The 55313-nt window shown below is 64.1% G+C and carries 56 protein-coding genes and 1 pseudogene (1 of these 57 running past the window's edge); 31 read left to right on the plus strand and 26 right to left on the minus strand.

From position 1 onward, the window contains the following. The 9 genes and pseudogenes from G3N58_RS20750 to G3N58_RS20790 all read left to right on the plus strand — a co-directional run. The coding region (locus tag G3N58_RS20750; RefSeq protein ID WP_206000071.1) for a TraB/GumN family protein at positions 1-918 on the plus strand (918 nt) is incomplete at its 5' end. A 317-nt stretch (positions 919-1235) separates the two neighbouring features. Next, the gene (locus G3N58_RS20755) at positions 1236-1715 is read left to right on the plus strand and encodes a type VI secretion system tube protein Hcp (RefSeq protein ID WP_206000072.1); all 480 of its coding nucleotides are present in this window, start codon (positions 1236-1238) and stop codon (positions 1713-1715) included. 1 nt (position 1716) lies between these two features. Then, a pseudogene (locus G3N58_RS20760) lies at positions 1717-2199 on the plus strand (DUF2778 domain-containing protein). After that, a complete protein-coding gene (locus G3N58_RS20765; RefSeq protein ID WP_205990912.1) occupies positions 2196-2474 on the plus strand; it encodes a hypothetical protein in 279 nt (92 codons plus the stop codon). The pseudogene G3N58_RS20760 and the gene G3N58_RS20765 overlap by 4 nt, the downstream one beginning before the upstream one ends. Positions 2475-2495: 21 nt before the next feature. Continuing rightward, positions 2496-2792, plus strand: a complete 297-nt coding sequence (locus tag G3N58_RS20770) for a hypothetical protein (RefSeq protein ID WP_206000073.1) — start codon at positions 2496-2498, stop codon at positions 2790-2792. A 39-nt stretch (positions 2793-2831) separates the two neighbouring features. Next, positions 2832-3110 carry a hypothetical protein gene (locus G3N58_RS20775; RefSeq protein WP_167284435.1) on the plus strand — a complete coding sequence of 93 codons (279 nt, stop codon included), beginning with the start codon at positions 2832-2834 and terminating at the stop codon, positions 3108-3110. A 21-nt stretch (positions 3111-3131) separates the two neighbouring features. Further along, positions 3132-3428, plus strand: a complete 297-nt coding sequence (locus G3N58_RS20780) for a hypothetical protein (protein WP_205990911.1) — start codon at positions 3132-3134, stop codon at positions 3426-3428. 39 nt (positions 3429-3467) lie between these two features. Further along, positions 3468-3746, plus strand: a complete 279-nt coding sequence (locus G3N58_RS20785; protein ID WP_206000074.1) for a hypothetical protein — start codon at positions 3468-3470, stop codon at positions 3744-3746. Between the two features lie 39 nt (positions 3747-3785). Next, the gene (locus tag G3N58_RS20790) at positions 3786-4064 is read left to right on the plus strand and encodes a hypothetical protein (protein ID WP_167047469.1); all 279 of its coding nucleotides are present in this window, start codon (positions 3786-3788) and stop codon (positions 4062-4064) included. A gap of 157 nt (positions 4065-4221) precedes the next feature. On the opposite strand, the gene pxpA is transcribed toward G3N58_RS20790, so the two are convergent. From pxpA to pxpB, 3 genes are read right to left on the minus strand one after another with little or no spacing between them, the layout of a single operon-like run. Further along, positions 4222-4974 (minus strand): 5-oxoprolinase subunit PxpA, encoded by a 753-nt coding sequence (gene pxpA / locus G3N58_RS20795; protein WP_167047472.1) that lies wholly within the window; start codon positions 4972-4974, stop codon positions 4222-4224. Positions 4975-5015: 41 nt separating this feature from the next. Beyond that, positions 5016-6050, minus strand: coding sequence for a biotin-dependent carboxyltransferase family protein (locus G3N58_RS20800; RefSeq protein WP_167047475.1), 1035 nt, complete (start codon positions 6048-6050; stop codon positions 5016-5018). After that, the gene (gene pxpB, locus G3N58_RS20805) at positions 6047-6700 is read right to left on the minus strand and encodes a 5-oxoprolinase subunit PxpB (RefSeq protein WP_206000076.1); all 654 of its coding nucleotides are present in this window, start codon (positions 6698-6700) and stop codon (positions 6047-6049) included. Before pxpB ends, G3N58_RS20800 begins: the two co-directional genes overlap by 4 nt. Before the next feature lie 242 nt (positions 6701-6942). Between pxpB and G3N58_RS20810 the strand changes: the two genes are divergently transcribed. Continuing rightward, positions 6943-7455, plus strand: coding sequence for a winged helix DNA-binding protein (locus G3N58_RS20810; protein ID WP_167047481.1), 513 nt, complete (start codon positions 6943-6945; stop codon positions 7453-7455). A gap of 65 nt (positions 7456-7520) precedes the next feature. Here the strand turns inward: G3N58_RS20810 and G3N58_RS20815 are convergent, their stop codons facing one another. Beyond that, complete coding sequence (locus tag G3N58_RS20815; RefSeq protein WP_241016551.1) at positions 7521-8063, minus strand: 5-formyltetrahydrofolate cyclo-ligase; 543 nt, start codon at positions 8061-8063, stop codon at positions 7521-7523. Positions 8064-8140: 77 nt separating this feature from the next. On the opposite strand from G3N58_RS20815, the gene G3N58_RS20820 reads away from it, so the two are divergent. The 4 genes from G3N58_RS20820 (at position 8141) to G3N58_RS20835 (ending at position 13068) form a co-directional block, all read left to right on the plus strand. Continuing rightward, entirely contained in the window at positions 8141-10108 is a 1968-nt protein-coding gene (locus G3N58_RS20820) for a lytic transglycosylase domain-containing protein (protein WP_167047484.1), read from the plus strand. A gap of 81 nt (positions 10109-10189) precedes the next feature. Then, positions 10190-11143: a complex I NDUFA9 subunit family protein gene (locus G3N58_RS20825; RefSeq protein ID WP_206000077.1), complete on the plus strand. Its 954-nt coding sequence runs from the start codon at positions 10190-10192 to the stop codon at positions 11141-11143. A 42-nt stretch (positions 11144-11185) separates the two neighbouring features. Then, a complete protein-coding gene (locus G3N58_RS20830) occupies positions 11186-11839 on the plus strand; it encodes a glutathione S-transferase family protein (protein ID WP_167047490.1) in 654 nt (217 codons plus the stop codon). Then, positions 11836-13068 carry a multifunctional CCA addition/repair protein gene (locus tag G3N58_RS20835; protein WP_167284441.1) on the plus strand — a complete coding sequence of 411 codons (1233 nt, stop codon included), beginning with the start codon at positions 11836-11838 and terminating at the stop codon, positions 13066-13068. The genes G3N58_RS20830 and G3N58_RS20835 overlap by 4 nt, the downstream gene beginning before the upstream one ends. Before the next feature lie 235 nt (positions 13069-13303). Here G3N58_RS20835 and G3N58_RS20840 read toward each other — a convergent pair whose 3' ends face one another. Together G3N58_RS20840 and G3N58_RS20845 are read right to left on the minus strand one after the other, a co-directional pair. Beyond that, positions 13304-13498 (minus strand): DUF2905 domain-containing protein, encoded by a 195-nt coding sequence (locus tag G3N58_RS20840; protein ID WP_167047497.1) that lies wholly within the window; start codon positions 13496-13498, stop codon positions 13304-13306. Between the two features lie 31 nt (positions 13499-13529). After that, a complete protein-coding gene (locus G3N58_RS20845; RefSeq protein ID WP_206000078.1) occupies positions 13530-14741 on the minus strand; it encodes an SAM-dependent methyltransferase in 1212 nt (403 codons plus the stop codon). 13 nt (positions 14742-14754) lie between these two features. Here G3N58_RS20845 and G3N58_RS20850 point away from each other — a divergent pair, with 13 nt between their 5' ends. The 5 genes from G3N58_RS20850 to glmS all read left to right on the plus strand — a co-directional run bounded on the left by G3N58_RS20850 (position 14755) and on the right by glmS (position 20540). Beyond that, a complete protein-coding gene (locus tag G3N58_RS20850; protein ID WP_206000079.1) occupies positions 14755-15606 on the plus strand; it encodes an SDR family oxidoreductase in 852 nt (283 codons plus the stop codon). A 90-nt stretch (positions 15607-15696) separates the two neighbouring features. After that, positions 15697-16092 carry a dihydroneopterin aldolase gene (locus G3N58_RS20855; RefSeq protein ID WP_167047507.1) on the plus strand — a complete coding sequence of 132 codons (396 nt, stop codon included), beginning with the start codon at positions 15697-15699 and terminating at the stop codon, positions 16090-16092. Positions 16093-16149: 57 nt separating this feature from the next. Then, positions 16150-17157 carry a tRNA 2-thiocytidine(32) synthetase TtcA gene (gene ttcA / locus G3N58_RS20860; RefSeq protein ID WP_346778282.1) on the plus strand — a complete coding sequence of 336 codons (1008 nt, stop codon included), beginning with the start codon at positions 16150-16152 and terminating at the stop codon, positions 17155-17157. Between the two features lie 148 nt (positions 17158-17305). Further along, positions 17306-18667 carry a bifunctional UDP-N-acetylglucosamine diphosphorylase/glucosamine-1-phosphate N-acetyltransferase GlmU gene (gene glmU, locus G3N58_RS20865; RefSeq protein ID WP_167047510.1) on the plus strand — a complete coding sequence of 454 codons (1362 nt, stop codon included), beginning with the start codon at positions 17306-17308 and terminating at the stop codon, positions 18665-18667. A gap of 55 nt (positions 18668-18722) precedes the next feature. Continuing rightward, entirely contained in the window at positions 18723-20540 is a 1818-nt protein-coding gene (gene glmS, locus G3N58_RS20870) for a glutamine--fructose-6-phosphate transaminase (isomerizing) (RefSeq protein ID WP_167284446.1), read from the plus strand. A gap of 53 nt (positions 20541-20593) precedes the next feature. Here glmS and G3N58_RS20875 read toward each other — a convergent pair whose 3' ends face one another. Beyond that, on the minus strand, positions 20594-21499 hold the full coding sequence (locus G3N58_RS20875; RefSeq protein WP_241017182.1) for a collagen-like protein: 906 nt from the start codon (positions 21497-21499) through the stop codon (positions 20594-20596). Positions 21500-22062: 563 nt separating this feature from the next. Here G3N58_RS20875 and G3N58_RS20880 point away from each other — a divergent pair. After that, positions 22063-22653, plus strand: a complete 591-nt coding sequence (locus G3N58_RS20880) for a rhomboid family intramembrane serine protease (RefSeq protein WP_240159212.1) — start codon at positions 22063-22065, stop codon at positions 22651-22653. A gap of 223 nt (positions 22654-22876) precedes the next feature. Here G3N58_RS20880 and G3N58_RS20885 read toward each other — a convergent pair whose 3' ends face one another. Further along, positions 22877-23497, minus strand: a complete 621-nt coding sequence (locus tag G3N58_RS20885; RefSeq protein WP_206000082.1) for a hypothetical protein — start codon at positions 23495-23497, stop codon at positions 22877-22879. Positions 23498-23627: 130 nt separating this feature from the next. Beyond that, positions 23628-23888: a DUF6723 family protein gene (locus tag G3N58_RS20890; RefSeq protein WP_167047524.1), complete on the minus strand. Its 261-nt coding sequence runs from the start codon at positions 23886-23888 to the stop codon at positions 23628-23630. Positions 23889-24245: 357 nt separating this feature from the next. On the opposite strand from G3N58_RS20890, the gene G3N58_RS20895 reads away from it, so the two are divergent. From G3N58_RS20895 to G3N58_RS20905, 3 genes are all read left to right on the plus strand, one after another. Beyond that, on the plus strand, positions 24246-24935 hold the full coding sequence (locus G3N58_RS20895) for a transglycosylase SLT domain-containing protein (RefSeq protein WP_206000083.1): 690 nt from the start codon (positions 24246-24248) through the stop codon (positions 24933-24935). A 208-nt stretch (positions 24936-25143) separates the two neighbouring features. Beyond that, positions 25144-25974 (plus strand): DUF2242 domain-containing protein, encoded by an 831-nt coding sequence (locus tag G3N58_RS20900; protein WP_241017183.1) that lies wholly within the window; start codon positions 25144-25146, stop codon positions 25972-25974. 793 nt (positions 25975-26767) lie between these two features. Beyond that, complete coding sequence (locus G3N58_RS20905; RefSeq protein ID WP_167047530.1) at positions 26768-27019, plus strand: hypothetical protein; 252 nt, start codon at positions 26768-26770, stop codon at positions 27017-27019. A gap of 37 nt (positions 27020-27056) precedes the next feature. Here G3N58_RS20905 and G3N58_RS20910 read toward each other — a convergent pair whose 3' ends face one another. After that, positions 27057-27986 (minus strand): DMT family transporter, encoded by a 930-nt coding sequence (locus G3N58_RS20910; RefSeq protein ID WP_206000084.1) that lies wholly within the window; start codon positions 27984-27986, stop codon positions 27057-27059. Between the two features lie 486 nt (positions 27987-28472). Here G3N58_RS20910 and G3N58_RS20915 point away from each other — a divergent pair, with 486 nt between their 5' ends. Next, entirely contained in the window at positions 28473-28688 is a 216-nt protein-coding gene (locus G3N58_RS20915) for a hypothetical protein (RefSeq protein WP_167047535.1), read from the plus strand. Positions 28689-28892: 204 nt separating this feature from the next. Here G3N58_RS20915 and G3N58_RS20920 read toward each other — a convergent pair whose 3' ends face one another. Together G3N58_RS20920 and G3N58_RS20925 are read right to left on the minus strand one after the other, a co-directional pair. Further along, positions 28893-29171 (minus strand): hypothetical protein, encoded by a 279-nt coding sequence (locus G3N58_RS20920; RefSeq protein WP_167047538.1) that lies wholly within the window; start codon positions 29169-29171, stop codon positions 28893-28895. Positions 29172-29221: 50 nt separating this feature from the next. Beyond that, the gene (locus G3N58_RS20925) at positions 29222-29980 is read right to left on the minus strand and encodes a Mut7-C ubiquitin/RNAse domain-containing protein (RefSeq protein ID WP_206000085.1); all 759 of its coding nucleotides are present in this window, start codon (positions 29978-29980) and stop codon (positions 29222-29224) included. A 117-nt stretch (positions 29981-30097) separates the two neighbouring features. Between G3N58_RS20925 and G3N58_RS20930 the strand changes: the two genes are divergently transcribed. Then, positions 30098-30967, plus strand: a complete 870-nt coding sequence (locus G3N58_RS20930) for an NAD(P)-dependent oxidoreductase (RefSeq protein WP_206000087.1) — start codon at positions 30098-30100, stop codon at positions 30965-30967. 103 nt (positions 30968-31070) lie between these two features. Beyond that, positions 31071-31703 (plus strand): LysE family translocator, encoded by a 633-nt coding sequence (locus G3N58_RS20935; RefSeq protein ID WP_167047547.1) that lies wholly within the window; start codon positions 31071-31073, stop codon positions 31701-31703. A gap of 338 nt (positions 31704-32041) precedes the next feature. Here G3N58_RS20935 and G3N58_RS20940 read toward each other — a convergent pair whose 3' ends face one another. The 5 genes from G3N58_RS20940 to G3N58_RS20960 form a co-directional block, all read right to left on the minus strand. Further along, a complete protein-coding gene (locus G3N58_RS20940) occupies positions 32042-32866 on the minus strand; it encodes an OmpW family protein (protein ID WP_167047550.1) in 825 nt (274 codons plus the stop codon). A gap of 186 nt (positions 32867-33052) precedes the next feature. Further along, positions 33053-34303, minus strand: coding sequence for a DUF2957 domain-containing protein (locus tag G3N58_RS20945; protein WP_206000088.1), 1251 nt, complete (start codon positions 34301-34303; stop codon positions 33053-33055). Between the two features lie 147 nt (positions 34304-34450). Then, positions 34451-35836 (minus strand): DUF2957 domain-containing protein, encoded by a 1386-nt coding sequence (locus G3N58_RS20950; protein ID WP_167047556.1) that lies wholly within the window; start codon positions 35834-35836, stop codon positions 34451-34453. A gap of 528 nt (positions 35837-36364) precedes the next feature. After that, positions 36365-37312 (minus strand): N-acetyl-gamma-glutamyl-phosphate reductase, encoded by a 948-nt coding sequence (gene argC, locus G3N58_RS20955; RefSeq protein ID WP_206000090.1) that lies wholly within the window; start codon positions 37310-37312, stop codon positions 36365-36367. A gap of 199 nt (positions 37313-37511) precedes the next feature. Continuing rightward, positions 37512-38114 carry a YbhB/YbcL family Raf kinase inhibitor-like protein gene (locus G3N58_RS20960; protein ID WP_167284452.1) on the minus strand — a complete coding sequence of 201 codons (603 nt, stop codon included), beginning with the start codon at positions 38112-38114 and terminating at the stop codon, positions 37512-37514. A gap of 265 nt (positions 38115-38379) precedes the next feature. Between G3N58_RS20960 and G3N58_RS20965 the strand changes: the two genes are divergently transcribed. Beyond that, the gene (locus G3N58_RS20965) at positions 38380-39069 is read left to right on the plus strand and encodes a response regulator (protein ID WP_167047565.1); all 690 of its coding nucleotides are present in this window, start codon (positions 38380-38382) and stop codon (positions 39067-39069) included. A gap of 108 nt (positions 39070-39177) precedes the next feature. On the opposite strand, the gene G3N58_RS20970 is transcribed toward G3N58_RS20965, so the two are convergent. Then, entirely contained in the window at positions 39178-39867 is a 690-nt protein-coding gene (locus G3N58_RS20970) for an orotate phosphoribosyltransferase (RefSeq protein WP_167047568.1), read from the minus strand. A 461-nt stretch (positions 39868-40328) separates the two neighbouring features. Between G3N58_RS20970 and G3N58_RS20975 the strand changes: the two genes are divergently transcribed. Then, complete coding sequence (locus G3N58_RS20975; RefSeq protein ID WP_206000091.1) at positions 40329-41567, plus strand: MFS transporter; 1239 nt, start codon at positions 40329-40331, stop codon at positions 41565-41567. A 376-nt stretch (positions 41568-41943) separates the two neighbouring features. Further along, positions 41944-44226, plus strand: a complete 2283-nt coding sequence (locus G3N58_RS20980) for an NADP-dependent malic enzyme (protein ID WP_167047574.1) — start codon at positions 41944-41946, stop codon at positions 44224-44226. A gap of 213 nt (positions 44227-44439) precedes the next feature. On the opposite strand, the gene G3N58_RS20985 is transcribed toward G3N58_RS20980, so the two are convergent. Then, on the minus strand, positions 44440-48051 hold the full coding sequence (locus G3N58_RS20985) for an indolepyruvate ferredoxin oxidoreductase family protein (RefSeq protein WP_167047577.1): 3612 nt from the start codon (positions 48049-48051) through the stop codon (positions 44440-44442). Positions 48052-48429: 378 nt separating this feature from the next. On the opposite strand from G3N58_RS20985, the gene G3N58_RS20990 reads away from it, so the two are divergent. Further along, positions 48430-48612 (plus strand): hypothetical protein, encoded by a 183-nt coding sequence (locus G3N58_RS20990; RefSeq protein ID WP_167047580.1) that lies wholly within the window; start codon positions 48430-48432, stop codon positions 48610-48612. 175 nt (positions 48613-48787) lie between these two features. Here G3N58_RS20990 and hppD read toward each other — a convergent pair whose 3' ends face one another. After that, positions 48788-49885, minus strand: coding sequence for a 4-hydroxyphenylpyruvate dioxygenase (gene hppD / locus G3N58_RS20995; RefSeq protein ID WP_167047582.1), 1098 nt, complete (start codon positions 49883-49885; stop codon positions 48788-48790). Between the two features lie 190 nt (positions 49886-50075). On the opposite strand from hppD, the gene G3N58_RS21000 reads away from it, so the two are divergent. Continuing rightward, positions 50076-50573, plus strand: a complete 498-nt coding sequence (locus G3N58_RS21000; RefSeq protein ID WP_167047585.1) for an Lrp/AsnC family transcriptional regulator — start codon at positions 50076-50078, stop codon at positions 50571-50573. A gap of 113 nt (positions 50574-50686) precedes the next feature. Here G3N58_RS21000 and G3N58_RS21005 read toward each other — a convergent pair whose 3' ends face one another. The 6 genes from G3N58_RS21005 to paaC form a co-directional block, all read right to left on the minus strand. Next, positions 50687-51355, minus strand: coding sequence for a GNAT family N-acetyltransferase (locus G3N58_RS21005; RefSeq protein WP_167284456.1), 669 nt, complete (start codon positions 51353-51355; stop codon positions 50687-50689). 323 nt (positions 51356-51678) lie between these two features. Beyond that, positions 51679-52290 (minus strand): TetR/AcrR family transcriptional regulator, encoded by a 612-nt coding sequence (locus G3N58_RS21010; protein WP_167047591.1) that lies wholly within the window; start codon positions 52288-52290, stop codon positions 51679-51681. A gap of 11 nt (positions 52291-52301) precedes the next feature. Then, positions 52302-53117: a DUF1835 domain-containing protein gene (locus G3N58_RS21015; protein WP_167047594.1), complete on the minus strand. Its 816-nt coding sequence runs from the start codon at positions 53115-53117 to the stop codon at positions 52302-52304. Between the two features lie 212 nt (positions 53118-53329). Next, entirely contained in the window at positions 53330-54418 is a 1089-nt protein-coding gene (gene paaE, locus G3N58_RS21020) for a 1,2-phenylacetyl-CoA epoxidase subunit PaaE (RefSeq protein WP_206000092.1), read from the minus strand. A 1-nt stretch (position 54419) separates the two neighbouring features. Further along, entirely contained in the window at positions 54420-54998 is a 579-nt protein-coding gene (gene paaD / locus G3N58_RS21025; RefSeq protein ID WP_205989825.1) for a 1,2-phenylacetyl-CoA epoxidase subunit PaaD, read from the minus strand. Positions 54999-55006: 8 nt separating this feature from the next. Next, a protein-coding gene (gene paaC / locus G3N58_RS21030) for a 1,2-phenylacetyl-CoA epoxidase subunit PaaC (protein ID WP_167047601.1) crosses the window boundary here: on the minus strand, positions 55007-55313 show its 3' end. 497 nt of this gene lie beyond the right edge of the window; 307 of the gene's 804 nt are visible here — the last part of the coding sequence; its start codon lies beyond the right edge, outside the window; its stop codon occupies positions 55007-55009.

The following is a 55313-nucleotide window of genomic DNA, read 5'->3' on the forward strand; positions in this document are numbered from 1 at the left end:
GCGGTGCCGGCCTCGCCACCGCCGCCTTCCGTTGCGCCGCCCGCGGCACCCGGCACCACGGCGAGCGGGCCGGTGCGCGTGCAGCCCGCGCGCATGCCGTTCTATGTCGCGACGCGCGGCACCACCACGATCTACGTGCTCGGCACGCTACACGTCGGCGATCCGGTCGACTATCCCGTGGGGCAGCCGTTCCGCGCGCCGATCCTCGCCGCGCTCGCCGCCTCGCCGACGCTCGCGCTCGAACTGTCGCCCGACGAACTGCTCGTCTCGCAGGACGACGTGTCGAAGTACGGTGTGTGCAAGCGCGACTGCCTGCCGGGCCTGTTGCCCGAGCCGCTGTGGCACAAGCTCGCGCTGCGCCTGCGCGGCAACCCGGCCGCGCTCGATGCGATCAAGAAGATGCGGCCGTGGCTCGCCTCGCTCGTGGTCGAAACCTATGACTCGCTCTCCGCGGGATTGCAGACCGAGTACGGCACCGAAGCGCAATTGCAGAACGTGTATCTGAAGACGCGCGGCAAGATCATCGGACTCGAAACGCTGCAGCAGCAGATGCGCGCGTTCACCGGTTTGTCGGCCGCGCAGCAGCGCGAAATGCTCGCGCAGGACCTCGTGCAGACGCCGGCTCAAAACGTCGCGGACGTGCGCGCGCTGCATCGGCTGTGGCAGGTCGGCGATGCCGATGCGATCGCCGCGTGGCAGGCCGCGAAATCGGAGAAACTCGCGCGCGACAAGCGCGTGTCCAACTCGATCGACAACCGGATCGTCTACGAGCGCAACCGCCGCTTCGTCACGCGGATGCTGCAAATCGCCGCGCCGAACAAGCCGCTGTTCGTCGCGATCGGCGCGCTGCATCTCGGCGGACCGAAAGGCGTGCTGCAACTGTTGCGGCAGCATGGGTTCGTGGTCGAGCCGGGTTGAGCGGCGAGCACCGCTTCTTCGGCGAGCTCCGGTGTGCGGCTGCGTGCATCGTGCATATCGCCAAACGCATCTTCAATGCTGAACACTTCCTACCTTGCTCATGCCCTTGAGCAAAAGCCGGAGTAAAGGCTCCTTCGGCTGCGATTGCAATGCTTCCATTACCCTTTGTAACGTTTTATCCGATTACTCAGGATAGCTAGCGGCCCTCGACATAATTCTCAGAAAATTCCTATGTTTTTCGCGTCCTGATTTCGATACCTTCGCCAGGCAATATTTCTTAATCGATTAGCACGATTTGGCACGAAGGAGATTCACGGATGGCGCAGGACATTTTCATCAAGATCGACGGTATCGAAGGCGAATCGCAGGACGCGGCGCATCTCAATGAAATCGACGTAATCGGATGGCGCTGGCAGGTGACGCAGCAATCGGCAATGCACGCTGGTTCAGGCGGCGGTGTTGCAAAAGCCACGGTTTCCGACCTCGAATTTACTCATCTGCTGGACCGGGCAAGTCCGAACTTGGCGAGCTACTGCTTTTCCGGCAAGCGTATTCGCGAAGCCAGGCTCACCGTGCGACGGGCCGGTGGCGCTCCTCACGAGTACGCAAGAATCACGATGTACGACGTGCTCGTTTCTCATGTCGAGCCCGTGGGTGGCGGTCACGGTTCTCACGAACAGGTGCACCTCTCGTTCGCAAAAATGAAGCATGAGTACATCTTGCAGAACGACCGGGGCGGCAGCGGCGGCACGGTCACCGCGCTGATCGACATCCGGGCGAACAGACAGGAACAGTGAAATGCCGGTGTCCTGTACTTTCACATTGAATCGACGCCCTATGTCGGTGCTGGTTTGTCCGGGGTTTGGGAGTGTTGAGGCGTTTTCGGGGAACACCCGCTATATTGATGATCCGGATTTTACGAACGTTGCAAAAGCAGGTGCTATTCCCAAAGGTGGGTATTACATCGTCGATAGGGAAAGTGGTGGGCATCTCGGCTGGCTCGTAGATGCAGTGAAGGATTTTGTAGCGGACACACGTCGCGCGGAATAGTTTGCTCTATATCGCGATGATGGAACCATCGACGATTGGACATTCGTAGACGGTGTTCGACGTAGTAGCTTTCGCTTACATCCGGTTGGACGATACGGGTCGAGCGACGGTTGCATCACGCTTCCATCCCGAGAACAGTTCAACGCGCTTCGCTCATATCTGAAAGCACAGCCACCCGCCTTCGTGCCTGGAACGGTGACCCGATGCTACGGCATGGTCGAGGTGCAATGAAAAGGGCGCTGATTTCTGTCGCTCTCTCATTGATGATGACACTGCCCGTCGCCGCCGGGATTGCACGCTTACCGGGCGTGTATGAATGGTTGGACAGCGGCGCGGGCTATGACTTCTTTGAGCCAGTTTTCATCGCACTCGGTTCGAGCACCGGCGAATACGATACGGACGTCATTGTTGCAATGCTTCTTGTTGCCGGTTTTTTCCTGTCGCTGGCGCTAATCATTGCGTGCTGGGCGATCGTCAGTCATTTACACCGTGCGTACCGCCGTTGAAGCGTTCACGCACGTCTAACCATGAGATTCAACAAAGCAATGAAAAAAACGCTTATTTGCATCGCGCTCGCACTGGTGATGACACTGCCTGTTATGGTCGGGCTTGCACATTTACCAGGTGTGTTCGAATGGATAGACAGCGGTATGGGCCATGACCTTTTTGAATATCTTTTCATAGCGCTGGACGCCCAAGGCTGCGAAGAAACCGCGGACGTCATCGCCGTAACGATGCTCATTGTCAGCTTCTTTCTGTCACTGGCATTAGTCGTTGCGACTTGGGCAATAGTTGGCCGTTGGCGTCGTATGCACCGCCGTTGAAGCGCTCACGAACGTATAACAAGGAGATTCAAGTAGGTAATGAAGAAGACGCTTATTTGCATCACACTCGCGCTGGTGATGACACTACCCGTTGCAATCGGGATCATACGCATCCCGGGAATGGATGAATGGTTTTCGAGTGGTGCTGACTACGACTTCTTTGAACCACTTTTCAAAGCACTAGGTTCGGATGGCAACGAAAGCAACTCGGATATCGTTTTCGCAACGATGCTCATTACCAGTTTCTTCCTGTCGCTGGCGCTAATCATTGCGTGCTGGGCGATTGTCAGCCATTTACACCGTGCGTACCGCCGTTGAAGCGTTCACGCACGTCTAACCATGAGATTCAACAAAACAATGAAAAAGACGCTTATCTGCTTCGTGCTCGCACTGGTGATGACACTACCCGTCACGGCCGGGCTTGCGCGCTTCCCGGGTATTGATGAATGGATAAGCAACGGTACGGGCCATGAACTTTTTGAACATCTTTTCATCGCGCTGGATGCCCGCGGCTGGGAAGAAACCGAGGACGTTATCGTCGTCACGATGCTCATTGTCAGCTTCTTTCTGTCACTGGCATTAGTCGTTGCAACTTGGGCGATAGTTGGCCGTTGGCGTCGTATGCACCGCCGTTGAAGCGCTCACGAACGTATAACAAGGAGATTCAAGTAGGTAATGAAGAAGACGCTTATTTGCATCACACTCGCGCTGGTGATGACACTGCCAGTCGGAGTCGGGATTGCATACATCCCGGGTGTTGCTGAATGGTTTGCGAGCGGGTCAGGCTATGAATTCTTCACCCCGCTTTTTAAAGCACTGGACTCTCACGGCAGCGAAACCAACTCCGACATCATCTTCGGCACGTTGTACACCGTCAGTTTTATTCTCTCGCTGATGTTAGTGGCCATCCTTCTGGCAATCGTCAACCGTTGGCGTCGCACGCACCGCTATTGAAGCGCTCACAAACGTATAACAAGGCGAGTCAGGAAGATAATGAAGAAGACGCTTATTTGCATCACGTTCGCACTGGTGATGACATTACCAGTCGGAGCCGGGATTCTGTGCATCCCCGCTGTTAATGAATGGCTGGACACCGGCTCAGGCTACGAGTTCTTCACCCCGCTTTTCAAAGCACTGGACTCTCACGGCAGCGAAACCAATTCCGACATCATCTTTGGCACGTTGTACACCGTCAGTTTTATTCTCTCGCTGATGCTAGCCGCTGCCCTTCTGACGATCATCAGCCACTGGCGCCGCACACACCGCCACTAGACCTCGGGCTCACCGCACGCACCGCAACGGCCACCATCACATCGCACCACACGATCCAGCGCCTCGCCTCAAAACGGAGCGCCGGATCCATCACACACGTTCGATAGCCAGCCGCAGCCCGCTTCACCAAATACACCAAACCCGCCAGCCGCGCGACTCAAACGCGCGCAGCACCCGCAGCATGAACCTCGATACCCGCGGCAGCGAGCGCATCGCGAATGCGCCGCGCAAAAGCCAGCGCGTGCGGGCCGTCGCCGTGCAGGCAGATGGTCTGCGCGTTGAGCGGCACCCAGCGGCCATCGACAGCCTTCACGCGTTGCTCGCGGATCATCGTGAGCGTGCGCGCGAGCACTTCGTTTTCATCGTCGAGCAGCGCGCCCGGCTCCTTGCGCGGCACGAGCGAACCATCGGCGCGATAGCCGCGATCGGCGAACACTTCCTCGATCGCGATGAGGCCCACGTCGCGCGCGGCGTTCACGAGCCTGCTGTTGGCAAGCGCGAACACCGCGACCGACGGATCGAAGTCGTGCACCGCCGAGACGATCGCGTCGGCGATCCCGGCATCGCGCGCAGCCTGGTTGTACAGCGCGCCGTGCGGCTTCACGTGCGCGATACGGCCGCCCTCGGCCTGCGCGATCGCGGACAGCGCGCCGAGCTGATACAGCACGCCCGCGTAGATGTCGTTGGCCGGCAAATCCATTTCCTTGCGGCCGAAATTCTCGGGATCGTTGAAGCTCGGATGCGCACCGATCGACACGCCTTTGCGCACGGCCCAGCGCACGCAGTCGCGCATGGCGTTGGGGCCGCCGGCGTGCCAGCCGCATGCGATGTTGGCGGAGCTGACGAGATCGAGCAACGCCTCGTCGGTTCCGCAGCCCTCGCCGAGGTCGGCATTCAGATCGATTTCCATGGGGTTCCTCTCTCTCTTTAGTGTTATAGCGTTGCGGTCGCCTACTGGCGCGCGCAACGTTCTTCATGCATCGCGATCGCGGCGTCGATCTGCCGCAGATACGCGCGTTCTTCCTGCAAAGCCTGGCGCGCCTCGTGGGGCGTCGTCGGGATGAAACGGATCGCCGCGTTCAGGCGCACCTGCGCGAGCTTCCACAGATCGGCCTGGATCACCGCGCCGATCTTCGGATAGCCGCCGGTGGTTTGCGCGTCGCTCATCAGCACGATCGGCTGACCGTTCGGCGGCACCTGGACCGTGCCCGGCAGCACCGCGTGCGACAGCAGATCGGTCTTGTGCGTGCGTTCGAGCTGAGTGCCGGCGAGCCGGTAGCCCATGCGGTTGCTGTTCGGCGTGACGAGCCACTCGTCGGACCAGAACGACTGTTGCGCGGCGTCGGTGAAGCTGTCGTATTCGGGGCCGCGCAGCACGCGGATCGGCACGGCCCACGGCACGCCCGACGGATGCCGGCCGCGCCGCAACGGCTCGTGGACCAGCACGAACTTGCACCATGCGGGCGCCTTGACGCCGAACTCGGGCGCCTCGGGCGAGAAGCTCGCGCGAGCGCGTGGCGGCGTCGCGCCGACCGGCAGACGGTCGCCGTCGACGAGCGCCCGCCCGCCGAGTCCGCCGAAATGGCCAGCGAGATCGGTGCTGCGCGAGCCGAGCATCGGCAGCACGTCGATGCCGCCCGCGATGCACACGTAGCCGCGCATGCCGCGCTTCGCCGCGTTCAGCACGAGTTCCTGGCCGGCCTGCACGGGCAGGCTCCACCAGGAGTAGACCGGCTTGCCGTCGAGCGTTGCACCGAATTCGGTGCCGGTGATCGCGACGCGCGTCGCGCGCAGAAAGCGCAGCACGGTCGGGCCGAAGGTGATTTCGAGGCCGGCCGCGTCGGGCCGGTTGCCGACCAGCCGGTTGCCGACTTCGAGCGCGAGCCGGTCGAGCGCCCCGCCCATCGCGACGCCGAGATGGCGGTGGCCGTGGCGGCCGAGGTCCTGAATCGTGGTCAGAAGACCCGCGCGGATCACGTCGATCATGCGTGCATCCCCGCGATCGTGAAGCGCACCCGGTCGCCCGGTTGCAGCAGCGTGGGCGGACGGCGCGCCGGGTCGAACAGCGGCACCTCGGTGCGGCCGATCAGCTGCCAGCCGCCCGGCGACACGGCCGGATAAATGCCGGTCTGCTCGCCGCCGATGCCGACCGAGCCGACCGGCACCTCGAACCGCGGCGACGCGCGGCGCGGCGTGTGCAGCGCGGCGTCGAGCCCGCCCATATACGCGAAGCCCGGCTGGAAGCCGATGAAGAAGACCACATAACAGCCGCCCGCATGACGCTCGACGACCTCGCGCGCGGTCAGCCCCGTGTGTTCCGCGACCGCTTGCAGGTCGGGGCCGAACTTGCCGCCGTACTGCACCGGAATCTCGACGTCGCGGCCGGGCGCGTCGGTTGCGCTCGCCGCGCTCCAGGCCGCGAGCAGTTGTTCGGCGAGCGCGCCGGCATCGGCTTCGAGCGGGTCGAACACGAGCGTCAGATTGTTCATGCCGGGCACGACTTCGAGCACGTGGGCCCAGTCGCGCGCGGCAATCGCCGTGGCCCACACGCGCTGCTGGCATTCCAGCGTGGCGGGCGGCGGCGCTTCGCAGACGAGCGCGGCATCGCCGAGAGGAAAAATTCGTGGTTGGCTCATGGCTTGACGGTCTGGGTCGAGTCGAAAGAGGCGGCGGACAGCGCGGCGGCAGTCACGACGATTCCCGCGATTACCGTAATTATTGCGACGAAGCGTGAGGCATACATTAGCGGCAATGCGTGAGACATATATTATCAATAAATTATCAACGTTTTACTAATAACAATTTTCTCCAGGCTCGCTGGAAACGTCCGCTCGTCGTACACTTTCGACACTTTCCACCCCATTTCCGAGAGCCTCGCATGGCGCGTCATCCCACCAAGATCGTTTCGTCGGAGCATCTCGTCTCCGAGACCAGCGCGGAACTGTCCGAGCTCGAATACGCGCTGATCATGGCGGGCAACGCGTTCAACCGCTGGATGGTGCGTTGCATGTCGGCGGCCGGCGACAAGGACATGACCGCGATCGAGGTATCGCTGCTGCATCATGTAAGCCATCGCGAACGCCGCAAGAAACTGGCGGACATCTGCTTCGTGCTGAACATCGAGGACACGCACGTCGCCACTTACGCGCTCAAGAAGCTCGTAGCTAGAGGGTATGTAAAAAGCGAAAAGACCGGCAAGGAAGTGTTCTTCTCGGCGACCGAGGCGGGACGTGAACTGTGTCTGAAGTATCGCGAGGTGCGCGAGAACTGCCTGATTTCGACGCTCAAGGAAAGCGGCCTGACCAACCAGCAGATCGGCGAGGCCGCGCACCTGATGCGCAATGCGTCGGGGTTGTACGACACGGCGGCGCGCGCGGCGGCTTCGCTATAAGAACCGAATCAAGGAAGGATAACGGCGGCATACCGCGCGAGCGTGCGCGCTTGCGCTTTACCTTCTCAAACCGGCAAGCCCGGATGAAACCCCGCCTCGGTCACGATCAGATCGAGCGGAATATCGTGGGCTTCGCGCTCCAGTGCCTGCGTGCGGCACGCTTCATAGGCGATACCCACGGTGATCGGCTTCTGCGCCGCCGGCCAGCCGGCCAGCGTGCGGTCGTAATAGCCGCCGCCATAGCCGAGCCGGAAGCCGTCGTCGTCGAAACCGACGCATGGCACGAACAGCAGCTCGGGCAATACGATGCGCTCCGAAGTGGGCTCCGTGATCCGGTGATGGCCGATTCGCATCGGCATGTCGGGCGTCCATGCGTGAAATTCGAGCGGCGCGCCACGTTCTGTAACGATCGGCAAACTGGCCTCATGCCGCGCGCTGGCCGCGAGCCAGATCGCGATTGCGCCGCGCGCGTCGAACTCGCCCGCGAGCGGCCAGTAGAACCCCACGCCATGCACCGCGAAGTGCTTCAGCGCGTCGAGCACGCGGCGCCCGAGCGCGGCATTGTTGGCCGGCTCGGAAGCCGCTTGCAGACGGGCTTCCAGTAGCATCCGGCGCAGCGCCTTTTTCGCTGACGGGACAGGGTTGCATGCTATGCTTGGGTCCAATTTGCGCTCCAGAAACAACGATGTCAAAAAGCCTCTTTCGAGTATATCGCGCGGTTGGCATGGCGCTCGCCGCGGCGGCGCTCGTCGCGTGCAGCACGGCTTCCGCCGTCAGACCGATTCCGATCACCCAGCTCACGAACGACGACCAGATCTTCGTGCAGCTTCGCGAAGCCGCCCGCACCAACGATGCCGGACGCGCGGCCCAGCTCGCGAGCATGATCCCGAATTACCCGGCGCCGTCGTATGTGGAGTACTTCCAGATCAAGCCGCAGCTGTTCGACTCGAGCGGCCATGCGCGCGTCGATGCGCCCGACGCGCCAGTGCTCGCGTTCCTGCAGAAGTACGACGGCCAGGCAATTGCCGACCGTCTGCGCAACGACTACCTGAACGTGCTCGGCACACGCCACGACTGGCGCAACTTCGACCAGCAGTACGCGAAGTTCGTGCTCGACGACGACACCCAGGTGAAGTGCTACGCGCTCGAATCGCGCGCCTCGCGCGGCGAAAACGTCGCCGATGCGGCGCGCGCGCTGCTCGTCGATCCGAAATGGTACGGCGACGGCTGCGTCGATCTCATCACGGTGCTCGGCGCGAACCGCCAGTTCAGCAGCAACGACGTCTGGCAGCAGATTCGCCTCGCCTACGAGCAGAACTACACGAGCACCGGCAGCAAGCTCGTCGACGCGCTCGCCGACCAGGCGCCCGATCCGGTGCAGTTCAGCCAGGCGGTCAATACGCCGCCGCTGTTGCTTGCGCGCGGCGTCGGCGCCGATCCGCAGGCGCATCAGCTGGCGCTGCTCGCGATCACGCGCATGGCGCGCAACGATCCGGCGATGGCGGCGGCCACGTTCGCGTCGGTCGCGCCGTCGCTGAATTCGCCCGAGCGCGCGATCGGCTGGGGCACGATCGGCTATCAGGGCGCGCTCAAGCAGATGCCCGGCGCGGTCGACTGGTTCCGGCTCTCGGCCAACGCGCCGCTGTCGAATCCCGCGTATGAATGGCGCACGCGCAGCGCGCTGCTCGCCGGCGACTGGAACATGGTGCGCTGGTCGATCGAACAGATGCCCGAGTCGCTGCGCAAGCAGCCGTCGTGGGTGTACTGGCATGCGCGCGCGCTGAAGCAGGCCGGCGACACGGCCACGGCCAGCCAGGAATTCCAGTCGATCTCGTCGAACTTCAACTTCTACGGCCAGCTCGCGCTCGAAGAACTCGGCCAGAAGATCACCGTGCCGCCGAAGACCACGGTCACCGACGCCGAAGTGCAGCAGGCCGGCAACACGCCGGGCTTCGACCTCGCGCAGCGCTTCTATGCGCTGAATCTGCGGCTCGAAGGCAATCGCGAATGGAACTGGCCGCTGCGCAACATGACCGACCGGCAACTGCTCGCCGCCGCCGAGTACGCGCGCCGCATCCAGCTGTACGACCGCACCGTCAACACCGCGGACCGCACGAAGAGCGAGCACGATTTCTCGCTGCGCTATCTGTCGCCGTTCCGCGATATCGTCGAACAGGACGCGCAGTCGAGCGGGCTCGACATCGAATGGGCGTACGGGCTGATCCGCCAGGAGTCGCGCTTCATCATCAATGCGCGTTCGGAAGTCGGCGCGGGCGGTCTGATGCAGTTGATGCCGGCTACCGCGCAACTGGTCGCGAAGAAGATCGGTCTCGGCCCGGTGTCGCGCGAGCAGATGAACGACATCAACACCAACATCCTGCTCGGCACGAACTACCTGGCGATGATCTACAATCAATTCGACGGGTCCGCCGTGCTGGCTACCGCCGGCTACAACGCAGGTCCGGGCCGTCCGCGCAACTGGCGGCAGTCGCTGCAGCGCCCGGTCGAAGGCGCGATCTTCGCCGAGGCGATTCCGTTCCAGGAAACCCGCGACTACGTCAAGAATGTGCTGTCCAACACGGTCTACTACGCGGCATTGTTCGAAGGCCGTCCGCAATCGCTGAAGGCGCGCCTGGGTTACATCGCACCGTAAGCGCCACGCCGCCGCGACCTCGCTCCGGGGTTGCGGCGCGCCTCGCCAGCCGTTGCCGCGGCTTCCAGCTGGGAGTCGAAAATGCGACATCAAGCCATTGCGATCATCGGCGGCTCCGGGTTTATCGGCAGCCAGCTCGTCAACGCGCTCGTCGAGATGGGCAAGGACGTGCGCATCGCCACACGGCGGCGCTACAACGCGCGCCATCTCACCATGCTGCCGATCGACGTGATCGAAACCGACGTGTTCGATCCGGTCCAGCTTGCGCGTTTCGTCGAGGGCGCCGACTGCGCGATCAACCTCATCGGCGTGCTGCACGGCAAACGCGGCAAACCCTATGGTGCCGAGTTCGCGCACGCGCATGTCGATCTGCCGACGCGCATCGTCGCCGCCTGCGAAGGCAAGGGCGTGCATCGGCTGATTCATCTGAGCGCGCTCGGCGCCAATCCGAACGGCCCGAGCATGTACTCGCGCTCGAAGGGCGACGGCGAGAAGGCCGTGCATGCGGCGAACGTCGCGTGGACGATTTTTCGGCCATCGGTCGTGTTCGGTCCCGGCGACCAGTTCCTCAACAAGTTCGCGTTCCTGCAACGCGTGTTCCCGGTGATTCCGCTCGCGATGCCCGATGCGCAATTCCAGCCGGTCTATGTCGGCGACGTGGCGAAGGCGATCGTCAACGTGCTCGATCTCGACGCCGCCGGCGGCCGCACCTACGAACTCGGCGGCCCGACCGTCTATACGCTCGAAGACCTCGTCGCGTATTGCGGCGACGTGATCGGCAAGCATGCGCGCATCATCCGGCTGCCCGAAACGCTTGCGCGTTTGCAGGCGCTGAGCTTCGAAATGGCGCCCGGCGAACCGGCGATTTCGCGCGACAATCTCGATTCGATGAAGGTCGACAACGTGCTGAGCGGACCGCTCGCGCCCGAACTCGGGCTCGAACCGACCAGCATCGAGGCGATCGTGCCGACGTATCTGAGCGGCTCGGCCACGCGCTCGCGTCTCGATGACTTCCGCGCGAACGCCGGACGCTGAAGCCTTGCCTATTTCCTTTCTCACTCTTCTTTCCTGCCAGGCATGAAACTTCTCATTGGCGACAAAAACTACTCGTCATGGTCGATGCGTCCATGGCTGCTGCTGAAGCATTTCGGCATTCCGTTCGATGAGGCCTTGATCCTGCTGAACGAGCCGGACACGAACGCGAAGGTGCTCGCTCAGGCGCCGCGCGGACCCGGCAAGGTGCCCTGCCTGATCGACGACGCGGGGCAGGCCGTGTGGGATTCGCTCGCGATCGCCGAAACGCTCGCCGAGCGTTTCCCGCAGCATGCGCTGTGGCCGCGCGACGCGGCGGCGCGCGCACACGCGCGCAGCGTCAGCGCCGAGATGCATTCGGGCTTCGGCGAACTGCGCTCGAACATGTGGATGAACATTCGCGCGTCGTTCCCGGGCAAGAACGCGAAGCCCGGCGTGCTCGCCGATATCGCGCGTATCGAGGCGCTCTGGGGCGATTGCCTGCAACGCTATGGCGGCCCGTTCCTGTTCGGCGAGTTCGGCATTGCCGATGCGATGTACGCGCCGGTCGCGATGCGCTTCAACACATGGCAGCCGGCGTTGTCGGCTGCGGCCGCGGCCTATGTCGAGCGAGTCACCGCGCTGCCCGCGGTCGCTGCGTGGATCGAGGCCGCGCACGGCGAAACGCACGCGATTCCCTATCAAGACGAATGCCCATGAATATCTATGCAGTAGGCGGTGCGATCCGCGACGAACTGCTCGGCGTGCCGGTGCAGGATCGCGATTACGTGGTGGTGGGCGCGACGCCCGAGCAGATGGTGGCGCAGGGTTATCGTCCGGTCGGCAAGGACTTCCCGGTGTTCCTGCATCCGCAGACGCACGAGGAGTACGCGCTCGCGCGCACCGAGCGCAAGACGGCGGCCGGCTATCATGGCTTCCAGTTTTTCTACGCACCCGACGTCACGCTCGAAGAGGACCTCGCGCGGCGCGATCTGACGATCAACGCGATGGCGCGCGAGGTGCGTCCGGACGGCGAGCTGAGCGGGCCGGTCGTCGATCCGTTCAATGGCCAGGCCGATCTTCAGGCGCGGCTTTTTCGCCACGTCAGCGCCGCGTTCCTCGAAGACCCGGTGCGGATTCTGCGCATCGCGCGGTTCGCGGCGCGTTTCGTCGATTTCACCGTCGCGCCCGAAACGAGGGCGCTGATGCGCGCGATGGTCGCGGAAGGCGAGGCCGACGCGCTGGTGGCCGAGCGTGTGTGGCAGGAGGTGTCGCGCGGGCTGATGGAGAAGAAGCCGTCGCGGATGTTTGCGGTGCTGCGCGAGTGCGGCGCGCTCGCGCGGATTTTGCCCGAGATCGACGCGCTGTTCGGCGTGCCGCAACGCGCCGACTATCACCCCGAGGTCGATACGGGCGTCCACGTGATGATGGTGCTCGACCATGCCGCGCAGCAGGGTTATGCGCTGCCGGTGCGCTTTGCGGCGCTCACGCACGATCTCGGCAAGGCGACCACGCCCGAGGACGTGCTGCCGCGCCACATCGGCCATGAGGGCCGCAGCGTCGATCTGCTCAAGCCGCTGTGCGAGCGGCTGCGCGTGCCGAACGAGTGCCGCGACCTCGCGCTGCTGGTGGCGCGCGAGCACGGCAATATTCATCGCGTGATGGAAATGGGCGCGGCCGCGCTCGTGCGGCTTTTCGAGCGCAGCGACGCGATCCGAAAGCCGGCGCGCTTCGCCGAGGCGTTGCAGGCGTGCGAGTCCGACGCGCGCGGGCGGCTTGGCTTCGAGACGCGCGATTATCCGCAGGCGGAGCGGCTCAGGGTGGCGCTCGTCGCCGCGCGCGGCGTCGATGCGGGAGCGGTCGCGAAGCGTTTCGCCGATGCGCCGGCCGGTATCAAGGACGCCGTGCATCAGGAGCGCATTCGGGCGGTGGAAGCGGCGATTGCTTAGGGGGTGTTGGCGGGCCGTAGCGGTGCGGGTGGATTGGCCGCCGTCGCTGAGGTGAGTGCCCACTGTCAAATCCGCAGGCCGTGCGGCTTGTGCGTGCTGCCGTGCAATGGAAGCGGTGTCGGCTACAGGCTCTCGCGGGCGATGCGGCTGTACACGCGGTTTGGGCCGCTGTCGCCGCCGTCAGTCCCGGTCATCGCCATCAGGGCGGTGGCGAGCGCCGCGAAACCGCCAACGCCTACAACGCCCGCGCCAGCAGCGACAACAGCATCGACAGTACCAGCGTCGACATGAACGGAAACGGATACTCCCGGCCGAACAGCCGCAAGGTCACGTCGCCGGGCATCCGGCCGATGCCGAGCTTCCTGAGCCACGGCCAGCAGGACGACAGCACCGCGACGGCAATGAAGGTGGTCAGAAGCCAGCGGATCATCGCGAGTCCTCGAGCCCGGGCCGGGCGGAAATCACAGCGTATGCGAGCGATCGCCGCTCGAAAAAGCGCGCAGCGTATCATCGAGTCCGCGCGAAAAGGCGATCACCTTGAACAGCTCGCCCATCTCCGCCTCGGACAATAGCTTCTGCACCGCATTCGCGGCAGGCAGAAAGCGTGCGGTATCGGCAGGGTCGATTTCGCCGAGCGCCTCGGTGATACCCGCGTTCATCAGGAAGCGCGCCTGCGATGTGAAGCCGAGCAGGTCCGCGCCGGTCTCGACGCCCGCCTCGGCGATGCCCGTGAATTCGACGTGCGCGGTGATGTCCTGCAAACCCGGGTACAGGAACGGATCGCCGTGCGCGCGGTGCCGGTAGTGGCACATCAGCGTGCCCTGCGCGCGCTGGCCATGGTAGTACTCGTGACGCGGAAAGCCGTAGTCGATCAGCAGGATCGCGCCGCGCGCGAGCATCGCGCAGATCGTGCGCGTGAATGCGCTGGCGGCTTCATGCGTTTCGGTCAGATAGTCTTCGCCGAGGGTGTCGCGGGTGGCATCGATTTCCGCCAGCCGCGCAAGGTCCTCGGCGGCCGCGACCGGCCGGTCGTCGAACGCGAACGCGCCGTCGCGCCACGCCACGCCGCGCTCGTGCCATACGCCGCCGCGATGCGCGAAGAGCCGCACCGGCATTGCGTCGAGCACCTCGTTGCCGATCACGACGCCCTCGAAGCGCTCGGGCAGCGCATCGAGCCAGCGCACTTTCGCGAGCAGCGCGGGCGCGGCCGCCGCGATCGTTTCGCGCTGACGCTCGCGCAACTCGCCCGACAGATCGACGATCGAGTAGCGGTCGAATTCGGCGCCCGCCGCACCCAGCGCGTCGAGCGCATTGAGCAATCCGGCCGCGAGCTTGCCGGTGCCGGCGCCGAACTCCATTACCTCGCGCGTGCCACTCGTCCGCAACGCCTCGGCCACCGGACACGCGAGCGTCGCGGCGAACAGCGGCGAGAGTTCCGGCGCGGTCACGAAGTCGCTGCCGTCGTCGCCGCGCAGCCCGAATTTGCGCGCGCCACCGCTGTAATAGCCGAGCCCCGGCGCGTACAGCGCGCGCTCCATATAGCGGTCGAACGGCAGCCAGCCGCCGGCCGCGTCGAGCTCCGCGCGAATCTGCGCGATGAGCGCTTCGGACTGCGCGAGCGCGCTCGGGCCGGGAGCAGGTAAACTATCGGGTTGGTGAGCTTTCGGATTCATCCCCGCATTGTAAATGACCGTCTCTTCGCACACCGCTGCCCGCGCGGCCGAAGCGCCGCCGGACGGGCCGCCCGCCCGGCGGCCTGACGCGTCCCGCGTCGTGCTGATTACGGGCGCGGCGCGCCGTATTGGGCGCGCGCTCGCGCTCGGCTTTGCCGCGCGCGGCTGGGACGTCGCCGTTCACTACGGCGCGGCGCGCGAGGAAGCCGACGAAGTGGTCGCGCGGATCGCCGCAATGGGCCGCCGCGCGGTCGCGCTGCATGCCGAACTCGGCGACGAGGCGCAGGTCGAGCAGCTTTTGCCGGCCTGCACCGCGGCGCTCGGGCGGCCCACGTGCATCGTCAACAACGCGTCGCGTTTCGAGGAAGACACGGCGCGCGACGTCGGCTACGAGCTGCTGCTCAAGCTGACCGCGATGAACCTCGGCGCGCCGCTCGTGCTCGCGCGCATGCTGTTCGAGGCGACACCCGAGGCCGCCTTGCGCGACGAAAGCCAGCGCGCGGTGGTCATCAACGTGCTGGACCAGAAGCTGTACAACATGAATCCGGATTACCTGTCGTACACGCTGTCGAAGGCGGCCTTGCAGACCGCGACGGTCGCGCTGGCCCAGGCGCTCGCGCCGAAGGTCCGCGTGGTCGGGCTCGCGCCCGGCCTCACGCTGCAATCGGCCGATCAGACGCCGGACGGCTTCGAAGCCGCTCACCGAACGACGCCTCTGGGCCGTGCGTCGCGGCCCGAGGATATCGTCGCCGCCGCGCTGTATCTCGCGGATGCAGCCGGCGTCACCGGAACGACGCTGGTGGTCGACGGCGGGCAGCATCTCGTGCCGCTGCCGCGCGACGTGATGTTTTTGACGGGCGCCTGACATGCGCGCGGCCTGCCTTGCCGAGGCGGCCGGTGCGCGTGGTGATGCGCCCCTTTGCGTGCCACGCACGCTTTTTTGACTGGAACGAACATGTTTGACGCTCTTTCGCATCCCCGGCTTGCCGATTGCCGCCGGCTCTTTCTGCGCAATTACGAGGTGCACATCAATATCGGCGTGCACGACTTCGAAAAGCGCGGCGAGCAGCGCGTCGTCATCAACGTCGAACTGTTCGTGCCGCTGTCGCTGTCCACACCGGTGCACGACAAGCTCAACGAAGTCGTCGACTACGACTTCATGCGCTCGACCATCGCGCAGCGCGTCGCGCAAGGCCATATCCATCTGCAGGAAACGCTGTGCGACGACGTCGTAACGACGATGCTCGAACATCCGCACGTGCGCGCCGCGCGCGTGTCGACCGAGAAGCCGGACGTCTATCCGGACTGCGATGCGGTCGGCGTCGAAGTCTTTCGCATCAAGGAGATTTGAGCGATGAACGCTCCGCAAACGCTCAACGAAGGCCGGCACGACGCTCACGCCGAAGCCGTGGCACAGGCGGCGCAAAGCGCGGTCGACGCCGTCGACGCCACCGAAACCGCTACGGCCACGAAAACCGCCCGCGCCCCGAAGTCGCCGCTCACGCGCCGCGAGCAGAAAGAGGCGTACGAGAACAACAAGCTGTTCAAGCGCCTCGCGCGCCAGGTGGGCCAGGCGATCGGCGACTACAACATGATCGAGGACGGCGACAAGGTGATGGTCTGCCTGTCGGGCGGCAAGGACAGCTACGCGATGCTCGACATCCTGATGCGGTTGCGCGAGCGCGCGCCGATCAATTTCGACATCGTCGCGGTGAATCTCGACCAGAAGCAGCCGGGCTTCCCCGAGCACGTGCTGCCCGAATACCTGACGCAGCTCGACATCCCGTTTCATATCGAGAACCAGGACACCTACAGCATCGTCAAGCGGCTCGTACCCGAAGGCAAGACCACCTGCTCGCTGTGCTCGCGGCTGCGGCGCGGCATCCTGTACCGCGTCGCGGGCGAACTCGGCGCGACCAAGATCGCGCTCGGCCACCATCGCGACGACATCCTGCAGACGCTGCTCCTGAACCTGTTCTACGGCGGCAAGCTGAAGGGCATGCCGCCGAAGCTGCAATCGGACGACGGCAGGAACATCGTGATCCGGCCGCTCGCCTACGTGAAGGAAACCGATCTGGAAAAATACGCGGAGCTGCGCGAATTTCCGATCATTCCGTGCAATCTGTGCGGCAGCCAGCCGAACCTGAAGCGCGCCGAAATGAAGGCGCTGGTCCGCGACTGGGAGAAGCGCTTCCCGGGCCGTATCGAGAACATGTTCAACGCGCTCTCGAATGTGGTGCCGTCGCATCTGATGGACCATCGGCTGTTCCCGTTCGCGGGGCTGCGCGCGAGCGGCGAAGCCGATCCGAACGGCGACATCGCCTTCGACGAAGAGCCGTGCTCGACCGGCAGCGACGAGGGCGCACCGCTCACCGGCGCGAAGACCATCTCGCTGGTCCAGTTCGACGACCTCTGAGAGCCGCCCGCGAAAAGCGCCCGATTTTGCGGATATGCCGGCGCTTTTCCGCTGGCCTTCTGTTCCCGCCAAGGCCGCACCCGCGGCCTTTTTTGCGGGTGCAGCATGCTAGAATCGTCGGCTCCAAACTCGTCTGATTGCCGACGCCATGAACATCGTGATTTTGGCGGCGGGTACCGGCAAGCGCATGCGTTCCGCGCTTCCCAAGGTGCTCCATCCCCTGGCTGGCCAGCCGCTCCTCGCTCATGTCATCGACACCGCTCGCGCGCTGAAGCCCGCGCGTCTGATCGTCGTGATCGGCCACGGCGCCGAGGCCGTGCGTGAAGCGGTCGCGGCGCCCGACATTCAATTCGCGGTGCAGGAGCAGCAGCTCGGCACCGGCCACGCGGTGCAGCAGGCGTTGCCGCTGCTCGATCCCTCGCTACCCACCCTCGTGCTGTACGGCGACGTGCCGCTCACGCGCGCGCAAACGCTGCAGGCGCTCACCGAACGCGCGGGCCGCGACGGCTACGGCGTGCTCACCGTCACGCTCGACGACCCGAGCGGCTACGGCCGCATCGTGCGCGACCCGAGCGGCAAGGTGCAGCGCATCGTCGAGCAGAAGGACGCGAGCCCCGAGCAGTTGAAGATCGCCGAGATCAACACCGGCATCATCGTCGCGCCGACCGCGCGGCTCGCCGGCTGGCTCGCGGCGCTGAAAAACGACAACGCGCAAGGCGAGTTCTATCTGACCGACGCGGTCGAAATGGCGATCGAAGCCGGCCTCGAAGTCGTCACCACGCAGCCCGACGACGAGTGGGAAACGCTCGGCGTGAACAGCAAGCAGCAGCTCGCCGAACTCGAACGGATTCATCAGCGCAACGTGGCCGACGCGCTGCTCGTCGCGGGCGTGACGCTCGCCGACCCGGCGCGCCTCGACGTGCGCGGCACGCTCGAATGCGGCCGCGACGTGTCGATCGACGTGAACTGCGTATTCGAAGGCCGCGTGACGCTGGCCGACAACGTGACGATCGGCCCGAACTGCGTGATCCGCAACGCGAACATCGGCGCGGGCACGCGCGTCGACGCGTTCACGCATATCGAAGGCGCAGAAGTCGGCGCGAAGGCCGTGCTCGGCCCGTACGCGCGCTTGCGTCCCGGCGCGGCGCTGCAGGACGAGTCTCACGTGGGGAACTTCGTCGAGATCAAGAACGCGGTGCTCGGCCATGGCTCGAAAGCGAACCATCTCACCTATATCGGCGACGCGGATATCGGCGCGCGCGTGAACATCGGCGCGGGCACGATTACCTGCAACTACGACGGCGCGAACAAATTCCGCACCGTGATCGAAGACGACGTGTTCGTCGGCTCGGACACGCAACTGGTTGCGCCGGTGCGCGTGCGGCGCGGCGCGACGATCGCGGCGGGCACGACGGTCTGGAAAGACGTCGAGCCCGATGCGCTGGTGCTGAATGACAAGACTCAAACGAGCAAAACGGGCTACGTGCGCCCGGTCAAGAAGAAAAACTGACGGAGACGGCGCGCGAGGCGCGCTTCCCGAATCCGGCTCTGAAAAGGAATAAACCATGTGCGGCATTGTCGGCGCGGTTGCGCAACGTAATATCGTTCCCGTCCTGATCGAAGGACTCCGGCGCCTCGAATATCGCGGCTACGATTCGTGCGGCGTCGCCGTGCTCGGCGCGAACGGACCGAGCCGCGCGCGCAGCGTCGCGCGCGTCGCCGACCTCGACGACCAGGTGCGCGACGGGCAGCTCGAAGGCGTGACGGGCATCGCGCATACGCGCTGGGCCACGCACGGCGCGCCGGTCACCGACAACGCGCACCCGATCTTCTCGCGCGACGCGCTCGCGTTGGTACACAACGGCATCATCGAGAATTACGAAACACTGCGCGAGATGCTGCGTGGCAAGGGTTACACGTTCGTTTCGCAGACCGACACCGAGGTTATCGCGCACCTGATCCACAGCCTGTATCGCGGCGATCTGTTCGCGGCGGTGCGCGAAGCGATCGCGCAACTGCACGGCGCGTATGCGATCGCGGTGCTGCACAAGGACCAGCCGCACACGGTGGTCGGCGCGCGCCAGGGCTCGCCGCTCGTGGTCGGGCTCGGCGACGGCGAGAACTTCCTCGCCTCGGACGCGCTCGCGCTCGCGGGCAGCACCGAACGCTTCATCTTCCTCGAGGAAGGCGACGTGTGCGAACTGTCGCTCGACGGCGTGCGTATCGCCGATCGCAACGGCGAGCGCGCGCAGCGCGAAGTGCGCCAGGTCGCGGCCTATGGCGGCGCGGTCGAACTCGGCCCGTATCGCCACTTCATGCAGAAGGAAATTTTCGAGCAACCGCGCGCGATCACCGACACGATTCCGCAGACCGATGCGTTCGATCCGTGGATCTTCGGCGACAGCGCGAGCAAGGTGTTCGGCGAGATCGACAGCCTGCTGATTCTCGCGTGCGGCACGAGCTACTACTCGGGGCTTACCGCGAAGTACTGGCTCGAATCGATTGCGAAGATTCCGACCCAGGTCGAGATCGCGAGCGAGTATCGCTATCGCGAGTCGGTGCCGAATCCGAAGTCGCTCGTGGTCGTGATCTCGCAGTCGGGCGAAACAGCCGATACGCTCGCGGCGCTCAAGCACGCACAGGCGCTCGGCCACGCGCACACGCTCGCGATCTGCAACGTCGGCACGAGCGCGATGGTGCGGCAGACGGAGTTGTCGTTCCTCACGCATGCGGGCCGCGAGATCGGCGTTGCATCGACGAAGGCGTTCACGACGCAACTGGTCGCGCTGTTCGTGCTCGCGGCCACGCTCGCGAAGCTGCGCGGTCACCTGAGCGACACGCAGGAAGCGGACTATCTGAAGCAGTTGCGCCATCTGCCCGCCGCGCTGAACAGCGTGCTGGCGCTCGAGCCGCAGATCATCGCGTGGTCGGAAGAGTTTTCGCGCAAGGAGCATGCGCTGTTCCTCGGCCGCGGCCTGCACTATCCAATCGCGCTCGAAGGCGCGCTGAAGCTCAAGGAAATTTCGTATATCCATGCCGAGGCGTATCCGGCCGGCGAGCTCAAGCATGGGCCGCTCGCGCTCGTGACCGAAGCGATGCCGGTGGTCACGGTCGCGCCGAACGATGCGCTGCTCGAAAAGCTGAAGTCGAATATTCAGGAAGTGCGCGCGCGTGGCGGCGAGCTTTACGTGTTCGCCGATTCGGATACGAAGATCGTCAACGACGAGGGGCTGCATGTGATCCGGATGCCGGAGCACTACGGGCTGCTGTCGCCGATCCTGCACGTCGTGCCGTTGCAGTTGCTCGCGTATCACACGGCATGTGCGCGGGGGACGGATGTGGATAAGCCGCGGAATCTGGCGAAGTCGGTGACTGTCGAGTGAGCTTTGGGCGGGACGCGATGGTATCCCGCCTCTCGCTTCTCTCCGGCACACAGCTACAACTCGAATTTATTGCTACGATCCCGCCGCGCATTCCCTTCCTGAAGCAGTTTCATTTGCTCGTCAAAGCGCTGCCGGGACATATTGAGTTCGTGCGCGTACTTCATTTCCATCAATCGCACTCTGAATTCAAGAAGATTCTTTTTGTGCGATTTTTCGTCGAGCAGTTTCTTCGCCAGTGCGCAACAGAGAAGCGCAACGGAAAGGATCAGTGTGTACGCGCAAATGAATATCAACAGCGAAACGAGCAACTCGTAACCGAGATAGACGATACCGACGAGTCCACAGCACACGATAAGCAACTGAAGCACGCGGGCAATATTCGATTGCTCGCGGGTTCTGTTGCGTCGGGCCCGGTATAGGGCCCGACGCCGGTTGAAGTCCTGCCTCGTGAACGCGGCAATGAGCTTCTCACGGTCGAATTCGGAGAGATCGGGCGAGTGAGATATCTTGCTTTCCGCGTATTCTCTCGATTCCCGCAGAGTCGGTGGGCGACCCGCGGAGAGGTTGCGTTTCCATATCTCGAGCAAAGCGAGAACGATCGGCGTCAATGCCGTGACGAGTTTTGCGAGAGAGGTCAGGAGGTTCTCTGGGGGCGAGCCGGAACCTCCATCCGGTTTGGGATTGTTGTTGCCATCCGCCGACTTTCCTTGCGGGTAGAGCAAACTGACCAGCGAAACGCCGGCAGGGCCTTGCAGACCATCACGGCCGGGAGGCCCGGGTTCGCCGCGGTCGCCTGTTTCGCCCCGGTCACCCTTTTCACCGCGATCGCCTCTCTCGCCCTTGCTGCCCGAGTCGCCGCGATCGCCTTTCTCTCCGCGTTCGCCACGCTCGCCTTTCGCACCGGTGTCGCCTTTTGCCCCCTGTTCGCCGGGCTTGCCGGCCGCACCTTGAGGGCCCACGGACCCGGCAACGCCGTTGACCCCGTTGACCCCGTTGACCCCGTTGACCCCGTTGACCCCAGTATTCTCCCTCGCACTCCGGCTGCCTCGGCCAGTATCCCCATTCGCGGTTTGCCCGCCTGGAAGCAGCACGTTCGTGACGTACCCGGTGCCTATGGGCGTGTTATCGGGGGCCGTAGCCGCGTGACCGGACTGATCGCGACTCGCGCACGCCGAAAGAGTCATGCAGAATCCTATCGCCGCAACACTCAATAACCGCTTCATCGGATTATCTCGATTGTTTTATTTCGTCGTCGTGGTCAAGCAAATAGCCTTTGCCCGATGAGGTGACGCTGCCGGATTCAACGACTGTCGCGTCTTCAGCATAGCGGAATTCTGAAAGCGAAACCGCGGCATGATTCGCCAAAAGAAAGTGCAATGACCCAGCGTGGCGAAGCGCCCATGCCGTGTCGGCTTAATCCGTTTTTTCCACGACGGCTCGACGCGGCGGCACCCTATCGACTACGCTCGGCCGATACCACGCAGGGCATCATCGACACATGAAGACCTCGGCTTCCGACCCAATGCGAACCGCGACGTTCACCGCCCAACTCAAAACTCGAGCCGTACTGCTCGCGCTCTTCGTCGGCTCGATGTGGGCGGTGTTCTTTCTGTCGGCCGCGTTGCCGTTCCTCCATCTGAACGAGCACGGTGTCGTGCCGCGCACGTTCGGCGGCCTGCAAGGCATCCTGTTTGCGCCGTGGCTGCATGCGAACCTCGCGCACATCGCCGCCAACACGAGCGGGCTGCTCGTTCTCGGCTGGTTGTGCACGTGGCCGGACATCGCCGGCTTCTGGCGCGCGACCCTCGGCGCGATGCTGGGCGCGGGTCTCTGCGCGTGGTTATTGGGCGCGCCTTATTCGGTGCATATCGGCGCGAGCGGCCTAGTGTTTGGCTATGCGGGCTATCTGGTTGCGCGCGGTTACTACACGCGCAATCTCGTCTCGATCGTCGTGGCGCTGGTCGTCGTGAGCAGCTACGGTCTGAGCATGCTGTTCGGCGTGCTGCCGGTCTATCCCGGTGTGTCGTGGCAGAGCCATATCGGCGGCGCGCTCGGTGGCGTGCTTGCGGCGCGCGCGGCGGCCGGGGCGGCTAGAAGCGTGCGCATGCGCTGATTGATGCGCATGCATCGCCGCCTCGGTATGTCGTCGTGGTATGGCCGACGGAATCGAGGCGGGCTGCGTATATCCAACCGCGCGGCGCTTGGCTTCGGAAGCGCGCGCGTTTATCGGCAAGCGTATTCCCGTTTCCTCAAATCGGGTTCGGCGCAGGTGGCAAACAATCCGCCCATTCCCGGACACGGATACGCCGGCGCGAGCTTGCCCTACAACGCGGCGCTCACTCTCTCACCAACGACACCGCCGCCGCCGACACGAACTCGGCGCGCACGCTCTCGCCAACGTGGAGTTCGTCGAGCGGAATATCGCGCGCGACTTGCAGCAGTTGCCGATGTTTCGGTCCACGCAGCGTCACCGTGCGGTTCTTGCCATCGATCCTGACGACAGTCGCGACGATCCGCACCCGATGCGCGGACGACACCACGCCCGCCGATGCCGGCAGTGCGAGCGTCGTTTCGGTGCGCTCGCGCACACCTTGGGTTGCGAGCTTCTCGATGCGAATCAGCATCGCCTGCTGATACGCGACGTTGAGGCGATCACCGACACGCAACCGGCTTACGTCCGCGATGCCCCGGTTGACCTCGACATCGGCGAGTTGGCCGCGCGGATCGCGCAGCAGCACACGATTGCTGGCGGCATCGACGGCGGCGACGTGCACGCGCATATGAACGACGTCCGCTTCACGCAGCGCCGCTTGCACGGTATCGGTGGCGACGGCGGTGTCCTGCGCGAAGCCGGGTTGAGCCAACGCGCTCGCGAACAGAGCCGCGCCACAGAGCGCCGCAACCGGTAGCCTCGCCGTGCGCCGACGGCTCCTGTCATGCTGCCTGTCGTGGCTCATCGCGCTTTCCATGTCGGTCTTCTTGTTTATTTTTCATTGCGCCTGTTCGCTGTTGCGGCCTTGTTTGCCATATGCGGGCAACCTGCTGTCACTGCCGCCGTCGTCGCATGCACAGGCGCAACGCCTCGCGCTAAAGCTCCGGCCGGGCCAGATCGCTCGTGACGATATGCTCTCCGTACACCTGCGCGGCGGCAATCGCTTCGAGCCGCGTCGCATGCGGACCGAGCTCCGGTGCGCCGTCGAACGGAAACAGCACGCGGCCGTCGGTATTGCGCACGACTTTCAGCACGCCGTAGAAGCGCCGATAGCCGGCCATCTTCGCGGTCGCCGAAATGTCGAAATCGTCCTCCGACGTGCCGGGGACGCTGGGAATGAATGCGGTTTTGCTCATGGTTGAAAACATCGGTTATTCGCCGAACCGGCACGCCAGCAAGAGAACGCTGTGCAGCCAGAGCTCGCGCTGACGGGCGTGCGGACCGCACCCATTGTCTCAAATCTCCGCTTGCAGCCGCTGTCGAGCCATAAATGCAACTAACCGCATAAATTGGGGAGACAAGCAGAAGGCGATCACCTCGTCTTCGTTACTCGCACCGCTACCTGGTGGCTTTTATCCCAAGAGAGAGTCGTTCAGGCAACCGACCCGCATCCCGATTCCCCTTGATTTAAAAGACAAAAATTGTAATGACCCAGTGTCGGACAACAGGGCAGGGATATAATACGAGGATTGCCGCTACCTTCCGTCCCCGTTATGAGCCGGTTACTTTGCCTGATCGTGCTTTCGTTAGGCCTGATGCAAACCGCAGCAGCCGACGAAAATAGCGACCGAATATCGGCGTATCTCACGCACAAATTCGGCCTGGCCAAGGACAAGGCTCAAAAGATTTCCGACGCGGTACAGTCCGCCTCCTCCAAATACTCCCTCCCGCCGGCGCTGCTGCTCGCCATCATCTCGATCGAATCCCGTTTCAAGGAAAAAGCCCGCGGTGCCAACGGCGCGACGGGGCTCATGCAGGTCGTGCCGCAGGCGCATCGCGGACTGCTGCGCAACGTCAAGGACCTCACCGAGCCGGGCGCGAACATCGAAGCCGGCTCGGCAATCCTTTACGGCTATATGCGCTCGGCCAACGGCGATCTGAGCGCCGCGCTGAAGAGCTACGGCGGATCGAAGGCATATGCGCAGAAGGTGAGCTTGCGCGTCGAAGACTTCGCCGCAATCGCTCCGCCGCAGAACCTCACGCAGCATGCCGACGGCCAGGCCGTGCCGTGCGAGGCCGATCGTTGCGCCGGGGCGAATCAGTGGGCCGATGCGTTTAGCGTGCCGGCGGTGCAACCCGCGAGTGCGGTGGTGACGGCGTCTTCCGTGTCTTCTTCTTCGGCCGCCACTTCGGCTCCGGCCACACGTTCGGTTTCAGGCTCGGCGCGTACCGCATCGAATTAACCGCATCCGCGCGGTTTTCCCTTCGCTTCCGCCTGCTTTCCGTATCAGAGGCTGCTGCAATCACTGCGAATGCAGACTGTCGCGGCATCCACGCAACCTTCCCCGGTTTCGTCTCTTTGTCACTCACCGCCACGTGGTGACGGGTTCCCGCCGCACGCTTTTACGCACACCCGGCGGCGCGCTCTACAATGCATTTCCATTCGCGCCCATGCGGCGCTCCTTGTACTCGATCATGCAGATCCCGTTTTCCAGAACCACCGCCGCGGCCCTGTTCGGGCTGCTGGCGCTCGCGGCATGCAGCAGCACACCGCAACCGCAATTCCAGCAGGAATTGTTCGAAACCGGTGCGAGCCCGTACGCCCGCAACTTCAATTCGAGCACGACCGACGCCTGCGAAGCCGCGCGCCGCGCCTTGCTGAGCCAAGGCTATCTGACGACGATGGCGCGTCCCGATACCGTCGACGGCACGAAGAATTTCCAGCCGACGAGCGATACCCACGTAGTCGTCGAATTTCATGTGGTGTGTACGCCGGGAGAAGAGGCGGCCAGCACGAGCATCGTCTACGTGAACGCGGTGCAGAACGGCTTCGCGCTGAAGAAAAGCGATACCTCGGCGAGCGTCGGGCTGAGCGTGCTTGGCTCGCTGTCGCTGCCGATCCGCTCGAACAGCGACGCGATGGTCAAGATATCGAGCGAGACGATTCCGTCGGGCAAGTTCTACGACCGTTTCTTCGGCCTCGTCGATCACTACCTGCAAACCGTCGTGCGCACACAGCCGGTGACGAGCAGCACAATCGAAACGCGCGTGCTGCCGGCCCCCGAACCGATGCCGACGCCGGTACTTGCACCGGAGCCTGCATCGGCGCCGGTTCCGGTGACGACGCCCACCGCGGTTCCTGAGCCGGTTCACGCGTCAATCGCCGCTGCGGCGCCAGTGGCGGTCCCCGCGCTGGTTCCTACGCTGGCTCCTACTTTGCCCGATGCGATCGGCCAGGCGGCCGGCATCCAGCCGGCGAGCGGAGCGAGCCCCGCACCATAAACGTCGAGGCGGCCAACATCGCGGTGCAGCCTGCGGATTCAGGCCGATCAAGCGCTGCCCAGCCTGTCATCCGCGCGCGCACCGGGGCTTATCCTATGTTTTTTACTTCATACGTATACATATGTAGTAGTAGTTAACAAGGGCTTACCCGTTCTGTGGATAACGCCAAAATTCCTCGCTTCATCAAGGTGATGCAAAACCTATAACCCTGCGGAACACGGCTGTAGAAAAACTACATAAGCGGGATAAGTTCGGCAGCACGTTGACCGGCACCCGTCTTTATCAAGATTTCGCACACACGCTGTTCGACGGGATATCCCGACGTTGTTCATAGCTTGTTGTGGATAACCCGTCGCCTCGAGCGCCTTTCGCCGTGTGCGACAGCCCGCAGTTCGCGCGACGCGAAGCGCTCGCCACCGCACAGACCCTCGCGCGCCGGACGCGCACATTTGAACCGCGGCATGAAGATTGCGCGCTTTCTTTTTGCAAGCGCAACTGTTGCTATTTAGTCAAAAACATTTGGGCACCGAGCCATCCCGGCATAAAGTTAAAGTGATTTCTGAGGTTCTTGGTGCAATGCGGGGGGATGTATGAAACGCAGATCAGCACGACAACTCGTCCGTCTTCTCTCGGACCTTCGGCATGCGGCTCATTGCAGTACCTTGAGGGCGGCAGCGACCAATCGGGCGATGGCGCTGGCCGCCGCCGAAACCGACGAACATGCCGCCGACGACGGCGACAGCATCGAGTCCACGCGCGACGCCCATCAGGACAAACCGGTCCGGAGCGGATCATGAGATCCGCAAGCGAGCAGTCGCTGCGGTTTCTGGTCGAGAAGTGGCTTGCGCCGCTGCCTTCGGCGCTGGTTCACGTCACGGAATTCAGCCGCACGCGCTTGGGCGGCCGGCGTTATGTGCGGGTGGAGACGTCGTCGGAAGAGGGCGCGCGCGGCCTGTTCTTCTTTCGTCACGACGACGGCTGCTGGTGCGTGTTTCCGCCCACCGCCGATACGCCGAAGCTGTATGCGCATCCGCGGGCCGCATGAAGGGTTTCAATCGGACAGGCACCGCTGGGTTTGCCGCTTACGACGCTTGCGGCACGCGTTCGCGGTTGCGCCGCCAGCCCGGCAGCACCTGACACACGATTAATCCCGCCAGCATCAGCGCGCAGCCGGACAGCGCGCGCGCCGTCAGCGTTTCTCCGAGCACGAGCCAGCCGGCGAGGGCCGCGAACACGCCTTCCATGCTGAAGATCACCGCTGCGTGCGACGGCGCCGCATGCTTTTGGGCGACCACCTGGATCGTATAGGCGATGCCGACCGACATCGCTCCGCCATACGCGATCGTCGGCGCCGCGCGTGTGAGCACCGCGACGCTGACCGGCTCGACCGCGAGGCCGATTGCGAGGCACACGAGCCCGCAGGTCACGAACTGCACGAGCGCGAGCATCAGCGTGTCGTGGCGCGCCGCGAAGCGGCCGACGAGCATCATCTGCGCGGAAATCACCAGCGCGCCCGCGAGCTGATACCAGTCGCCGTATAGCATCGAGAAATGTTCGTCGACGCTCAGAAAATACATGCCGACGGCCGCGAGCAGCGCGCCGAGCCACGTGCCGAGGCCGGTTTTATGGCGAAACAGCACGCCGAGCAACGGCACGATCACGACATACAGCGAACTGATGAAGCCGGCGTTGGCGATCTTCGTGTATTGCAGCCCGATCTGCTGCAATGAAATCGATACGGCCAGCACGACACCGAGCAGTCCACCGGCGCCGAGCAGTTCGCGAGCACTGTCCGGCTCGCGCCTCGTCAGTTCGGCGAGCGCCGGGCGGCGTACGCAGACGATCATCGTCAGCACGACGAGCGCGCCGAGCAGAAAGCGCAGGCCGGTGAACAGAAACGGGCCGATCGCGTCGAGGCTCAGCCGCTGCGCGACAAACGCGGAGCCCCAGATCATTGCGGCGATCAGCATCAGCACGTTGGCGCGCAGGTGTTGGCGGGTATCGGAATTCAAGTTTTTTGGGTTTCTGGAGTGGGTCGTGCCGGCAAGCGCGCTATTCATTTGCGGTGGTGCGCGCGGGCAGGCTGTCGAGGCGCGGCCCGTGGTGCCGGCTACAGCTTGCCGGGATGACGTATCCGGCGTCGGACCGGCCGGAGATTGTTCACATGATACGCGGGCGTCTCGCGGCCGGACAGGCAAGCGGCGCGACTTGCGCGACGATCGCGTAACCGTCGGCCGAGCGCTGCCCTGTTTGAATCGGCGAGCTTTGCGGCGAACGGCCTGGTGTTGTCCCTGGTGCGTTATTCAGGATGGGTGAAAGCATCACGAAAGCTCGTTGTCTCCCAGAAAATACATATTGAGTTTTGGGCATGACAAACCGCCTACGCTTGGGTAATACTCTTTCGCGGGGAGTAAAAGGCGCCGTGAAGCCCTGTCTGCTCTACCGTGCAGGTGTCTTCTTTCACATTCGACTCAGTCGTCCGGTTTGGGGAACAACATATGAAAAAAGTTATCGTCTCGCTCGCAGCTGCTTCGATCGCGCTGGTTTCGGTTCAGGCATTCGCACAGGCATCCGACGCAGCCGCTGCGCCGGCTGCTGCCGCTCCTGCACCGAAGAAGCATCACATCAAGAAGCTGAAGACCCACGGCAAGCGCGCTCCGGTTGCTGCCGCAGCGTCGGCAGCCGGCACGAACGACAAGGGCGCGACGAACTAAGTTGACGCCCGTTCGTCGGGCACGCGTGCCGTACCGTTGCACCGGGCCGTTAGCGGGCCGTCGCAGTCGGGCGCGGCAAGGCGTTGCCAGCAAAAAGGCCAGAGCTTGTGCTCTGGCCTTTTTGCATGCGCGACGGGTTCGCGGTCCGGCCCGGCATTCGCGCGAACCGTGCGCCGCGAGCGTGTCGACGCGCGCGGTTCGGCGTCAGCCCGCGAGGCCGCGTCGGATGATTTGGTCCAGCAGGCCGTTCATGCCGTCCGGATGCGCGGCGGCGCGCGTTTTCAGTTCTTCCGCGAGTTCGCTGTTCAGCTTGCACGCGAATGGAACGAGGCCCTGTGCCTGATCGAGCTTGCGTTGCTCGCGCCGGTCGATCTTCGGCTCGGCCGCGAGACCTGTGCCGCCCCGGCCGACGCCCGCTTGCTTCATTGCGTTGTTCAGTTTCAGTGCCTTGTTCTTTTCAAGGTCGGTTTTTTTCATCGCCATCTGGAAGGCCTCTGCGAAATAGGTAATCCAGCATTGTACGCAGCGCGCCCTTAGCCGGAGTGATCCGACGTTCCCGTCGCAACACTGTCGATCAATGCGCGCATTTTCTGCCAATGCGTGCCTTCCCAGAACACGCGCTCGCACACGTCGCAGGTGACGAAGCGGCTATGCCGCTGCAGCACACCGCGCGGCGCGCGCGGGCCGACCTCTTCTCGTGCAATGCGCCGCAGCGGCGCATTGCACATCAGGCACAAACGAAACGGCTGCACGCTGCGCGCGAGATCGAGCCGCTCGAATACTTCGCGAAACTGCTCGCGCGGCCGCAGCGCGCGCACGTAGCAGCCATGCGTGATGTTGCGGCGTTTCAGCAGCTCGCGGTCGCGCGTCAGCACGATGCGCTGCTGCGCGGCGGCGAGCGCTTCGATGTCGGCGTCGGGATAGTGGTTGTCGTAGAGCGTATCGAAACCGGCAAGGCGCAGAAGCGGTGCAAGGCCGCCGAGGTGCGCGTCGGCGATGAAGCGCGTCACGCGCAGCGGCCGTTCGCGCACGCGCAGCAACGGTTGAATGTCGAGCGCTTCGAACTTCGGATAGACGGCGACGCGGTCGCTTTCCGCGAGCAGGTGATTGAAACCGACCGATTCGCCATTCACGAGAATCAGCTCGACCTCGGTATGCGGCACGCCGAGCACTTCGATCATGTGCTTGGCCGTCGCGCCGCGCGCGCAGACGCAGGCGAACTCGCGCCGGCGCAGCGGCCGGGCGAGAAAGTCGTTCAGCTCCTCGTAGAAGCGGAATGTCGCGATGACCATGCGAGCAGTATCGCACCGCTCGCGTGGTTCGCTGTGCTGCCCGCCGTATTGCTTGTTGTCCTGCGCGTGTCGCATGAGTGTGCTCTACTTCGGGTTCTTTAGAAGACGGAGCAATAGATGGACATCGGTTTTATCGGCCTCGGCGAGATGGGTGCCGCGATGGCTGAAAACATTCTGAAAGCGGGCCACCAGGTGCGCGTGTGGAACCGCTCGCCGGAAAAGGCGCAGGCGCTGGCTGGGCAGGGCGCGCAAATCGTCGCGACGCCGGCTGAAGCGTTTGCAGGCGACGCCGTGTTCTCGATGCTCGCCGACGATGCCGCGCTGCGCGAGGTCATCACCGCGTCGCTGCTCGAACATGCACCGCGCGGGCTGATCCACGCGAACATGGCCACGATCTCGGTTGCGCTCGCCGAGGAACTGGCGACCGCGCATGCGTCGCGCGGCATTCACTACGTGGCCGCGCCGGTGCTCGGGCGGTCCGACGTCGCGGCCGCGGGCAAGCTGACGATCGTCGCGGGCGGGCCGGCGGAATCGATCGACCGGCTCCAGCCGATTTTCGATGTGCTCGGCCAGAAGACCTGGAGCATCGGCTCACTGCCGCAGCAGGCGAACGTGATGAAGCTCGCCGCGAATTTCATGCTCGGCGCGGCGATCGAGACGCTCGGCGAAGCGGCCGCGCTCGTGACCGGCCACGGCCTCGCGATGCAGGACTTCCTCGACGTGATCACGAGCGGCCTGTTCCAGGGGTCGGTGTACTCGGGTTACGGCAAGCTGATCGCCGAGCAGCGCTTCGAGCCGGCGCTATTCAAGGCGCGGCTCGGTCTGAAGGACCTGCGCCTCGCGCTCGCCGCCGCCGATGCGGTGACGACGCCGATGCCGGTCGCCAGCGTGGTGCGCGACAGCCTGATTGAAGCCATTGCGCATGGCGACGGCGAGAAGGACTTCGCGGTACTGGGCCAGGTCGCGACGCGCCGCGCCGGCCGCTGAGGCCGTTAGCGCGCTGACGCTCCCTTGCGGTTTGCCGGAGTCGAGCAGGGTCGCGTCGGGTAGCGGGCATAATAGCCCGCCCGCTTCTTCTGCTTCCATTCCGATGACTCTACATACCTGGTGCTTGTACGTTGCCACCGTTTTCGTGATTTCCTCGATTCCCGGTCCGAACACGCTGCTCGTGATGACGCACGGCGCCCAGCACGGTTTGCGCCGCGCCAGCGCGACCATGGCCGGTTGCCTGTCGGCGCTGGTGCTGATGCTGGCAGTATCGGCGGCGGGGCTCGGTGTGTTTCTCTCCGCGTGGCCGGCGATGTTCGACGCGCTGCGCATGATCGGCGCGGCCTACCTTGTCTATCTCGGCATCAAGGCGTGGCGCGCGTCGGCAGACGCCGCCGCGCCGAACGTCGACGAACTCTCGGCGCGTCCGGTGCGTTCGCGTTTCTCACTGTTTCGCAACGGTTTTCTCGTCTCGAGCAGCAATCCGAAGGCGATCATGTTCGCGGCCGCGCTGCTGCCGCAATTCATCGATCCCGCGTTGCCGAAGCTGCCGCAGTTCGGCGTGCTCGTCGCGACTTTCGCGGCGATCGATGTGAGCTGGTATTTCGTGTATGCGGGCTTCGGCACGCGCATCGGCGCGAAGCTGAAGAGCCGCAGCGTCGCGCGTATGTTCAACCGGCTGACGGGCGGCGTGTTCGTCGGTTTCGGCGCGATGATGGCGCTGGTGCGCCACTAGGCGTCTGTTCTGTCAACAGGCGAGGGGAGCTATACAGGCGATAGCGAACGTAATTGTTGCGTTTATGCGACATTGAGGGTCAACCCTAATTTTCATGTTGCGACGCACCAGGTGGTTTGCTATAGTACGTCTTGTCTCCTCCATGTCTCCTCTGATATGGATTCAGCCCGCCAACCTAGGCGGGCTTTTTTTTGCCCTGAATTTGCCGCGCGACGCCGAAGCGGCGGCGCAATCCCGCAGGCGACGCGAATAAAAAAAGCCGGCGGTCCCTCGTACAGGACCGCCGGCTTTGTCGTTTCTGGCGCCCGGCCGTACGCCTCGCCGCACCGGAACCGAATTCAGAATTTATACGACACGGCCAGGAAGGAAATGATCGGATCGGCGCTCAGATCGGCCTTCGACACCCCGAGCTCCGTGCCGTCCGCCGCCTTGATGATGACCGACGACGTCGTCTTCAGCGGAATATAGGTCACCGACGCGACGAGCCCCCAGTGATCGGTGATGTTGTACGCGAGCCCCGCGTTGAACACCGGCGCCCACGACGACGACGCCTTCGCCGAGACCTGCGTCTGCCCCGGCTTGCCCGCGCCGGCCGCGAGTACCGCGCCGAGGTTGTTCTGCGTCGATTGCACGAAGCCGTTGCTGAGCTGGACATCCGAGAACCAGTTGTACGACACGCCGATGCCGACGAACGGCCGCAGCTTCGCGGTCGGCTCGTTGAAGTAGTACTGGAACAGCAGCGCCGGGCTCCACTGGCGCACGCTCTTCACGATCGGATTGGCCTGCGGATCGCCGAGATCCTGCTGGCCGAGCGCGCCGGCCGGTCCCGGCGGCTTGATCGTGCCGTGGCCGTAGATCTTGAACGTCGGCGGCACGCCCGCCACCGTCGTCACGGCAATGTGGTCGGTCAGGTAATGGCTGAACACGAGGCCGACCGTGTTGGCGCTGTTGGTCGACAGGCCCGTGCCCGCCGACGTGAACGTGTTCGGCAGACGCAGCGGCGTGTTGATCGGTGTCGGCGCGACGTTGGTCGTGAGCGGCGTGCTCGAATCCTGCGGCATCACATGGAACCAGCCGAGCACGGCGACGTTGTCGCCCGCATGCTGGGCGTATGCACTGGCCGACAGCAGCGTCGCCAGTATCGCGAGACAGAATTTTTTCATCGTGTTTCTCCTCTGGCGCCCGCGCGGCTCACGTGCGCGGCGGGCGGCTGCGGGTGGCGAAGGGCATGGGCCCGGCCGCTGCGCGGGATGTTCGTGGGGCTCCGGCCGCCGCGTCGCGCGATGCTCGCGGGGCCGGAGGCCGGCATGCGGCGCCCTCGGTCATGACGGCGCTGCATGCGGCGCTCGTCACTGGACGAACGCGCCGATCGTGAAGTACGGTGAGGCGGCGTTGGTCATGTCGAGGTAGCCGAACACGCCGCCCGTGAAGATCATCTTTCCGGTCGGCTTGGTGCCCGTCGACGCGCCCACCTGGGTGGTCGTCACGACGCCCGGCACGGTCTGCGTGAAGTCCAGATTCAGCGCGGTCGCGAGCGAGGCTTGCGACGCGTTGAACGGATCGAGCAGGGTGGCCTCGCTGCCTTCGAGCGCGGTGGTGCGGTAGTCGAACTGGCTATCCACGCCGATGTACTCGCCGTTCTGCGCGTTCACCGTGGTCGCGGTTTGCGGCGACAGGATCGAGATGCCCGATTCGTCGTCGGCGTACGGACCGGCCGCGCCGTTGACCGTCTGGGTCGGCGACGGATTGGCCGCACCGGTGCGCACGAGGATCGGCACCAGCTGACCGCGCAGCTTGCCGACGATCATGTAGCCGCGTCCCTCGGCGGTCGTCGCGAGCGTCGGCTTTGCCTGGCCGAGGAAGTGATCGGTTTCGAATGCGCCGCTGCCGTCGGCCGCGGTCGGGAAGTTACCGCCGGGCTGCTGGCACGTGCCCGCGTTGATGCCGGTGTTGTCGCACTCGCTCCATGTGCCGTCGGCGTTGATCGTGATCTTCGAATCGACCGCGACCGGCGCGAAGTTTTGCGACGGCACCTGGTGATAGCCGACCTGGTTGTACGTGCCCGCGACGGCCGAAAGATTCGTCTCGATCGACGAGAAGCCGATGAACGGGTAGTACGGGAACGTGGTGTCGGGCACCGCGCCGACGCCGAGCACGCCCGCGAACGAGATTTCCGCGCCGGGGATCGTGCCGCCTGCTACGCCTTCGCCGACGAAAATCCGCGCCGGACGGTTGGCGTCGAGGCTCGCGCCGTTCAGGCGGAACGCGCACTGGTTGAGCTTGCTGGTCGGCAGGAGCGTTTCCTGGGTCAGCGTGCCGCTCGCGGTCTGTCCCGCGCGCGTCGGGACCACAGTGCCGGTGGCGGCGGGGATCGACGACTGGATGTAGCTGATCTGCCACGTCATCTTCGTCGTATCGAGCTGCAGCTTGACGAGTTCGCCGTCGCCGCCGCCGCCCGTGAAGACCGTGCCGTAGTCGAGCGAGGAAGGACACAGCCGGGCTTCGGTCACCGGTCCGTCGCCGCTTCCGCCGCCGCCACCGCCGCACGCGCCCAGCATCGGTGCGCAAAGAGCAAGCACCGAAACGATTCTCCAATTCATACTGCCTCCCTGATGTTCTCGTTGTATGCGGCCGGCTCCCATTCCGGCCACGTTCTGCTGATATGTCCCGGCCGTGCCGTGAGCCGCCGCCGGGTGATTGCGCTGCGCCGCCGCCTGCGTTCTGACCTTTGCGCGTGAGTGCTGCGGCTATTTGCTGATCTGCGCGCCGATGCCGAAGTACGGTGCGCTCGGGGTGTCCGCGTTGGCCGAGGTCGGCGTGATGCCGCCGTTTTCCGCGCCCTGCACCACGATCGCGTACAAGCCGCCCGAGGCGATCGCGAGGCCGGTCTTGCCGTTGCTGTCCTGAACGTCGACGAGGCCGGGGCTCGATGCGCCGTAGCTCAGCCCGATCGAGCTTTCCGCGGCGGACGTCGAGGGGTTGAGGAAGGTCGCGGCCGCGCCTTGCACGAGCGTCGCCGTGTACTTGAAGTTCGAGTCGGCGCCGACGTAGCCGCCGTCGAAACCGCCCGAGGCGAGCGGGGTCGCCGCGGCGAGCATCGCGATGCCCGATTCGTCGTCGACCTTGGCGGTCAGCAGGTTGCTGGTATCGACGTAGCCGGTGCGAACCACGAGCGGAACCGTCGCGCCGTTGAGCTGGCCGAGGATCATGTGCGCGGTACCGAAGTTGCCGGTGCGGAACGGATTGCTGGTCCCGCCGGTGCTCGGCACGATCTGCGGCGGGTTCGTGCTGTCGAAGTAGCCGTTGCTGTTGAGCGTCAGCGCGTTGCCGGTGGACAGGCAGCCCGCCGAACTCGACGACGTGCAGTTGCCGCTCGCATCGAACGTTTCAAGCGAGTTCGTCGCGACGGTTTCGTAGTTGGCCGTCGGCGAAAGGTGATAGAGCAGGCCGTTGTAGGTGCCGGGCAGTTTCGTGATGTCGGTGGTCGTGCTTGCGAAGCCGAGGAACGGATAGAAGTCGAAGTGCCGCTTGTTGACCGTGCCAAGGGTCAGGACGCCCGGAATGATCGTGACGCCCGCGTATTCGACCGTAGCCCCGGGAATGCCGCCGCCCGCGACGCCCTTGCCGATCAGGATCATCGGCGGATTCGGGTTGTTGACGAAGTCCGGCGTCGTGTAGGTCGTGCCGTCCGACGCGGTGCCGCTGCCCGCGCCGAGAATGAATGCGCAGCGCGTCTGCTCGGCGGTCGGCAGCATGCCGGTGGGCGGGTGAATTACCGCGCCGGTGATCTGCGTGCCCTTGCGCGTGATCGAAACGCTCGCGCTCGTGAGCGGGATCGGCGACTCGAGCCATTTGAGCGTGTAGGTCATCGCCGTTGCGTCGATGTTCAGCTGCACGATTTCGCCGCTGCCGGCGCCACCGAGGTAGGTGCTCTTGACGATGTCGCCGGTATCGGGACACAGCGTGGCCGTGCTCGCCGCAGGCGTCGGCGCCCCCTGGGGGCCGCAGCTCGCCCCCGAGCATTGCGGCGGGTTGACGGGGCCCGGACTGTCGGCGTTGCCGCCGCCGCAGGCAATCAGGAATGGCGCTGTGGCAATGGCCATTGCCAGGCCACGGGTCATGGCGTGCGACATGCTGCTGTCTCCCTTCATGTAATTGTGCGGAGTCATTTTGCTGTGCGTTTAATCGCTGTCAATTGAATGAGCCGTCTAAAAAGGCTGATTCAAACAGCACGAATTTCAGCGCACGCGCACTGCATGGACACTTGTGGTCCTTTTAAACGGAAAAGGATTTTTCGCGCCGGACGCGGCAGCGTTGCTTCGTCGCACTCCCTTGTTGGGCAAGCGTTGCGGCAAAAAGGCTCTATGATCCTGGCACGAGCGTTCGCAAAAAAATCCGGAGTTTCCCCAGGCGGAAAACTATGCATGAACAATGCAATTGAACGCATGAATTACCGGAGCCGGACGGAACTCCGGTTTAACGATCGGATGCGCTATTCCGGTTTTTATATTTCAAGTAATACGGGCTACTACCAATTAGCTTTTCGCGCGAATTCGGATTGACGGGCTTTTAAAACAGAAAAGCCGGTCTGTCTGGACCGGCTTTCGAAGCGGTTGCGGGCGCGCCTCTGATCGTGGCGCGGCGCCCGTGGGGCGAGCCGCTTAGCGTTTCAAGCCGGTGTCTTCAGCCGCGCCGATCGCGAGGTTCATGCACTGGATCGCCGCGCCCGATGCGCCCTTGCCGAGGTTGTCCAGACGCGCGACGGTCACGAAGCGCTCTTCGTTGCCGAACACGAACAGGTCGACGCGATTGGTGTCGTTGTTCGCCTGCACGTCGAAGAAGCCGCTGTCGAGATTCGCATCGGCATCGAACGGCGCGACGTGTACGAACGTCTCGCCCGCGTAGTACTCGGCGAACAGTGCCAGCACGTCCTGCGGCGTGGCCTTCTTCGCAAGCTGACCCGGCGAGAAGTACGTGGTGACCGCGAGACCCTTGTAGAAGCCGCCGACGATCGGCGTGAAGATCGGTGCGGTTTTCAGGCCGGTGTGCGCGGCCATTTCCGGCAGATGCTTGTGCGTGAGACCGAGCGCATACGGACGCGGGCTCTTGAGCCTGTCATTGCCGCCTGCTTCGTAGTCGGCAATCATCTTCTTGCCGCCGCCGCTGTAGCCGGTGATCGAATACGAATGCGCGGCGAACTCGGGCGACACGACGCCGCCTTCGACGAGCGGACGCATCGCGAGCACGAAAGCCGAGGCGTGGCAGCCCGGCACGGCGATGCGTTTGGCGGTGCGCAGACGTTCGCGCTGCGAGCGGGCCAGCTCGGGCAGGCCGTAGGCCCAGTCCGGTGAGGTGCGGAACGCGGTGCTCGCGTCGATCAGCACGGTGTGGTCGTTTTCGACGAGCGAAGCGGATTCGCGCGAGGCGACATCGGGCAGGCAGAGGAACGTGACGTCCGATGCGTTGATGAGACGACGGCGCTCGTCGAGGTCCTTGCGCTTCGCTTCTTCGATACGCAGGATTTCAACGTCGGCGCGCTGCGACAGGTATTCAAAAATCTTCAGGCCGGTCGTGCCTTCCTGTCCGTCGACAAAAACTTTCGTGCTCATCTCGATCTCACTCGCTGGAAACGGGGCGCGTCGTCGCGCCGGAACGTTATATTTTAAGACCTCGGCGCCATGGACGTGCAAAACAGCGCGAAAAAACGACGATGCGCGCCGAACGTGACACGAGCGTGACCTGTTGAGCGCTGTTGCGGGGCGGTTCGCGGCAGATGCGCCGCAGCGGCGCAACGAACGACGCCCGCGCCTAGCGCCCGTAAGTGACGACGAGCCGCGCGCTGCCGATCGTCGCCGTGCCGATCTCATGATCGAACATCAGCGCGGGGCGTCCTTGCGCGAGCCGCAGATCGGCCGAGTTCAGCGCATACACGGTGATGACGTAGCGATGTGATTTGCCGGGCGGCGGACATGGGCCGCCATAACCGTCGGTATCGAAGTCGTTGCGCGCTTCGACCGCGCCGAGCTTCCTCAGGAAACCGGAAGAACTCGCATTTTCGGGCAAACCGTCGACGCTGGCGGGAATGCCCGCCACGGCCCAGTGCCACCAGCCGCGCCCCGGCGCATCTTCGTCGAACATCGAGACCGCGAAGCTGCGCGTGCCGGCCGGTGCGTTGCGCCACGTCAGTTGCGGCGAGCGGTTGCCGCCTTTGCAGTCGCTCTGATCGAAAACCTGGGCGGCCTGCACGGTGCCGCCCGCACGGAGACTCGCGCTCGTCAGCGTAAACGTTCCGTCGGCCTGCGCGTGCGAGCCATGCGCCACGCACAGCATGAGCCCGAGCATCGCGCGGATGAAGCGCGATCGACGCCACCACGGTGAAGCCAGCGAAACAGCCAGGCAACGCACGCGCATGTGCGGGTTCTCCTGTCAGGGCGCGAGGCGCGGGTCCTCGCGATGGTTGTTGTCCTTAATCGTGCCCCAAGGTCGAATCAAGTCTACTAACATTAGCTTTGCGATGCATGATTGTTCGCAACTTGCGGAATTCGCCGAGGGAAATCAGATATAGTGGGACACATTATTGCCGCGTGACTCTTGCTGCGTTTTACCCGTTGGAGTCGTCAGCATAGAAAAAGCGTTTGAAGTCATGGAGACCGGTTTATCCGTACAAAGAGGGGCGATGCAAGGTTCATTCAGGGTCGTGGTTGCGGATGACCATCCGGTCATTCTGTTTGGTGCGGAGCATGCGTTGCACAAGTTTCCCGGTCTGCGGGTCGTGGGGCGTGCGCGGCAGTCAACGGATCTTGTCAGGATTTTGCAAACCACCGCCTGCGACGTGCTCGTCACCGACCTCGCGATGCCCGGCGGTCAATACGGCGACGGCCTGCAACTGATCGGCTATCTACGCCGCAACTTTCCGGTACTCCCAATCGTCGTGCTCACCATGCTTGAGAATGTCGCGCTGCTCAGGCGGCTCGGCGAGCTGGGCGTAACGGCGGTCGTCAACAAGTCGGACGATCTCAGCCATATCGGGCGCGCAGTACAGCACGTCCTCGGCAAGCTCGGGTATATGAGTCCGTCCGTCAAAGCGGCGCTCGATGCATTGCGAATCAATTCGCGCGGCAGGCATGCTGAAGTGATGCTGTCCGCACGCGAGCTGGAAGTCGTGCGTCTGTTCGTGTCAGGCATGACGATCAAGGAAATCTCCGAACTCCTGAACCGCAGCATCAAAACGATCAGCACGCAGAAAAATACGGCGATGCGCAAGCTCGGTATCGAGCGGGATTCGGAACTGTTCCAGTATGCGCAGAGCAATGGCTTGCTGAATCTGTCGTCGCATTCGAGCGACGACGTCGCCGACGAATCCTGATTTCGCGCACGATTCGAGTGAGCGAAAAAAAAGCCGCCTGTCGAGAGACAGGCGGCTTTTTTATTTATTACGCATTAATCGCGTATTCACCGCATGATGCGAACGCGCTTATTGCGGCGTGGACGTGGCGCCGCCGTGCGCTGCCGACCATTCGGCCGGTGCGTGCAGGAATTTTTCCACTTCGTCGATCGTCTTCGTGTCGAAGTAGCTGTTTGCCTTCGCGACGCGCAACACGTCCCACCACGTGGCGAGCGCGTGCAGATCGACGTCGATGTCTTTCAGCACCGACACGCTTTCCTTGAAGATGTTGTAGTGGAACAGCACGAAGCAGTGGTTCACCGTGGCGCCGGCGGTGCGCAGCGCATTGATGAAGTTGATCTTGCTGCGGCTGTCCGTGGTCAGGTCTTCGACGAGCAGCACGCGCTGGCCTTCGGTCAGCAGACCCTCGATCTGCGCATTGCGGCCGAAGCCCTTCGGCTTCTTGCGCACGTATTGCATCGGCACCATCAGGCGATCGGAGAGCCATGCCGCGAACGGGATGCCCGCGGTCTCGCCGCCGGCGACCGCGTCGATCTGCTCATAGCCGACATCGCGCAAGATCGTCGATTCGGCCATTTCCATCAGGCCGCGGCGCACGCGCGGATACGAGATCAGCTTGCGGCAGTCGATATAAACCGGGCTCGCCCAGCCGGACGTGAAGATATACGGTTTCTCCGCGTTGAAATGCACTGCTTGCACTTCGAGCAGCATCTTGGCGGTGGTGTCGGAGATCGTCTGGCGATCGAAGCCTGTCGTCATGGGCGGGTCCTTCGGAGTGAGCGGGGGAGAAGCGGGCGCATGGCCCGGTGGCGCAGCAAGCGGGGCAGGCCGCGCCATGTCGGGCGGAATACGTATCCGGCGAGTGGCGTACGGGATTGCGGCGTACGTACAGGCCGTTTTTTGCTGCGCGCGTGGGCGGCTATTTTACCCGAAATGGGTCTTCCCGAGGGGGAAGTCGTGCGCGGCGCCGGGCGCTCGTGTGCCTGATCGTGCGTCCGGCGGTGCGCCTGCTTGCGCGCCCGATGGCCGCGCGAGGCGCGCTTCGCCGAGGTCTTCGGACGGCCCTCGCAGAGGTGGGACCGATGGTGCAAGCGACGCGCGGCGGGCCACCTCGTCTGCCCGGTTGTCTTGTGACCGGCCCTGGCCGCCTTTACACTCACGCGACTTTCTCCTGGGCGCTGCCTCGCGCGAGCCGCCTTTCGACCTACGGAATGCTTTCAATGAACGCCGCTCCTCCCGCCTCCGTCACCGATACCGGCTCCCCCGCGAAACAGGGCTATGCGGGCCGCGCGCTGCTCGCGTCGGTGCTCGGTTATGCGATGGACGGCTTCGATCTGCTGATCCTCGGCTTCATGCTGCCGGTGATCGCCGTCGACCTGCACCTGAGCTCGGCACAGGCGGGTGCGCTCGTCACGTGGACGCTGATCGGCGCGGTCGCGGGCGGCGTGATCTTCGGCGTGTTGAGCGACTACTTCGGGCGCGTGCGCATGCTCACGTGGACGATCCTGATCTTCGCCGTCTTCACCGGTCTGTGCGCGCTCGCGCAAGGCTACACGGATCTGCTGATCTACCGGACCATCGCCGGGATTGGTCTGGGCGGGGAGTTCGGCATCGGCATGACGCTCGTGGCCGAAGCGTGGCCGGCCTCGCTTCGGGCGCGGGTGTCGTCGTATGTCGGGCTCGGCTGGCAGCTCGGCGTGCTCGCGGCCGCCTTGCTGACGCCGCTGCTGCTGCCGGTGATCGGCTGGCGCGGCATGTTCGCGCTCGGGCTGCTGCCCGCGGCCGTGTCGTTCTTCGTGCGCCGTCGCGTCGAGGAGCCGGCGCTGTTCAACGAGCGCGTCGCGCGCGGCATGCGCAAGCTGCCGCTGAAACTGCTGATCGCCGATGGCCGCACGACGCGCGCGAGCATCGGCGTGACGATTCTCTGCTCGGTGCAGAACTTCGGCTATTACGGCCTGATGATCTGGCTGCCGAGTTATCTGTCGAAGACGTTCGGCTATTCGCTGACCCAATCCGGCTTGTGGACCGCCGCGACGATCCTCGGCATGGCGTCCGGCATCTGGCTGTTCGGCATCGCCGCGGACCGTTTCGGCCGCAAGCCGACGTTCCTGTTCTATCAGGCGGGCGCAGTGGTGATGGTGTTCGTCTATGCGCAGCTGACCACGCCGGTCGCGCTCCTGATCGGCGGCGCGGCCATGGGCGTGTTCGTGAACGGCATGATCGGCGGCTACGGCGCGCTGATTTCCGAGCTTTATCCGACCGAGGCGCGGGCGACGGCGCAGAACGTGCTGTTCAACGCGGGCCGGGCGGTCGGCGGCTTCGGGCCGGTCGCGGTGGGCGCGCTGGCAGCGCGCTATTCGTTCGGCGCGGCGCTGGCGCTGCTGGCGTCGATTTATCTGCTCGACATCTTCGCGACGCTGTTTCTGATTCCCGAGCGGCGCGGCGCCGAACTCGAATGAGCGGCGTATGCGCATCGGATCGATCGCGCATGCGCGCCGACACCGGGCCGACATGACACTGACATCGCGCCGACATAACGCGACACCCCGCGACGCCCCGCCAGCCCTGCGCACCCATGTGGCGGCGCAGCATTATGAACCGCTGTTTCGCTCGTGGTTAGTCCTGTTAACCACTCAGTGCATCGACGCACCCGGGGTGTACACTAACCGACCCGCGAAGCACTCCGCATTGTCGTCCCGTCCTTCGTCGAGGTAAGCCATTGCGCCAACCGGCGCATGCGAAAACCGCCTCGGTCGACTATCCGTCCGACAGATGCAAGCGACGCCGACGTTGTGCTGCGACGGGCCCAATTACTTACGTCTCGCAGGCCTAGAAATGGACGAACAACTCAAGCAAAGCGCTCTCGCCTATCACCAGAATCCGAAACCTGGCAAGATTTCGGTGACGCCCACCAAGCCGCTGTCGAACCAGCTCGACCTGTCGCTTGCGTATTCGCCGGGCGTCGCGGCAGCCTGTATGGCGATTTACGACGAACCGCTCGACGCCCAGAAGTACACCTCGCGCGGCAACCTCGTCGGCGTGATCACGAACGGCACGGCGGTGCTCGGCCTCGGCAACATCGGTCCGCTCGCCGCGAAGCCGGTGATGGAAGGCAAGGGCTGCCTCTTCAAGAAATTCGCCGGCATCGACGTGTTCGACATCGAATTGAACGAGTCCGATCCGGACAAGCTCGTCGAAGCGATCGCGATGCTGGAGCCGACGCTCGGCGGCATCAACCTCGAGGACATCAAGGCGCCCGAGTGCTTCTACATCGAGAAGAAGCTGCGCGAGCGCATGAAGATTCCGGTCTTCCACGACGACCAGCACGGCACCGCGATCATCGCGTCGGCGGCGATTCTCAACGGCCTGAAGGTGGTCGGCAAGAAGCTCGACGAAGTGAAGCTCGTCTGTTCGGGCGCGGGCGCGGCGGCGATTGCGTGTCTGGACCTGCTCGTCAACCTCGGTCTGTCGAAGAAGAACATTCTCGTCACCGACTCGAAGGGCGTGATCTACGAAGGCCGCGGCAACCTCGATCCGTCGAAGGAGCGTTACGCGGCCAACACCGATGCGCGTTCGCTTTCCGACGCGATCCGCGGCGCCGACGTGTTCCTCGGCTGCTCCAGCGCCGGCGTGCTGAAGCCGGAGATGGTCGCCGAAATGGGTTCGCAGCCGCTGATTCTCGCGCTCGCGAACCCCGAGCCGGAAATCCGTCCGGAAGAAGCGCGCAAGGTGCGCCCGGACTGCATCATCGCGACCGGCCGTTCGGATTACCCGAACCAGGTCAATAACGTGCTGTGCTTCCCGTTCATCTTCCGCGGCGCGCTCGACGTCGGCGCAACCACGATCACGGAAGAAATGAAGCTCGCCTGCGTGCGCGCGATCGCCGAACTGGCCGAGGAAACCGATCAGGGCGATGAAGTCGCGAAGGCCTACGAAGGCCACTCGCTCGAATTCGGCCCGGAATACCTGATTCCGAAGCCGTTCGATCCGCGCCTCATCATCAAGATCGCGCCGGCCGTCGCGCAGGCGGCGATGGACTCGGGCGTCGCGACCCGTCCGATTCAGGACATGGACGCGTATCGCGAACAGCTCGGCACGACCGTCTATCGCACCGGCATGGTGATGCGTCCGGTGTTCGCGGCGGCGAAGTCGGAGCCGGCGCGCATCGTGTTCGCAGAAGGTGAAGACGAGCGCGTGCTGCGTGCCGCGCAATTCGTGCTGCTCGAAAAGATCGCGAAGCCGATCCTGGTCGGCCGTCCGTCCGTGATCGAGATGCGTCTGAAGAAAATGGGCTCGAAGCTCAAGTGCGGCGAGGACGTCGAGATCGTCGATCCGGAAGACGATCCGCGCTATCAAAAGAGCTGGCAGGCGTATCACGAACTCGGCGCGCGCGAAGGCGTGACGCCCGACGTCGCGAAGGCCGCGATGCGCAAGTTCAACACGCTGATCGGCGCGATTCTCGTGCGCCTCGGCGAAGCCGACGGCATGATCTGCGGCATGATCGGCCAGTACCACACGCACCTGGACTTCATCGACCAGGTGCTCGGCAAGGCCGACGACGTGCAGAACTTCGCCGCGATGAACCTGCTGATGCTGCCGGGCCGCAACCTGTTCATCTGCGACACGTACGTGAACGAAGTGCCGACCGCCGAGCAACTCGCCGACATGACGATGCTCGCCGCGCGTGAAATCGAGAAGTTCGGCATCACGCCGAAGGTCGCGTTGCTGTCGAACTCGAACTTCGGCAGCGCGCCGTCGTCGTCGTCGAAGCGCATGGCCGAGGCTCGCAAGCTGATCGCGCAACGCGCGCCGTCGCTCGAAATCGACGGTGAAATGCACGGCGACGCGGCGCTGTCGGAGACGATCCGCAAGGCGGCATTCCCCGCCACGACGCTCGCCGGCGAAGCGAACCTGCTGATCATGCCGAACGTCGAGGCGGCGAACATCGCTTACAACCTGCTGAAGGTCGTGGGCGGCGAAGGCGTGACGGTCGGTCCGATCCTGCTCGGCGCGAAGAAGCCGGTGCATATCCTGACGCCGGCCGCGACCGTGCGCCGGATCATCAACATGACGGCGGTGGCTTCGGCCAATGCGCGCAAGCCGGCAAACGCGAAGTAATGCGTAGGTTGCCGGGTTGAAGCGGGCGCGGCTGTAGTGCGCTCGCGGCGGCCTCGGCGCCGGCAAGACGCCACGGGATTCCGGTTCCGTGGCGTTTTTTTGTCGGCGAAAAAAAGCGACGGTCTATGAAGACCGCCGCTTTTTCAATCGGGACCGGCCGTGCCTTTATCAACCCGGCGGCTCCGATCCAGTCTTAAAGCTCCTGCATGCTGATCAGGCCGCGTGCTGTGTTTTCCCCGCATCCGGCGAGCGCCAACGCGCGAGCAGTTCGTTCCACCTGATGCGCACGCCCTTGAGGTTGTTCTCCTTCACGTGACCATATCCGCGAATGCCGTCGGGCAGATTCGCGAGCTCGACCGCGAGCTCGCGCTTTTGCGCTGCGGTTTGCGCCGTTAGTCCGCCGATCAGCTCGCGCACGAGCGCCTCGTATTCGCCGATCAGCGCGCGCTCGGTGCGGCGCTCCTCGGTCTTGCCGAACACGTCGAGCGCGGTGCCGCGCAGGAACTTGAGTTTCGCGAGCACGTGCATCGCGCGGAACATCCACGGGCCGTACTTTTTCTTCACGAGATGGCCGTGCGCGTCCTTCTTCGACAGCGTCGGCGGCGCGAGATGCAGATGCAGCTTCCAGTCGCCCTCGAACGTCGCATTCAGCTTTTCGATGAACACCGGGTCGCTATACAGACGCGCGACTTCGTATTCGTCCTTGTAGGCCATCAGCTTGTGCAGATTCTTCGCGACCGCTTCCGTGAGCGGCAACTGGCCGTCGATGGAATCGAGCGCTTCTTCGGCCGCCCGCACCTGCGCGACCAGTGCGCGATAGCGCTCCGCATAGGCGCGGTTCTGCCATGCGGCGAGGTAGTCGGCGCGCTTGTCGATCAGCGTGTCGAGTGCCTTCGGCGTGTGCAGCGCGATGATCTTGCCGCTCGCGTTGTCCGCCGCGTCGGCGCGTCCCTGCGTTTGCGCGATCTTGCGGACCTCGGCGAGATCGTGCGCGGCGCGCCGGCCCCATTCGAATGCCGCACGGTTTTTCTCGACCTGCACGTTGTTCAGCTCGATCGCGCGAATCAGCGACTGATACGTGAGCGGCACCCAGCCGCGCTGCCAGGCGTAGCCGAGCACGAACGGGTTCGTGTAGATCGCGTCACCGAGCAGCGCGACCGCGAAGCGATTCGCGTCGACGGTCGCGACGTTGTCGTCGCCGGCCGCGGCGCGCACGTCGGCTTCGGTGCTGCTGCCGGGGAAGCGCCAGTTCGGGTTCTTGATGAGTTCGGCGGTCGGCGTGTGCGCGCTGTTCAGCACGACGCGCGTATGGCCGTCCTGCATCCGCGACATGCAGTCGGCGCTCGCGGTCACGATCGCATCGCAGCCGATCACGAGGCTCGCTTCGCCCATCGCGATACGGGTCGCGTGGATGTCGGCGGGCTGGTTCGCGATCTGCACGTGGCTCATCACGGCGCCGCCTTTCTGCGCGAGGCCGGTCACGTCGAGCACGGTGACGCCCTTGTTCTCCAGATGCGCGGCCATGCCGAGCAGCGCGCCGATCGTGACGACGCCCGTGCCGCCGACGCCCGTCACGAGCACGCCGTACGGACGGTCGATGGCCGGCAGTTCGGGCTCGGGCACCGGCGGCATTGCATCGGCGCCGACGCCCGACGCTGCCTTCGGCTTGCGCAACTGCCCGCCTTCAACGGAGACGAAGCTCGGGCAGAAGCCGTTCACGCACGAGAAGTCCTTGTTGCAGGTCGACTGGTTGATCTGGCGTTTCGTGCCGTACTCGGTGTCGAGCGGTTCGACCGACAGGCAGTTCGACTTTACCGAGCAGTCGCCGCAGCCTTCGCAGACCGCCTCGTTGATGACGACGCGCCGTGCCGGATCGGGATACGCGCCGCGTTTGCGGCGGCGGCGCTTTTCGGTCGCGCAGGTCTGGTCGTAGATCAGGATCGTGGTGCCCGGAATCTCGCGCAACTGCCGCTGCACCTCGTCGAGCTGGTCGCGGTGATGAATGTCGACGCCTGGCGCAAGACCGGTGTTCGCCGCGTACTTCTCGGGCTCGTCGGTGACGATGACGATTTTCTCCGCGCCTTCGGCGGCCAGCTGATGCGTGATCTGCGGCACGGTCAGCACGCCGTCGACCGGCTGGCCGCCCGTCATCGCGACCGCGTCGTTGTAGAGCAGCTTGTAGGTAATGTTCGCCTTCGAGGCGATCGCCGCGCGAATCGCGAGCAGCCCCGAGTGGAAGTAGGTGCCGTCGCCGAGATTGGCGAACACGTGCTTGTCGTTCGTGAACGGCGCCTGGCCGATCCACGCGACGCCTTCGCCGCCCATCTGGCTGAACGTGCTGGTGCTGCGGTCCATCCAGACCGTCATGTAATGACAGCCGATGCCGGCCATCGCGCGCGAGCCTTCCGGCACGTTGGTCGAGGTGTTGTGCGGGCAGCCCGAGCAGAACCACGGCTTGCGCTCGACTTCGACGCGCGGGCGCGCGAGTGCCTTTTCCTTCGCGTCGATTACCGCGATGCGCGCGGCGATGCGGGCGCGCACGTCCGACGGCAGGTCGAACTTGTCGAGCCGCGTGGCGATTGCCTTTGCGATGATCGCGGGCGACAGCTCGTAGTGAGCCGGCAGCAGCCAGTTGCCCATCGGCACCGACCATTCGCCGCCCGCGCCGTCCTTTTCGTCGAACTTGCCGAACACGCGCGGACGCTGCGTGTCGGGCCAGTTGTACAGCTCTTCCTTGATTGCGTATTCGAGGATCTGGCGCTTTTCCTCGACCACGAGAATTTCGTCGAGACCGCGCGCGAAGGCCTGCGCGCCTTGCGCTTCGAGCGGCCACACGCAGCCGACCTTGTAGAGACGGATGCCGATGCGCGAGCAGGTTTCGTCGTCGAGACCGAGGTCGGTCAGCGCCTGGCGCACGTCGAGATAGGCCTTGCCGCCGGTCATGATGCCGAAGCGCGCATGCGGCGAATCGATTTCGACGCGATCGAGTCTGTTCGCGCGCACGTAGGCGAGGCCCGCGTACCACTTGTAGTCGAGCAGACGCGCTTCCTGCACGAGCGGCGGATCGGGCCAGCGGATGTTGAGCCCGCCGTCGGGCATCACGAAATCTTCGGGCAGGATGATGCTCGTGCGGTGTGGGTCGATATCGACCGACGCCGACGATTCGACCACGTCGGTCACGCATTTCATCGCGACCCAGAGGCCCGAGTAGCGGCTCATGGCCCAGCCGTGCAGGCCGAAGTCGAGATATTCCTGCACGTTCGACGGAAACAGCACGGGCAGTCCGCACGCCTTGAAGAGGTGCTCGGACTGGTGCGCGAGTGTCGAGGATTTAGCCGCGTGGTCGTCGCCGGCGAGCACCAGAACGCCGCCGTGCCGCGACGAGCCGGCCGAGTTGCCGTGCTTGAGCACGTCGCCGGAGCGATCGACGCCGGGGCCCTTGCCGTACCACATCGAGAACACGCCATCGTATTTGGCGCTCGGATACAGATTGACCTGCTGCGAGCCCCACACGGCGGTGGCGGCGAGGTCTTCGTTGACGCCGGGCTGGAACACGACCTGATGTGCGGCGAGATGCTTTTTCGCCTTCCACAGCGACTGGTCGAGTCCGCCGAGCGGCGAGCCGCGATAGCCGGAGATAAAGCCGGCGGTGTTGAGGCCGGCGGCGCGGTCGCGTTCCTGCTGCAGCATCGGCAGACGCACCAGCGCCTGGATGCCGCTCATGTACGCGCGGCCGCGTTCGAGGGTGTATTTGTCATCGAGCGTGACGGAAGACAACGCGGCTTCGAGCGAGGCTCGCTGACCTGCGTCTAGCGGGGCATTCATTATGTGTACTCCTCCACTCAGCTTGGGATCACCAAAACTTTTCTGGCTCCCGGCATCTTGTGAATGCTGGGGCCGGGGTCGTCATATTGACGGGTTTTAAGCGATGGTAGCACTGGTGGAAACCCGCCGCAGCAGCCCGAAAAATGCGGCGATGCGGCGCGGGTTCGATGCGAATGGCAGCAGGTTGCAAGCCGTTTTCATGCATTTGCCTTGCATTTCGCTCCTATTGCGATTGCGCATGTAACAAGCTGTAAAACCTACAAAATCGCGGAACCGTAGTGAAAATCACTGTCTAATCCGCGACCTGCGTGCAATGTCTTCAATGCGCCGCATTCGGCGGAGCTGCGTGACAGCAGGGCAGTCAGAAAAGGAGTATGCATGAACACGAGAAATATCCAGACCTTCCTGATGGTATCGGCCGCTTTTTTCGCGATGAGCGCGCCGGTCCGTTCGAACGCGGGCAGCACCAGCGCGTTGTCGAACGCAATCAGCCGCGCGGCGCAGGTCGCGCCTGTCAGGCTGGCAAGGAGCCAGAGCGAGCGTTCGGTCAGAGCCGACTAGAGCCCGCGGAATTCGTGATGTACCGCGTTTGCGGTGTGTCGTTTGACAACCGGCCGCGCTCCCGATGAGGATCGCGGCGTAAGCGGAAAAAGGGCGAGGGTCTTACGATCCTCGCCCTTTTTTCATGATGGCGCGTGCCGGTCGTGCGGCGCCGTCAGGTCTTGGTGCGGCGCCGTCAGGTCTTGTCTTGCACCACGCCGCGGCGAATCTGATCGAGCTCGATCGATTCGAACAGCGCCTTGAAGTTGCCTTCGCCGAAGCCCTGATTGCCCTTGCGCTGGATGATCTCGAAGAAGATCGGGCCGATCTGGTTTTCGGTGAAGATCTGCAGTAGCAGATCGTTCGGCGCGCCGTCGATCAGGATCTTGCGCTTGCGCAGTTCCTCGAGCGGCTCGCCGTGGCCCGGTACGCGGCGATCGACGAGTTCGTAGTACGTGTCGATCGTGTCGAGCAGCGAGATGTGCGAGCCGCGTAGACCGTCCACGGTGCGGTAGATGTCGCCGGTGCCGAGCGCGATGTGCTGAATCCCTTCGCCGTGGTAGGCGTCCAGATACTCCTGAATCTGGCCGGCCGTATCCGAGCCTTCCTCGTTGATCGGAATGCGGATCTTGCCGCAGGGCGAGGTCATCGCCTTCGACTTCACGCCGGTCACCTTGCCTTCGATGTCGAAGTAACGCACCTCGCGGAAATTGAACAGGCGCTCGTAGAACTCGGCCCATTCCTGCATGCGGCCGCGATGCACGTTGTGCGTGAGGTGATCGATATAGGTCAGGCCGTGGCCGACCGGGTTCGGATTCGCGCCGGGAATCGGTTCGAAGTCGACATCGTAAATGTCGATATCGCCGATGCTGTTCGGCGTCGCGCCGTTCTTGCCGCGCCAGCGGTCGACGAAATAGATCAGCGAATCGCCGATGCCCTTGATCGCCGGAATGTTCAGCTCCATCGGGCCGGTCTTGTTGTCGAAGCCCCACGCGCCTTTTTCGAGCGCCTGGCTGTAAGCCTTGGCAGCGTCCTGCACGCGGAACGCGATCGCGCAGATCGACGGGCCATGCAGCCGTGCGAAGCGCTGTGCAAACGAATGCTTTTCCGCGTTGACGATGAAGTTGATCTCGCCCTGGCGATACAGCGTCACGTCCTTATGACGATGCCGCGCGACGGCGGTGAAGCCCATCTGCTCGAAGAGCTTGCCGAGCGCTTTCGGGTCCGGCGCGGTGTACTCGATGAATTCGAAACCGTCGGTGCCGACCGGGTTTTCCCAAGTTGAAACCTGCATTGTCTGTCTCCGTTTCCCATGCAAGAGGGCTGCTGAGGTGCGCTGGCGGTGAGCGCGTGGGGCGGTCGGTTGAGCGCGACCGGATGCCACCAGTGTAGAACCGTGGTGGAGACAAAAACTTGCGAACTTAATCACGCATCACTACGCTTGAGCCAGTTTATGGCTCAATTGCAAAGGTATATGGCAGAACATGGCTAATTCCGAGATAGATGCGATCGACCGGCGCATTCTGGCCATCCTTCAGCAGAACGGCAGGCTGTCGAATCAGGAGATTGCGGAACGGATCAATCTGTCGCCGAGTCCGTGTCTGCGGCGGATTCGCCGGCTGGAGGAAAGTGGCGTGATTCGCGGCTATGTCGCGCTGCTCGACGCGCAGCGGCTCGGGCTCGATCTGCTTGCGTATGTCAGCGTGCGGCTCGAAAAGGGCGGCGGCCGCGCCTTCAGTCCGCACGGCGAAGCCACGCATGCCGATCTGTTCGGCGCGGCCGTGCAGACGTGGCCCGAGGTGGTGGCCTGTCACGCGATGACCGGCGAGATGGACTATCTGCTGCGCGTCCAGGTCGAGGACATGGCGCATTTTTCGCGCTTCGTGCAGGATCAGTTGCTGCGGCATCCGTCGGTGATCGACGTGAAATCGAGCTTCTCGCTCGAAAAGATCAAGGAAACGACGGCGCTGCCTATTCTGTGAGCGTTGTCGGCGGCATTGCCCGTGCAAAGCGGCACGCATGCCGCGAGGCAGCGCGCGCATAGAAAAAGGGCGACCTTGCGGCCGCCCCCTTCTCATTTCCCCGTAGCGATTATTCAGGCAGCGACGGCCGCCGGCATGAACGACTCGAAGAGCCGCGATGCCTGGCGCGCCTGGCGCTTGAGTGCATAGTCGAGCACGGCGGCCTGCTCCTGCAGCATCTCGGCGAGGATGCTCGACTGGTCGGCGGGGGCCAGCGTCAGATAGGCATCGGCTTCGCCGTACGCGTATTCGATCTTCATGCCGGCCTTTTTCGCGATATGCATCATCGTCGAATTGCGTGACAGGCAGTGGATATACAGCATCGTGACGCGCGTGTTGCGGCTGCGGATCGCGGCGCGCTCGAACAGCTTCGTGCCGATACCTTGGCCACGCGCGCTTTCCAGTACCGACACGCCGAATTCGGCGGTGCGCTTGTCTCCTTCGGCCGGTAGATAGGCCAGGTGGCCGACGCCGGTGAGTTCGAGCTTGCTGTTGAATACGCCGAACACGGTGTCGCGCGTGAAGTCGATCGCGCGCACGTAGTTTTCGATGACGTGATTCGGTACGACCTGGCCGAAGCGCAGCAGACGATCGTCTTCTTCGAGCGCAAGGAAGTGGGCCAGCAGCCGTTCGCGGTCGATCGCGGTGAGCTCACGGACCAGAGCGGGCTCGCGTCCAGCAGACAGCGACGGACGATCGTTTGCGACGATCGGCTCGGCGATGCGGGGTGTCAGCGTGTTCATGGTCGGGTTCTCCTTTTGATCAGGCGGCGTGGTGCACCGCAAAATCGATTCTAGCGGAAACCAGGCTCGATCACTAGGGAAAACCCGTATAAAAACCCGAGGGGATAATCTAAAATACTCTGGCTCTATTTTTAATTATTTGATTTGTATGTAAAAAATAAAATGAACGGGCGTTCGCAGAAGAATGCCTCACGCATATAATTCAGACATGTCTTAAACGGTCAACCGTTCTGGATATTGCTGCTTTGCGTCATTTCGTGTGGTGCGCGAGCCGGCATTCCGCCGTGGGCCGGCGCACCGGCTCCTTGCGCGGAGCCGCCGTCTCAGTGCGCCGGCGCCGGGCCGAAACCGTGCTCGAGCACGTCCACCACCTGCTCGGCGAACTCGCGGTAGCCCATCTTGCCGTCCGGCTTCAACCACGTGAACGTCCAGTTGATCATGCCGAACACCATCATCGTCAGCGCGGTCTGGTTGTCGCGCGTCGCGCGCTCGGGGTAAGCGCGCGCGAGCTGGCGCGCGAAGGCCGAGACTACGTCGCGCTGACGGTTCAGGATGATCTCGCGTTGCGCGTCGACCAGATACTTCACGTCGTTCAGCAGCGCGACGTGCCGGCTGTGCGACGTTTCATACTCGGAGAGGAACGCGCGGATCAGCTCGGCGAAGGTCTCGCGCTCGCTGAGTCCGCGCCGCTGGCTTGCACCTTCCACCTCGGTGATGATCAGCATCAGCCGCTTCGTGTAGCGGTCGAGCAGATCGAACAGGATCGCTTCCTTGCTCGCGTAGTAGTGATAGAGGCGCGCTTTCGAGGTGCCGCTCGCCGCGGCCAGATCGGCCATCGACGTGCTCGGATAGCTGGTCTGCGCGAATTTTTCCGCGGCCAGTTCGAGAATCTGCTCGCGTTGGGTTTCGTGGTCGGGGGCTCGGGTGCGGGCCATAGTCGTTTGTTTTACGGGTTTGAGCGGAGGGCGAACGTGGCGCACAGTTCGAGCGAGCGCCAGGCGTTCGTGTCGCCGCGCAGGCGGATACGCCGTCTGGCCGCCAGTTCGCGCAGGCGCCACAGCACGATGCTGTCGCTGACGAGGAACCAGAGTTCGGCGCTCATCACCCCGGCGGCGATGCGCGCGGCGGGCTGCCATGCTTCGGCGGCGTGATCGAGGATCAGCGCGTCGAGTTCGGCGAAGCTGCTGCTCGTGAACGTGTTGTCGCGCCAGCGCCGGGTTTCGCCGTTCGCGTGCTTGACTTCCTGCCATTCGAGCGCAAGCCGGCTGATACGTAGCACGGAAATCGGCGCGGCGTCGGGCAGGCGCGACTGCAGCACATCCGGTGCGAACATGCCGACCGACGTTGCGCGGTCCTTGCGGGTATGCGCCCACGCGAGCGGATCGGTGAGATCGGCAATCGACAGCCGCACCTCGTTCAGACGCTGCGGACTATTGCGCAGGTAGTAGCAGACCCGGCGCAGCATCAGCTGATCGGACGAGCTTTCGCCGTGCCACACGACCAGATTCGCGGTTCCGTTCGCGATGCTGTTCAGCGCCGCGGCCTGATCGCGGAATTCCTGCAGGAAATTGCGCTTTGTGTCCGCGCTCACGCGCTCCCAGAAATCGGCGCGCATGTCCGGACCGTCGTCGATGCCGCGCAGCGGGCCGACGGCCAGATCGTCCCGCAACGCCTGTACGCGGTCGTCGCGGCCGGCCTGGGCCAGCGCGGAACGGAGGGATTCGGCGGCGACGTCGCCGTTGGTGAGGTGAATCGTGCTCATGGACAAAGGCTTGCTGTGGCGCTTGCGGCGGTGACAAAAAGAGGCCGCTCATCGACCGGAAACCGACGTTCCGGTCGATGAGCGGCCCCTAGTGTAAGCGGATCGCGAAATGGCCGAAAGCGCGCCGGCCGTCGGGCAGACGTAGCGCCGCGTCAAAAGCGCAATGCTGCCGAGTCGTGTCCGACCATGATAGAGCGCGGATTGCCTTTGGCTTAACGCTCGTCGTAGCTCACCACCACGCGCTCGCTGACCGGATGGCACTGGCAGGTCAGCACGAAACCGTCGCGGATTTCGTGTTCTTCGAGCGTGTAGTTCTTTTCCATCTTCACTTCGCCTTCGAGCACCTTCGCGCGGCAGGTGCAGCAGACGCCGCCCTTGCACGCATACGGCAGCGCGAGGCCGGCGCGCAGGCCGACGTCGAGCACGCTCACGCCCTGATAGGGCAGGCGCAGCTTGCGCCGTTTGCCGTCGAGCACGATTTCGAGATCGGCAGCGGGCGTGTCTTCGGTGATTTCGACGGGCGGCACGCCCGCTTGCGGCAGCGGCGTGCCGAAGCGCTCGACGTGCACTTTCGCGGGCGGCACGCCGGCGGCTTTCAGCGCGGCTTCGGCGGCGTCCATCATCGGCGCGGGGCCGCAGATGAACGCTTCGTCGATTGCCTCGGCCGGCAGCAGCTGTTCCATGAAGGCCGTGCACTTCTGCTGATCGAGCACGCCGTTGAACAGCTCGACGTCCTGCAGATCGTCCGACAGCACGTGGTACAGCACGAAGCGGTTCATGAAGCGGTTCTTCAGGTCTTCGAGTTCCTCGGCGAACATGATCTGGTCGACGCTGCGGTTGCCGTACACGAGCGTGAAGGTGCTGCGCGGCTCGATTTCGAGCGTCGTCTTGATGATCGCGAGCACCGGCGTGATGCCCGAGCCACCCGAAAACGCGAGGTACTGCTTGCCCTGCTCGGCGTTCAGGTGCGTGAAGAAGCGGCCATCCGGCGTCATCACGTCGATCGTGTGGCCGGGCTGCAGCGTGTCGAACGCGAAGTTCGAGAAACGCCCGCCGCGCACGCGCTTGATGCCGATGCGCAACTCGCCGTCGCGATCGTAGTCGGTGACGCCCACACAGATCGAATACGAGCGGCGCGTTTCCTCGCCGTCGATATGCGTCTTCAGCGTGACGAACTGGCCCTGCGTGAAGCGATAGTGGTCGCGCAGTTCGACCGGGACTTCGAACGCGACCGAGACCGCGTCGGCGGTTTCGGGGCGCACTTCGCGGATGCGCAGCGGATGAAATTGCGGGGTGGCCATATCAGTACGGTTTGAAGTAGTCGAAGGGTTCGCGGCAGTCGAGGCAGCGGTACAGGGCTTTGCAGGCGGTCGAGCCGAATTGCGCGAGCCGCTCGGTGTGCGCGGAGCCGCAGCGTGGGCAGGCCGGCGCCGACAGCGAGCGCGGCACGAAGCGCAGCACTTTTTCCCGCGGCGCGGCTTGGGTCCTGGCGGCGGAACCGCAGTTGCCCGTCGGCGGCGCGATACCGTAGGCGCGCAGTTTTTCGCGGGCGTCGGCGGTGATCCAGTCGGTGGTCCAGGCCGGCGCGAGCACGGTGGCGACGCGGTAGGGCGCGAGTTGCGCGGCGTCGAGCGCATGACCGACGTCTTCGGCGATCTGCGACATCGCCGGGCAGCCCGAGTAGGTTGGCGTAATCACGACTTCGAGCACGCCGTCGGCGGCGCGCCGCACGTCGCGCAGGATGCCGAGCTCGCGGATCGATACCACCGGAATCTCCGGGTCCGGCACCGCTTCGAGCACGGCCCACGCGCGCGCGAGCGCCGGGTCGGTGGCGGTATGAGCAGCGGTATTGGCTGCGAGCGGAGCGGTCGAGGTCGTCATCGCGCGCTTTACCAGGTTGCGCCCGGATGCTGGCGCGCGAGGCTCTGCATTTCGGCGAGCACGAAGCCCATATGCTCCGAATGCTCGCCGTGCTTGCCGGTGCTCACGTGCCTGACCGCTTCGGGCAGCGTCAAGGTCGCTTCGTCGAGTGTGGCGCGCACGTCTTCGAGCCAGGCGGTTTCCAGTTCCGACGTGCGCGGGCCGATGCCGGCCGCGGCGATCACGTCTTCCACCGCATCCGCGCTGAAAAACTCGCGCGTGTACGGCATCAGATAGTCGAGCGCGGCTTGCGCGCGGCGATGCGATTCGTCGGTG

This window comes from Paraburkholderia sp. Ac-20342 (assembly GCF_017104985.1).
Classification (GTDB): domain Bacteria; phylum Pseudomonadota; class Gammaproteobacteria; order Burkholderiales; family Burkholderiaceae; genus Paraburkholderia.

Bases quoted from the DNA above. Each gene is read 5' to 3' on its own strand.
- G3N58_RS20755 (WP_206000072.1), top strand. From the start codon at position 1,236: ATGGCGCAGGACATTTTCATCAAGATCGACGGTATCGAAGGCGAATCG.
- G3N58_RS20765 (WP_205990912.1), top strand. From the start codon at position 2,196: ATGAAAAGGGCGCTGATTTCTGTCGCTCTCTCATTGATGATGACACTG.
- G3N58_RS20770 (WP_206000073.1), top strand. From the start codon at position 2,496: ATGAGATTCAACAAAGCAATGAAAAAAACGCTTATTTGCATCGCGCTC.
- G3N58_RS20775 (WP_167284435.1), top strand. From the start codon at position 2,832: ATGAAGAAGACGCTTATTTGCATCACACTCGCGCTGGTGATGACACTA.
- G3N58_RS20780 (WP_205990911.1), top strand. From the start codon at position 3,132: ATGAGATTCAACAAAACAATGAAAAAGACGCTTATCTGCTTCGTGCTC.
- G3N58_RS20785 (WP_206000074.1), top strand. From the start codon at position 3,468: ATGAAGAAGACGCTTATTTGCATCACACTCGCGCTGGTGATGACACTG.
- G3N58_RS20790 (WP_167047469.1), top strand. From the start codon at position 3,786: ATGAAGAAGACGCTTATTTGCATCACGTTCGCACTGGTGATGACATTA.
- pxpA (WP_167047472.1), bottom strand. From the start codon at position 4,974: ATGGAAATCGATCTGAATGCCGACCTCGGCGAGGGCTGCGGAACCGAC.
- G3N58_RS20800 (WP_167047475.1), bottom strand. From the start codon at position 6,050: ATGATCGACGTGATCCGCGCGGGTCTTCTGACCACGATTCAGGACCTC.
- pxpB (WP_206000076.1), bottom strand. From the start codon at position 6,700: ATGAGCCAACCACGAATTTTTCCTCTCGGCGATGCCGCGCTCGTCTGC.
- G3N58_RS20810 (WP_167047481.1), top strand. From the start codon at position 6,943: ATGGCGCGTCATCCCACCAAGATCGTTTCGTCGGAGCATCTCGTCTCC.
- G3N58_RS20815 (WP_241016551.1), bottom strand. From the start codon at position 8,063: ATGCTACTGGAAGCCCGTCTGCAAGCGGCTTCCGAGCCGGCCAACAAT.
- G3N58_RS20820 (WP_167047484.1), top strand. From the start codon at position 8,141: ATGTCAAAAAGCCTCTTTCGAGTATATCGCGCGGTTGGCATGGCGCTC.
- G3N58_RS20825 (WP_206000077.1), top strand. From the start codon at position 10,190: ATGCGACATCAAGCCATTGCGATCATCGGCGGCTCCGGGTTTATCGGC.
- G3N58_RS20830 (WP_167047490.1), top strand. From the start codon at position 11,186: ATGAAACTTCTCATTGGCGACAAAAACTACTCGTCATGGTCGATGCGT.
- G3N58_RS20835 (WP_167284441.1), top strand. From the start codon at position 11,836: ATGAATATCTATGCAGTAGGCGGTGCGATCCGCGACGAACTGCTCGGC.
- G3N58_RS20840 (WP_167047497.1), bottom strand. From the start codon at position 13,498: ATGATCCGCTGGCTTCTGACCACCTTCATTGCCGTCGCGGTGCTGTCG.
- G3N58_RS20845 (WP_206000078.1), bottom strand. From the start codon at position 14,741: ATGAATCCGAAAGCTCACCAACCCGATAGTTTACCTGCTCCCGGCCCG.
- G3N58_RS20850 (WP_206000079.1), top strand. From the start codon at position 14,755: ATGACCGTCTCTTCGCACACCGCTGCCCGCGCGGCCGAAGCGCCGCCG.
- G3N58_RS20855 (WP_167047507.1), top strand. From the start codon at position 15,697: ATGTTTGACGCTCTTTCGCATCCCCGGCTTGCCGATTGCCGCCGGCTC.
- glmU (WP_167047510.1), top strand. From the start codon at position 17,306: ATGAACATCGTGATTTTGGCGGCGGGTACCGGCAAGCGCATGCGTTCC.
- glmS (WP_167284446.1), top strand. From the start codon at position 18,723: ATGTGCGGCATTGTCGGCGCGGTTGCGCAACGTAATATCGTTCCCGTC.
- G3N58_RS20880 (WP_240159212.1), top strand. From the start codon at position 22,063: ATGCGAACCGCGACGTTCACCGCCCAACTCAAAACTCGAGCCGTACTG.
- G3N58_RS20885 (WP_206000082.1), bottom strand. From the start codon at position 23,497: ATGAGCCACGACAGGCAGCATGACAGGAGCCGTCGGCGCACGGCGAGG.
- G3N58_RS20890 (WP_167047524.1), bottom strand. From the start codon at position 23,888: ATGAGCAAAACCGCATTCATTCCCAGCGTCCCCGGCACGTCGGAGGAC.
- G3N58_RS20895 (WP_206000083.1), top strand. From the start codon at position 24,246: ATGAGCCGGTTACTTTGCCTGATCGTGCTTTCGTTAGGCCTGATGCAA.
- G3N58_RS20900 (WP_241017183.1), top strand. From the start codon at position 25,144: ATGCGGCGCTCCTTGTACTCGATCATGCAGATCCCGTTTTCCAGAACC.
- G3N58_RS20905 (WP_167047530.1), top strand. From the start codon at position 26,768: ATGAGATCCGCAAGCGAGCAGTCGCTGCGGTTTCTGGTCGAGAAGTGG.
- G3N58_RS20915 (WP_167047535.1), top strand. From the start codon at position 28,473: ATGAAAAAAGTTATCGTCTCGCTCGCAGCTGCTTCGATCGCGCTGGTT.
- G3N58_RS20920 (WP_167047538.1), bottom strand. From the start codon at position 29,171: ATGGCGATGAAAAAAACCGACCTTGAAAAGAACAAGGCACTGAAACTG.
- G3N58_RS20925 (WP_206000085.1), bottom strand. From the start codon at position 29,980: ATGGTCATCGCGACATTCCGCTTCTACGAGGAGCTGAACGACTTTCTC.
- G3N58_RS20930 (WP_206000087.1), top strand. From the start codon at position 30,098: ATGGACATCGGTTTTATCGGCCTCGGCGAGATGGGTGCCGCGATGGCT.
- G3N58_RS20935 (WP_167047547.1), top strand. From the start codon at position 31,071: ATGACTCTACATACCTGGTGCTTGTACGTTGCCACCGTTTTCGTGATT.
- G3N58_RS20940 (WP_167047550.1), bottom strand. From the start codon at position 32,866: ATGAAAAAATTCTGTCTCGCGATACTGGCGACGCTGCTGTCGGCCAGT.
- G3N58_RS20945 (WP_206000088.1), bottom strand. From the start codon at position 34,303: ATGAATTGGAGAATCGTTTCGGTGCTTGCTCTTTGCGCACCGATGCTG.
- G3N58_RS20950 (WP_167047556.1), bottom strand. From the start codon at position 35,836: ATGTCGCACGCCATGACCCGTGGCCTGGCAATGGCCATTGCCACAGCG.
- argC (WP_206000090.1), bottom strand. From the start codon at position 37,312: ATGAGCACGAAAGTTTTTGTCGACGGACAGGAAGGCACGACCGGCCTG.
- G3N58_RS20960 (WP_167284452.1), bottom strand. From the start codon at position 38,114: ATGCGCGTGCGTTGCCTGGCTGTTTCGCTGGCTTCACCGTGGTGGCGT.
- G3N58_RS20965 (WP_167047565.1), top strand. From the start codon at position 38,380: ATGCAAGGTTCATTCAGGGTCGTGGTTGCGGATGACCATCCGGTCATT.
- G3N58_RS20970 (WP_167047568.1), bottom strand. From the start codon at position 39,867: ATGACGACAGGCTTCGATCGCCAGACGATCTCCGACACCACCGCCAAG.
- G3N58_RS20975 (WP_206000091.1), top strand. From the start codon at position 40,329: ATGAACGCCGCTCCTCCCGCCTCCGTCACCGATACCGGCTCCCCCGCG.
- G3N58_RS20980 (WP_167047574.1), top strand. From the start codon at position 41,944: ATGGACGAACAACTCAAGCAAAGCGCTCTCGCCTATCACCAGAATCCG.
- G3N58_RS20985 (WP_167047577.1), bottom strand. From the start codon at position 48,051: ATGAATGCCCCGCTAGACGCAGGTCAGCGAGCCTCGCTCGAAGCCGCG.
- G3N58_RS20990 (WP_167047580.1), top strand. From the start codon at position 48,430: ATGAACACGAGAAATATCCAGACCTTCCTGATGGTATCGGCCGCTTTT.
- hppD (WP_167047582.1), bottom strand. From the start codon at position 49,885: ATGCAGGTTTCAACTTGGGAAAACCCGGTCGGCACCGACGGTTTCGAA.
- G3N58_RS21000 (WP_167047585.1), top strand. From the start codon at position 50,076: ATGGCTAATTCCGAGATAGATGCGATCGACCGGCGCATTCTGGCCATC.
- G3N58_RS21005 (WP_167284456.1), bottom strand. From the start codon at position 51,355: ATGAACACGCTGACACCCCGCATCGCCGAGCCGATCGTCGCAAACGAT.
- G3N58_RS21010 (WP_167047591.1), bottom strand. From the start codon at position 52,290: ATGGCCCGCACCCGAGCCCCCGACCACGAAACCCAACGCGAGCAGATT.
- G3N58_RS21015 (WP_167047594.1), bottom strand. From the start codon at position 53,117: ATGAGCACGATTCACCTCACCAACGGCGACGTCGCCGCCGAATCCCTC.
- paaE (WP_206000092.1), bottom strand. From the start codon at position 54,418: ATGGCCACCCCGCAATTTCATCCGCTGCGCATCCGCGAAGTGCGCCCC.
- paaD (WP_205989825.1), bottom strand. From the start codon at position 54,998: ATGACGACCTCGACCGCTCCGCTCGCAGCCAATACCGCTGCTCATACC.